General features: G+C 44.1%; 58 protein-coding genes and 1 pseudogene (2 of these 59 cut by a window edge). 35 read left to right on the forward strand and 24 right to left on the reverse strand.

All coding sequences use genetic code 11. The features are described from left to right. Both L3V30_RS12265 and L3V30_RS12270 read left to right on the forward strand, forming a co-directional pair. Positions 1-124 carry the end of an NAD(P)H-dependent oxidoreductase gene (locus L3V30_RS12265; protein ID WP_005392538.1) on the forward strand. It extends 494 nt beyond the left edge of the window, so only the last 124 of its 618 coding nucleotides appear in the window; its start codon lies off the left edge, out of view; its stop codon occupies positions 122-124. Further along, entirely contained in the window at positions 121-2,079 is a 1,959-nt protein-coding gene (locus L3V30_RS12270; RefSeq protein WP_237309020.1) for a monovalent cation:proton antiporter-2 (CPA2) family protein, read from the forward strand. Before L3V30_RS12265 ends, L3V30_RS12270 begins: the two co-directional genes overlap by 4 nt. 99 nt (positions 2,080-2,178) lie before the next feature. On the opposite strand, the gene L3V30_RS12275 is transcribed toward L3V30_RS12270, so the two are convergent. Continuing rightward, the gene (locus L3V30_RS12275) at positions 2,179-2,472 is read right to left on the reverse strand and encodes a hypothetical protein (protein WP_005392536.1); all 294 of its coding nucleotides are present in this window, start codon (positions 2,470-2,472) and stop codon (positions 2,179-2,181) included. A 245-nt stretch (positions 2,473-2,717) separates the two neighbouring features. Between L3V30_RS12275 and L3V30_RS12280 the strand changes: the two genes are divergently transcribed. Further along, positions 2,718-3,011 (forward strand): metalloregulator ArsR/SmtB family transcription factor, encoded by a 294-nt coding sequence (locus tag L3V30_RS12280; protein WP_005375388.1) that lies wholly within the window; start codon positions 2,718-2,720, stop codon positions 3,009-3,011. A gap of 108 nt (positions 3,012-3,119) precedes the next feature. Here the strand turns inward: L3V30_RS12280 and L3V30_RS12285 are convergent, their stop codons facing one another. Continuing rightward, the gene (locus L3V30_RS12285; RefSeq protein ID WP_104972818.1) at positions 3,120-4,469 is read right to left on the reverse strand and encodes an alpha-amylase family protein; all 1,350 of its coding nucleotides are present in this window, start codon (positions 4,467-4,469) and stop codon (positions 3,120-3,122) included. Between the two features lie 518 nt (positions 4,470-4,987). Between L3V30_RS12285 and L3V30_RS12290 the strand changes: the two genes are divergently transcribed. Next, positions 4,988-5,344: a MerR family transcriptional regulator gene (locus L3V30_RS12290; RefSeq protein WP_005392533.1), complete on the forward strand. Its 357-nt coding sequence runs from the start codon at positions 4,988-4,990 to the stop codon at positions 5,342-5,344. A gap of 58 nt (positions 5,345-5,402) precedes the next feature. After that, entirely contained in the window at positions 5,403-5,780 is a 378-nt protein-coding gene (locus tag L3V30_RS12295; RefSeq protein ID WP_006742181.1) for a carboxymuconolactone decarboxylase family protein, read from the forward strand. Positions 5,781-5,862: 82 nt separating this feature from the next. Here the strand turns inward: L3V30_RS12295 and L3V30_RS12300 are convergent, their stop codons facing one another. Together L3V30_RS12300 and L3V30_RS12305 are read right to left on the reverse strand one after the other, a co-directional pair. After that, the gene (locus tag L3V30_RS12300) at positions 5,863-6,093 is read right to left on the reverse strand and encodes a PAS factor family protein (protein WP_005375384.1); all 231 of its coding nucleotides are present in this window, start codon (positions 6,091-6,093) and stop codon (positions 5,863-5,865) included. A 285-nt stretch (positions 6,094-6,378) separates the two neighbouring features. Next, positions 6,379-8,805: a M9 family metallopeptidase gene (locus L3V30_RS12305; RefSeq protein ID WP_237309021.1), complete on the reverse strand. Its 2,427-nt coding sequence runs from the start codon at positions 8,803-8,805 to the stop codon at positions 6,379-6,381. 448 nt (positions 8,806-9,253) lie between these two features. Here L3V30_RS12305 and L3V30_RS12310 point away from each other — a divergent pair, with 448 nt between their 5' ends. Continuing rightward, positions 9,254-10,231, forward strand: coding sequence for a hypothetical protein (locus tag L3V30_RS12310; RefSeq protein WP_237309022.1), 978 nt, complete (start codon positions 9,254-9,256; stop codon positions 10,229-10,231). Between the two features lie 31 nt (positions 10,232-10,262). On the opposite strand, the gene accD is transcribed toward L3V30_RS12310, so the two are convergent. Next, complete coding sequence (gene accD, locus L3V30_RS12315; RefSeq protein ID WP_047008421.1) at positions 10,263-11,126, reverse strand: acetyl-CoA carboxylase, carboxyltransferase subunit beta; 864 nt, start codon at positions 11,124-11,126, stop codon at positions 10,263-10,265. Between the two features lie 142 nt (positions 11,127-11,268). Here accD and L3V30_RS12320 point away from each other — a divergent pair, with 142 nt between their 5' ends. Continuing rightward, entirely contained in the window at positions 11,269-12,168 is a 900-nt protein-coding gene (locus tag L3V30_RS12320; protein ID WP_150917794.1) for a LysR family transcriptional regulator, read from the forward strand. Positions 12,169-12,299: 131 nt separating this feature from the next. Here L3V30_RS12320 and L3V30_RS12325 read toward each other — a convergent pair whose 3' ends face one another. The 3 genes from L3V30_RS12325 to L3V30_RS12335 all read right to left on the reverse strand — a co-directional run bounded on the left by L3V30_RS12325 (position 12,300) and on the right by L3V30_RS12335 (position 15,683). Then, the gene (locus L3V30_RS12325; protein WP_237309023.1) at positions 12,300-13,859 is read right to left on the reverse strand and encodes a methyl-accepting chemotaxis protein; all 1,560 of its coding nucleotides are present in this window, start codon (positions 13,857-13,859) and stop codon (positions 12,300-12,302) included. Between the two features lie 345 nt (positions 13,860-14,204). Then, positions 14,205-14,555 (reverse strand): DUF3147 family protein, encoded by a 351-nt coding sequence (locus L3V30_RS12330; RefSeq protein WP_005392525.1) that lies wholly within the window; start codon positions 14,553-14,555, stop codon positions 14,205-14,207. Between the two features lie 51 nt (positions 14,556-14,606). Further along, on the reverse strand, positions 14,607-15,683 hold the full coding sequence (locus L3V30_RS12335; protein WP_237309024.1) for a nickel/cobalt efflux protein RcnA: 1,077 nt from the start codon (positions 15,681-15,683) through the stop codon (positions 14,607-14,609). A 136-nt stretch (positions 15,684-15,819) separates the two neighbouring features. Here L3V30_RS12335 and rcnR point away from each other — a divergent pair, with 136 nt between their 5' ends. From rcnR to L3V30_RS12350, 3 genes are all read left to right on the forward strand, one after another. Further along, positions 15,820-16,092 carry a Ni(II)/Co(II)-binding transcriptional repressor RcnR gene (rcnR, locus tag L3V30_RS12340; protein ID WP_046873754.1) on the forward strand — a complete coding sequence of 91 codons (273 nt, stop codon included), beginning with the start codon at positions 15,820-15,822 and terminating at the stop codon, positions 16,090-16,092. A gap of 195 nt (positions 16,093-16,287) precedes the next feature. Continuing rightward, positions 16,288-17,214 (forward strand): zinc dependent phospholipase C family protein, encoded by a 927-nt coding sequence (locus L3V30_RS12345; protein WP_237309025.1) that lies wholly within the window; start codon positions 16,288-16,290, stop codon positions 17,212-17,214. Then, positions 17,211-17,639 (forward strand): hypothetical protein, encoded by a 429-nt coding sequence (locus tag L3V30_RS12350; RefSeq protein ID WP_237309026.1) that lies wholly within the window; start codon positions 17,211-17,213, stop codon positions 17,637-17,639. Before L3V30_RS12345 ends, L3V30_RS12350 begins: the two co-directional genes overlap by 4 nt. 124 nt (positions 17,640-17,763) lie before the next feature. Here the strand turns inward: L3V30_RS12350 and ppiC are convergent, their stop codons facing one another. After that, positions 17,764-18,105, reverse strand: a complete 342-nt coding sequence (gene ppiC, locus L3V30_RS12355; RefSeq protein ID WP_074189873.1) for a peptidylprolyl isomerase PpiC — start codon at positions 18,103-18,105, stop codon at positions 17,764-17,766. A 214-nt stretch (positions 18,106-18,319) separates the two neighbouring features. Between ppiC and L3V30_RS12360 the strand changes: the two genes are divergently transcribed. After that, complete coding sequence (locus L3V30_RS12360) at positions 18,320-19,234, forward strand: chemotaxis protein (RefSeq protein WP_005392519.1); 915 nt, start codon at positions 18,320-18,322, stop codon at positions 19,232-19,234. Between the two features lie 100 nt (positions 19,235-19,334). Here L3V30_RS12360 and L3V30_RS12365 read toward each other — a convergent pair whose 3' ends face one another. From L3V30_RS12365 to hutW, 4 genes are all read right to left on the reverse strand, one after another. After that, the gene (locus L3V30_RS12365; RefSeq protein ID WP_237309027.1) at positions 19,335-19,871 is read right to left on the reverse strand and encodes an ATP:cob(I)alamin adenosyltransferase; all 537 of its coding nucleotides are present in this window, start codon (positions 19,869-19,871) and stop codon (positions 19,335-19,337) included. Between the two features lie 96 nt (positions 19,872-19,967). Further along, the gene (hutZ, locus tag L3V30_RS12370) at positions 19,968-20,498 is read right to left on the reverse strand and encodes a heme utilization protein HutZ (RefSeq protein ID WP_006742192.1); all 531 of its coding nucleotides are present in this window, start codon (positions 20,496-20,498) and stop codon (positions 19,968-19,970) included. Between the two features lie 56 nt (positions 20,499-20,554). Then, positions 20,555-21,058 (reverse strand): heme utilization cystosolic carrier protein HutX, encoded by a 504-nt coding sequence (hutX, locus tag L3V30_RS12375; protein WP_124007549.1) that lies wholly within the window; start codon positions 21,056-21,058, stop codon positions 20,555-20,557. 32 nt (positions 21,059-21,090) lie between these two features. Continuing rightward, positions 21,091-22,461, reverse strand: a complete 1,371-nt coding sequence (gene hutW, locus L3V30_RS12380; protein WP_237309028.1) for a heme anaerobic degradation radical SAM methyltransferase ChuW/HutW — start codon at positions 22,459-22,461, stop codon at positions 21,091-21,093. Between the two features lie 160 nt (positions 22,462-22,621). On the opposite strand from hutW, the gene L3V30_RS12385 reads away from it, so the two are divergent. From L3V30_RS12385 to L3V30_RS12410, 6 genes are read left to right on the forward strand one after another with little or no spacing between them, the layout of a single operon-like run. Then, entirely contained in the window at positions 22,622-23,371 is a 750-nt protein-coding gene (locus L3V30_RS12385) for an energy transducer TonB (RefSeq protein ID WP_041853118.1), read from the forward strand. Beyond that, entirely contained in the window at positions 23,371-24,069 is a 699-nt protein-coding gene (locus L3V30_RS12390; protein ID WP_005392513.1) for a MotA/TolQ/ExbB proton channel family protein, read from the forward strand. The genes L3V30_RS12385 and L3V30_RS12390 overlap by 1 nt, the downstream gene beginning before the upstream one ends. Further along, positions 24,066-24,479 (forward strand): biopolymer transporter ExbD, encoded by a 414-nt coding sequence (locus L3V30_RS12395; RefSeq protein WP_005392512.1) that lies wholly within the window; start codon positions 24,066-24,068, stop codon positions 24,477-24,479. Before L3V30_RS12390 ends, L3V30_RS12395 begins: the two co-directional genes overlap by 4 nt. A gap of 28 nt (positions 24,480-24,507) precedes the next feature. After that, entirely contained in the window at positions 24,508-25,377 is an 870-nt protein-coding gene (locus L3V30_RS12400) for an ABC transporter substrate-binding protein (RefSeq protein ID WP_012842436.1), read from the forward strand. Positions 25,378-25,386: 9 nt separating this feature from the next. Continuing rightward, positions 25,387-26,424: an iron ABC transporter permease gene (locus L3V30_RS12405; protein WP_237309029.1), complete on the forward strand. Its 1,038-nt coding sequence runs from the start codon at positions 25,387-25,389 to the stop codon at positions 26,422-26,424. Then, on the forward strand, positions 26,424-27,206 hold the full coding sequence (locus tag L3V30_RS12410) for a heme ABC transporter ATP-binding protein (RefSeq protein WP_225461259.1): 783 nt from the start codon (positions 26,424-26,426) through the stop codon (positions 27,204-27,206). The genes L3V30_RS12405 and L3V30_RS12410 overlap by 1 nt, the downstream gene beginning before the upstream one ends. Positions 27,207-27,397: 191 nt before the next feature. Here the strand turns inward: L3V30_RS12410 and L3V30_RS12415 are convergent, their stop codons facing one another. Further along, a complete protein-coding gene (locus tag L3V30_RS12415) occupies positions 27,398-27,859 on the reverse strand; it encodes a TetR/AcrR family transcriptional regulator (RefSeq protein ID WP_005392508.1) in 462 nt (153 codons plus the stop codon). Positions 27,860-28,466: 607 nt separating this feature from the next. Between L3V30_RS12415 and L3V30_RS12420 the strand changes: the two genes are divergently transcribed. Next, positions 28,467-28,766 carry a YfcZ/YiiS family protein gene (locus L3V30_RS12420; protein WP_005375307.1) on the forward strand — a complete coding sequence of 100 codons (300 nt, stop codon included), beginning with the start codon at positions 28,467-28,469 and terminating at the stop codon, positions 28,764-28,766. A gap of 74 nt (positions 28,767-28,840) precedes the next feature. Here L3V30_RS12420 and L3V30_RS12425 read toward each other — a convergent pair whose 3' ends face one another. Further along, positions 28,841-29,113, reverse strand: a complete 273-nt coding sequence (locus tag L3V30_RS12425; RefSeq protein ID WP_046873765.1) for a YnjH family protein — start codon at positions 29,111-29,113, stop codon at positions 28,841-28,843. Between the two features lie 317 nt (positions 29,114-29,430). Between L3V30_RS12425 and L3V30_RS12430 the strand changes: the two genes are divergently transcribed. After that, positions 29,431-30,030 carry a hypothetical protein gene (locus L3V30_RS12430; protein WP_046873766.1) on the forward strand — a complete coding sequence of 200 codons (600 nt, stop codon included), beginning with the start codon at positions 29,431-29,433 and terminating at the stop codon, positions 30,028-30,030. 74 nt (positions 30,031-30,104) lie between these two features. Here L3V30_RS12430 and L3V30_RS12435 read toward each other — a convergent pair whose 3' ends face one another. Further along, on the reverse strand, positions 30,105-31,214 hold the full coding sequence (locus tag L3V30_RS12435) for a 1-acyl-sn-glycerol-3-phosphate acyltransferase (protein ID WP_006742201.1): 1,110 nt from the start codon (positions 31,212-31,214) through the stop codon (positions 30,105-30,107). A 191-nt stretch (positions 31,215-31,405) separates the two neighbouring features. On the opposite strand from L3V30_RS12435, the gene L3V30_RS12440 reads away from it, so the two are divergent. Next, positions 31,406-32,014: a hypothetical protein gene (locus L3V30_RS12440; protein ID WP_005392502.1), complete on the forward strand. Its 609-nt coding sequence runs from the start codon at positions 31,406-31,408 to the stop codon at positions 32,012-32,014. A gap of 127 nt (positions 32,015-32,141) precedes the next feature. Here L3V30_RS12440 and L3V30_RS12445 read toward each other — a convergent pair whose 3' ends face one another. Both L3V30_RS12445 and L3V30_RS12450 read right to left on the reverse strand, forming a co-directional pair. After that, entirely contained in the window at positions 32,142-32,624 is a 483-nt protein-coding gene (locus L3V30_RS12445; RefSeq protein ID WP_006742203.1) for a hypothetical protein, read from the reverse strand. A gap of 14 nt (positions 32,625-32,638) precedes the next feature. Beyond that, entirely contained in the window at positions 32,639-33,172 is a 534-nt protein-coding gene (locus L3V30_RS12450) for a nicotinate-nicotinamide nucleotide adenylyltransferase (RefSeq protein WP_237309030.1), read from the reverse strand. Positions 33,173-33,349: 177 nt separating this feature from the next. Between L3V30_RS12450 and nadE the strand changes: the two genes are divergently transcribed. Continuing rightward, positions 33,350-34,180: an ammonia-dependent NAD(+) synthetase gene (nadE, locus tag L3V30_RS12455; protein ID WP_006742205.1), complete on the forward strand. Its 831-nt coding sequence runs from the start codon at positions 33,350-33,352 to the stop codon at positions 34,178-34,180. A gap of 82 nt (positions 34,181-34,262) precedes the next feature. Here the strand turns inward: nadE and L3V30_RS12460 are convergent, their stop codons facing one another. Then, on the reverse strand, positions 34,263-36,080 hold the full coding sequence (locus tag L3V30_RS12460) for a hybrid-cluster NAD(P)-dependent oxidoreductase (RefSeq protein WP_225461260.1): 1,818 nt from the start codon (positions 36,078-36,080) through the stop codon (positions 34,263-34,265). 268 nt (positions 36,081-36,348) lie between these two features. On the opposite strand from L3V30_RS12460, the gene L3V30_RS12465 reads away from it, so the two are divergent. Both L3V30_RS12465 and pyrC read left to right on the forward strand, forming a co-directional pair. Further along, positions 36,349-36,513: a YqaE/Pmp3 family membrane protein gene (locus L3V30_RS12465; protein WP_005375297.1), complete on the forward strand. Its 165-nt coding sequence runs from the start codon at positions 36,349-36,351 to the stop codon at positions 36,511-36,513. A 155-nt stretch (positions 36,514-36,668) separates the two neighbouring features. Continuing rightward, positions 36,669-37,697 (forward strand): dihydroorotase, encoded by a 1,029-nt coding sequence (gene pyrC, locus L3V30_RS12470; RefSeq protein WP_048625318.1) that lies wholly within the window; start codon positions 36,669-36,671, stop codon positions 37,695-37,697. Between the two features lie 98 nt (positions 37,698-37,795). Here pyrC and L3V30_RS12475 read toward each other — a convergent pair whose 3' ends face one another. Next, positions 37,796-38,701, reverse strand: coding sequence for a DUF808 domain-containing protein (locus tag L3V30_RS12475; RefSeq protein WP_005392495.1), 906 nt, complete (start codon positions 38,699-38,701; stop codon positions 37,796-37,798). 172 nt (positions 38,702-38,873) lie between these two features. Between L3V30_RS12475 and L3V30_RS12480 the strand changes: the two genes are divergently transcribed. Next, the gene (locus L3V30_RS12480) at positions 38,874-39,791 is read left to right on the forward strand and encodes a M14 family metallocarboxypeptidase (RefSeq protein WP_225461261.1); all 918 of its coding nucleotides are present in this window, start codon (positions 38,874-38,876) and stop codon (positions 39,789-39,791) included. On the opposite strand, the gene L3V30_RS12485 is transcribed toward L3V30_RS12480, so the two are convergent. Then, on the reverse strand, positions 39,786-40,574 hold the full coding sequence (locus L3V30_RS12485) for a helix-turn-helix transcriptional regulator (protein WP_048625321.1): 789 nt from the start codon (positions 40,572-40,574) through the stop codon (positions 39,786-39,788). The genes L3V30_RS12480 and L3V30_RS12485 overlap by 6 nt on opposite strands. A gap of 98 nt (positions 40,575-40,672) precedes the next feature. On the opposite strand from L3V30_RS12485, the gene L3V30_RS12490 reads away from it, so the two are divergent. The 3 genes and pseudogenes from L3V30_RS12490 (at position 40,673) to L3V30_RS12500 (ending at position 42,626) form a co-directional block, all read left to right on the forward strand. Further along, the gene (locus L3V30_RS12490) at positions 40,673-41,578 is read left to right on the forward strand and encodes a DMT family transporter (protein WP_074189861.1); all 906 of its coding nucleotides are present in this window, start codon (positions 40,673-40,675) and stop codon (positions 41,576-41,578) included. Positions 41,579-41,723: 145 nt separating this feature from the next. Further along, positions 41,724-42,209: pseudogene (locus tag L3V30_RS12495) on the forward strand (acyl-CoA thioesterase). A 171-nt stretch (positions 42,210-42,380) separates the two neighbouring features. Then, the gene (locus tag L3V30_RS12500) at positions 42,381-42,626 is read left to right on the forward strand and encodes a hypothetical protein (RefSeq protein ID WP_005375277.1); all 246 of its coding nucleotides are present in this window, start codon (positions 42,381-42,383) and stop codon (positions 42,624-42,626) included. Between the two features lie 362 nt (positions 42,627-42,988). On the opposite strand, the gene malG is transcribed toward L3V30_RS12500, so the two are convergent. The 3 genes from malG to malE form a co-directional block, all read right to left on the reverse strand. Beyond that, complete coding sequence (malG, locus tag L3V30_RS12505; RefSeq protein ID WP_005375275.1) at positions 42,989-43,879, reverse strand: maltose ABC transporter permease MalG; 891 nt, start codon at positions 43,877-43,879, stop codon at positions 42,989-42,991. Between the two features lie 12 nt (positions 43,880-43,891). Then, a complete protein-coding gene (gene malF, locus L3V30_RS12510) occupies positions 43,892-45,466 on the reverse strand; it encodes a maltose ABC transporter permease MalF (RefSeq protein ID WP_031780258.1) in 1,575 nt (524 codons plus the stop codon). Between the two features lie 79 nt (positions 45,467-45,545). Further along, positions 45,546-46,724: a maltose/maltodextrin ABC transporter substrate-binding protein MalE gene (gene malE, locus L3V30_RS12515; protein WP_005375272.1), complete on the reverse strand. Its 1,179-nt coding sequence runs from the start codon at positions 46,722-46,724 to the stop codon at positions 45,546-45,548. Between the two features lie 672 nt (positions 46,725-47,396). On the opposite strand from malE, the gene malK reads away from it, so the two are divergent. The 8 genes from malK to L3V30_RS12555 form a co-directional block, all read left to right on the forward strand. Continuing rightward, complete coding sequence (gene malK, locus L3V30_RS12520) at positions 47,397-48,515, forward strand: maltose/maltodextrin ABC transporter ATP-binding protein MalK (RefSeq protein WP_005375271.1); 1,119 nt, start codon at positions 47,397-47,399, stop codon at positions 48,513-48,515. 423 nt (positions 48,516-48,938) lie between these two features. Next, positions 48,939-50,339: an undecaprenyl-phosphate glucose phosphotransferase gene (locus tag L3V30_RS12525; protein WP_005392488.1), complete on the forward strand. Its 1,401-nt coding sequence runs from the start codon at positions 48,939-48,941 to the stop codon at positions 50,337-50,339. A 10-nt stretch (positions 50,340-50,349) separates the two neighbouring features. Then, a complete protein-coding gene (locus tag L3V30_RS12530; RefSeq protein WP_237309031.1) occupies positions 50,350-51,555 on the forward strand; it encodes an outer membrane beta-barrel protein in 1,206 nt (401 codons plus the stop codon). A 33-nt stretch (positions 51,556-51,588) separates the two neighbouring features. After that, positions 51,589-52,101 (forward strand): polysaccharide biosynthesis/export family protein, encoded by a 513-nt coding sequence (locus L3V30_RS12535; RefSeq protein WP_031780257.1) that lies wholly within the window; start codon positions 51,589-51,591, stop codon positions 52,099-52,101. A gap of 15 nt (positions 52,102-52,116) precedes the next feature. After that, positions 52,117-54,297: a polysaccharide biosynthesis tyrosine autokinase gene (locus L3V30_RS12540; RefSeq protein WP_237309032.1), complete on the forward strand. Its 2,181-nt coding sequence runs from the start codon at positions 52,117-52,119 to the stop codon at positions 54,295-54,297. Beyond that, positions 54,275-55,084, forward strand: a complete 810-nt coding sequence (locus tag L3V30_RS12545; protein WP_176319697.1) for a putative capsular polysaccharide synthesis family protein — start codon at positions 54,275-54,277, stop codon at positions 55,082-55,084. The genes L3V30_RS12540 and L3V30_RS12545 overlap by 23 nt, the downstream gene beginning before the upstream one ends. A 2-nt stretch (positions 55,085-55,086) precedes the next feature. Then, positions 55,087-56,139: a glycosyltransferase gene (locus L3V30_RS12550; protein WP_237309033.1), complete on the forward strand. Its 1,053-nt coding sequence runs from the start codon at positions 55,087-55,089 to the stop codon at positions 56,137-56,139. After that, positions 56,105-56,750, forward strand: partial view of an O-antigen ligase family protein gene (locus L3V30_RS12555; RefSeq protein ID WP_237309034.1) — the 5' portion only. Its footprint extends 608 nt past the window's final position; 646 of the gene's 1,254 nt are visible here — the first part of the coding sequence; the start codon lies at positions 56,105-56,107; its stop codon lies off the right edge, out of view. Before L3V30_RS12550 ends, L3V30_RS12555 begins: the two co-directional genes overlap by 35 nt.

Raw genomic sequence — 56,750 nt, forward strand, 5'->3', positions numbered from 1 at the left:
TCATGTCGAACGGTACAAAAGCCTGCTAACAGCATTAGTCGAAGATAGACTGGATGTTGAAGCAGCTGCGTCATTAATCAAACTCAACAGCGCACTTCCGAAGCTCATCAAGGAGGCTTCATGACAGGGATATTCTTACAAGCCTTCGTGTATTTGATTGCCGCTGTGATCGCGGTGCCACTTGCCAAGCGTTTAGGGCTCGGTTCCGTTTTAGGTTACCTCATCGCTGGTGTGGTAATTGGTCCAATTATCGGTTTAGTCGGTGAGGAAACAACGACAATTCAGCACTTTGCCGAATTTGGCGTGGTGATGATGCTATTCCTAGTGGGGTTAGAGCTAGAGCCTAAAATGCTCTGGTCAATGCGAAATCGTTTAATGGGCTTAGGCGGTCTTCAAGTTGGCGGTACCATCGCGGCGATTATGGGTATTGCCCTGTACTTTGAGCAGCCTTGGACCATTGCCTTAGCCATCGGCTTGATTTTCGCCCTTTCTTCTACCGCGATTGTTTTGCAAACTTTTAGCGAAAAAGGGTTAACGAAGACAGAAGGCGGACAAAACGCGTTCTCTGTTTTGCTTTTCCAAGATATCGCTGTTATCCCGATGTTGGCCTTTATTCCACTGCTGGCCCTGCCGGAGTTAGTCGAACAAGCACAAAGTGCCGTTCAAACGGCTGCGCAGCATCATGACGATTTAAACCTCGTGGCCGATTTACCGGGCTGGGCGTACGGAATAGTCATCACAGCATCGATTGCGATTGTCGTCGTTGGTGGTCACTTTTTAAGTCGACCTCTGTTGAGCTATGTTGCTAGCTCTGGGCTGCGTGAGATTTTTACCGCCACCGCATTGATGCTGGTGATCGGCATCGCAGCACTGATGAGTTTAGTTGGCTTGTCTCCTGCCTTAGGAACTTTCTTGGCTGGCGTTGTATTGGCGAACAGCGAATTTCGCCACGAGTTAGAGTCCAATATCGAACCATTTAAAGGGTTGTTGCTGGGTCTGTTCTTCATCACCGTCGGCGCAGGGATCAATTTCTCGGTTCTATTTGGTGACTTCTGGTTGATCATGGCACTGACCATTGGCGTGATGGTATTGAAAGCCTTGGTGCTATTTATTCTCGCGCTGATATTTAGAGTGAAAGGCAGCAACCGCTGGCTGTTTACCTTAAGCTTGGCTCAAGCGGGTGAATTTGGTTTTGTGTTGCTAAGCTTCTCTGTGCAAAACCACGTCATTCCGTTTGAACTCTCGCAAACTCTTGCGCTGGTTGTTGCTATCTCAATGTTCTTAACGCCAGGCTTGTTCATTCTATTTGACAAATTAATACTGCCGCGTTTTGAAACTCAATCAAACGAAAGAGAAAGCGATACGATTGAAGAAAAAGGCACAGTAATCATCGCTGGTATCGGCCGTTTTGGTCAGATTGTTAACCGCTTGCTTGTTTCTAATGGTGTAACAACAGTGGTGCTCGATCACCAAGCCAACCAAGTTGATAACATGCGCCAGATTGGCACTCGTGCTTATTTTGGCGATGCGACTCGACCAGATATGCTACACACTGCAGGCATCGAGCATGCGGCTGCGTTGGTCGTCGCAATTGATAACCAAGAATCGAGTGTGGAACTGGTGAAGTACGTCAAACACACGTACCCCAAAGTAACGGTGATCGCACGCGCCTTTGACCGTGGTCACGGCTATCTTTTGCGTCAAGCTGGGGCTGATATTATTGAATCGGAAACCTACCATTCCGCATTGGAGATGGGGGGTCACACGATGAAAGCACTCGGTATTCATCCCTTCTTTGTTGAGCAGCAAAAAGCGACATACAAGCGTGTTGAAGCACGCAAGTCCGAGATACTCTACAAAGCTTGGGAAGATGATTCTGAAGGCGAACGTTATGACAACAATTTCCGACAACTGTTTATTCAGTTAGAGGAAAAAATGGCGGAAGAGATGCAAAAAGATCGCCATGACAAACTCTCGCGCTCAGAACGTGGTTGGACGCCACCGCCGAAAGGTTACGCCGATGACTTCAATGAAGATAACGTTCAAGAACTAACACCGCCGAGAGAAGAGCCGCTCTGACGGTAACTTGCTCAATATTAAAAACCTCCCGTTTGGGAGGTTTTTCTTTTTCAGTACCGGGTCACATGCCGTGCAGGATAAAATGATCTTCTCACGAGATTACATAAGATCATTCATTAAAATCTCATACTCTTCGTTTGCTTCTTCCACTAAGTGAGAAAGCTCTAACGCATCAGTAACTGCAAGATTGAACTGCCACGGAGTTGTGTCTTCTTTACCACAGATTCGAGTTTCACACCCACGGCTCTCAAAAGACAAATCATCAAACTCTGTGGTATGGCGCTCTTGAAGTTCTACAATCTCAACTTCTAATTTACCGACAGGGTTAACTTTAACGTGAGCATGTAAATCTGAACTGTTAGACAAACAATAATCTCTATGAACCGCAATCATGGCCGCCTCCTTGGTCTGCCAACTGACAACTCACCCATGAGTGTAGACGAGGGAGTTTGAACGTGGGGTGAAATAATAATGAAGATTGATCTGTCTCATTGGAGTAGACAATTATTGTTGTGCTGGTATGAGCCGGTATGAATCTCATCTGATTTAAATCGTTCCTAGATCACAAGAGTTGGCATTTACCGAGACTTTCCCTATTATCGAAACAAATTTACTGTAGTCATTCTTTAGAGGTCAGTATGGAGCTTGAAGCCGTCGCTAAAGCACTAAAAGAGTTAGGTCATCCTACTCGTTTAAGTATTTACAAAGAAGTTGTCAAAGCGGGATACAAAGGTATCGCGGTAGGCGGCGTACAAGAAAAGCTTGGCATTCCTGCATCCACTCTCTCTCATCATATTTCTAGTCTAGCCTCAGCCGGGCTTCTCACCCAACGTCGTGAGGGGCGAACCCTTTTTTGCGTTGCAGAGTACCAATGTTTAGATGATGTGATCGGCTTTTTAAAGGCTGAATGTTGCGTTAATGAGTGCTCATAACCTCATAGCAGAGGCGAAAGACTTCGGTTTTACATTAGACTTTACCCGTTCTTGAATGACCGCCGATAAATATAAACACCGAGCTCGCTAAGCTCGGTGTTTTATTTTTTAGTTTTCGACGAGCAACATTGAGGCTTTAGGTGGCACAATTAACTTACCGTCAGATGGAACGTCCTGATCCGTCATCAAATCCACCCAGTCGCCATCCATTTTCAATGTCAAAGACTGCTGACGCTGCGATTTATTAAGCACAACAACGCCTTTGCTCCCTCGCTTAAATACCAGCATATCATCGTTACCTTCAAGAACACTCATCGACTCGCCATGCGTCATATTGTGGAACTGGATCATTTTCGCCATTCGCGGATCGTTCCATGCGCCTTGCCATCTTGGCTTGCCATTTTTATCTGTAATACCGCTAGTGTTTAAGTCGGTATAAACCAATGGCACACCACCATCGCGGCCTAGAATGTAGGCATAAGCTAACCATTCATTTTCCTCATCCATGATCAGGTCAAGAAAAACGTCATTGTTAGGAATGTCATGCGTGACAACAAATGTAATCGCGCGACCAGGCGAAAGGGCCTGACCGAAACAGTATGGGTCAATCAACGACTTGAAACTGCCCTTTTTAGCGAACGCCTTAAAAATGGTCGAGAACAACGGGAAATCATAAGCGCCTAAGCGAGTTTCCTGTAAATACGGCTCAAGAAACAACTGATACTCTTCCTCTGTCGCACCGCCATCGGTAATAATTTCGCCAAATATATGCACATCGCGCGTGATGTCGTCTGTCCAAACACGTTTAAGATGCTCTAGCGTCATGTGTTTCGCGGCATCAATACGAAAACCTTTCACACCAATGGCTTTCAATGCTTTTAGGTAAGCGCGTTGCTGCTCAACGACATGGTCACAAACACGGAGGGTTGGCAAGCCAGGATCGGTTGGTCCACCTGTGATGCGTCCATTTTGTACCTGCCATTTATCTTTCCAGTCTTTAATACCGAATGCTTCAACAAAGTCCTCTTCATCAAAAAGCGGTTGAGATAAGTCGCCAAATAACGTTAGCGACTGATATTTCTGTTTGTTTTGTTGGTATTCCTCCAGGACCTCTTGCCTTGGGTATTGGAGGTCTCGGCGAAGGTGGGCCTCATTTGCCATATGGTTAAACACCACGTCAGCGTAAACCCACACGCCAACTTGCTCCAGTTCACGAACCATACGGATAAAGTCTTTGGTATCACCCAACGCATTGTCGATGACACGGTAATCTTGAGGTTGATAGCGCTGCCACCAGCGATCATCGTGGGCGCTTTTCATTGGTGGCGAAACCAGCACGGAGCCGTAACCTAGCTCGTGGATTTCTTTTGCTCGTTGGGCAATGTCAGCATACTTCCAATCAAACGCATGTAAGATAACATTCGCACCGAATGATTGTATTTCCTGTGAGCCACTCATGTTGTTCTCCTACTCGTTTTCACTCACGATTACTTGTTTGCATTTTTTTGTGAGTGAATTCAATAGTCGAAATTATAAGAGCTATTCATCAGACGCCCTCACCCTTTTCGCCCTAACTCAAGGCTGAAAATGAAGGCGTAGTGACTCCTCCATTGCATAAGTAGAAACGGTTCTGGACGTAAACGAGTAGATGACATTCAAGCACACCGCACACAAATCAAGCTAAGTCATTGTTTTATATTGCAAAAAATCGCATTCAAAATATATGAAAGAAAATGCCCGGGTACGCCCTAAAGGAGACCAAAGACTAAAAACAGCCAAACCACTCTATTGAGTAACTAATTTTTAATAAAGTGAAACTGGCAGGTGGATCACGTTTGGCGCGTATTCAAAATAGCCTCCTTCTGCGTATCCCACCTTAAAACATGGAAGATTACCGTTTGTATCTATCCCGAAATGACTTCAAAATGCGGAACTTAGCTTATGCCTATTGGTATGAATTACCTTGGAGGGTAATCATGAATATCAAAGAGTTTTCTAGCCTCGTCGGCTTGTCTGCTCATACACTTCGATACTATGAAAAAATTGGCTTACTTAAACATGTCCATAGAAACGCGAGTGGGCATCGAGTGTATAGTGCGAAAGATCTAAGCTGGATTAGCTTCGTAAAGCGATTAAAAGAAACTGCAATGCCACTTGAAGAGATTCTGGAATATGCAAAATTAAGGGAAGTCGGCTCAGAGTCTGTACGACAACGCCAAGCCTTGCTAGAGCAACATCAAGAAAACCTCAAACTCCACATTGAACAGCAGCAAAAGCACTTAACGGCTCTAGAAGAAAAAATTGCCTTGTATAAAAGCGGAAAAGTTCGTTGACTTAGAGTTAACTCTAAGGATTAAGGTATGTTTGCATTTATTCACTAGGAACATATCGATGGAACAATCACGCTTTAACAAAGGATTAGAACTACTCTCTCACATTGATGGCGACGCTGGTCATAACGTCATCGAAAGCTTACAAGATATTTGCCCAGATTTAGCTCAGTACACCATTGAGTATCCGTTTGGCGATATTTATGCTCGCCCAGGCTTAGACCTAAAATCGAGAGAAGTCTCAACCGTCGCCGCGCTAACGGCAATGGGGAATTGTACACCACAACTGAAAGTACATCTCAATGCAGCACTGAATGTAGGCTGCAGCGAGGCTGAAATTAAAGAAGTCATCTTACAGATGTCCGTCTACGCAGGGTTTCCAGCGGCATTAAACGGCATGTTTGCCTTCAAAGAAGTGCTAGCGGAAAGAGCAGAGTAATCACGACGTTGAAATCAATTTAAAGGCAATTAAATTAAAAACGGCCCTTGGGGATCGGGCCGTGATTTAAACAACGAGTGAATTAGCGCTCAGGGGTTTCAAGCAGTTTAACCGCGCAATCTACCGCGTTGTTAATGCCTTGACTACTCTCCAACTTGCCTGAACTTGCAGGACCAAGGGCACAAGAATACAAAGCCAGCTGCTTATCGAACGGCAGATCCAACTGTTCATATAGATTTTGTCGGATTCTTGCATGTTGTTCTGGTTCTTGGTTAGCAAGGCTAATCAACGTTTCATAAATAAGCGTTTTCATGTTTTTCCCTTTTCACTTTATTGCACGGGGTGCATATATATTGTATCCGTTTGGAAAGCACAAATCAGAAGCTAGGTCACAGAACGCGTCGCTAAAAAAGTTTATGTGCGCGGTAAATTGTAATACAAACCTAAAGCCGTTTAGAAAAAGAGCAAAGGATAACTCGATAAATCAGCCGATTAACTGGCATTCGCCGCTGTTTGATCACAATAGCGTCCGATACAAACAAAAACGCCGCTCTATGAGCGACGTTTTTTATCTCGATTTCAGCTAATCGAACATGTTTTAGTTGAAGTGCACTAACATTTCAACGTCATCACCTTGTTCTGGTGCTTGAAGAGAGAAGTGCACATAGCCCGCTTCAGTAACAGGAATCGCAAGGTATTCGTTGCTGCCTGCATAGTTGGAGACGTACTCGTGTTGCTCAACTGTAGGCCAATGCTCCCTACTCGCGTATAGGTCGACATTACCTGTTTGAGAGTGAGCCGTTAGCCATACACGAACCTCTTCAACACCTTCAGGTACATACACTGCCGCATAACGCTGCTTGTGCACAGTGAGCATTTTTGCTTCACCAGACTCTAGTACCACCGGTGCCAAATCGTCTTGCACTTGTGTTGGCGGTGTTTGCGCTTCAACGTCTAAAGCAGCCACAAGATTCACTGAGTCATAGTTATCACGGCCAGTTAAACTGATGTAGTAACGACCTGCTTTCACGTAACCATCCTGCTCTGGCTCAAATACAATCTCTTCATTGCTGCCATCGCCATACTGGCTCATTTCAAAGTCGTAGTAATGCGCAACTTTGTTGTAGCTCATGTAAAGATCCGCATCCCCCGCACCTTCAATAGATACATTAAAGCGAACGGTGTTGGCTGGTACGTCAACGTAGAACAGTTTTTCGCTGTACGCTTCGCCACTGAGTTGAAGGCTTTGGTTCGCCGTCAATTCAGTCACTTGTGCTTCAGGTTCTGTTGGTTCTATTGGCTCTTCTGGGTCAGTACCTGGTTGCTCTGGCTCCACTTCTAACGTATCCAACCAGCGCTCAAACTCTGCGTCATATTGTTGACCTAATGTCGTCACCTGTTGCGCCCACTGTTCAAACTGACCAGTGCGCGACAACGCCAACAAGCTTTCTACGTCTTGCGGATGATTTTCCAGCATGAATCGAACGGCCAAGTAACCCCAACGATAGATACGATTAGTGTCGTGAGAATATGTGGTATCAAACACAGTTGAAAGGCTCAGTTTACCGCCTGCAATCAGTTCGATCGCCGCTTGGTAGCCTTGTTTGTAATGCATGTATTCCGCAAAACCTTCTAGCCACCAAACAATATGACCATGAGCCAAGTTATCACTGAACGAGCCGTACTGGTTAAATCGCGCGTCCAAATAGTGTGTGTACTCATGCTCTAGATTCAAGATCGATAAATCTTCGCCATTCGCATAGCGATAAGCCACGAAACGGGCGGTATTGTCCGCTTTTGATGGATTCCCTTCAAGGTACTGACCACCGTTGTCCGTTGTATTACCAAACAGGAACGAAGAATAATCAACGTAGCTGTCGTTACTAGCAAACACCGCCACCTCAACACGGTCATTCAAGTCATCAGCGACAGGTTGATTGCCCGTATTCGCCACTTGATGGAAGTCGGCTTCTTTCGCAGCCAGCACTTCACACGCTTTCGCAGCTTGAGCATCGGTCAGATCTTCAGAGCGAATGATGGCAGGTCCCTGACACTCAAAACGATTTGGCATCACGCGCGCTGCTAGATCTTGCTTCGCTTGATCTAGGTCCAGACCGTTTAAACCTTCAGGTGCGTAGTAGCTCATCATCTCTACGGCAGCAAGCCACAGTTTGTCATGCTCACTACCCAGTGGGTAACGCTGCATCACTTGTTGCATCACAGCCAAGGCTTTGCGTTTGGTCTCCTGATCTGGGCTCGCAAGCAAACGACCAGTTTCACGTAATGCATTGAAAACAATAAAGCTCGCATCCGTATCCAATGCCCAAGCGTTATCAGATGCGAATCTCGCTAATGTATCAATATGGTGAGTATTGTTTGCCATGTAGCGGTAGAACTCATCGTTTGCTACATGACCTGCCATAGAACGGAACAGGTTGTTTAAACCATCGACCCATTGCGTGTCCTGCGCGGTTTCACGGTTAAAGTGCATCAACGCGGCCATCATGCTATCCATGGTCAGCGGCAACTGCTTCACGTTATCAACCATCAAAGTCAAGCTCTTCATTGCGCCAACTTGTTCACGGCCTTGATCCAAAGCATGAGGGTTGTTAAGGAATAGGTTCGTCGACTGAGCAAAACGCTGACTCAACGCTTCTGAAAACTCAGGTGTACCTGTGCCAGCATTGTAACGAACGTAGTATGCAGCACGAATAAACTCGCCCAGATGCTCTAGAACACGAGCTTGCTCTGCTTCTCCACGATAGCGGGCAATTTCTTGATCCAACGCGACTTGGATACGGCTTAAGCTCGCTTCGCTGTAAATATCGTTCAGCGTTGCGGAAGGAGCTGAAAACCAAGCGTGGTAGCAATCATACTCAGCACCAGAAACGGCAGCAGCCAAGTCTCTCGATTGTTGTAAATCAGCAACAGCGCACTGGTTTTGTGCAAAAGAGAAGCTAGACACACTCGCTAGCATACAAGCAAGCGCCAAACGATGGCGCGGGAAAAAACGGATATGAGACATAACAACACTCATTGATTATTAACATACATTGAGTGGGGGTTTATATTCTTTACAGCTCAAACAGTGAAATCAGTATCATAAAATTTATGAAATCGCTCCCAAAAATAGGCTTTTTACTCTAAATTTATAGGATCAATCCCAACCCAAGATTTCTCACAATTATCAATAAAAACATTAATTTACCTTTTTCTAAATAACGATTTTATGAGGAAAATTGCCCTTAAACTCCACCCTTAACTCTTCCAGATAGAGTTCACGACAATCAAAGGTTCTAAATTAAATTTTGATGCTTGATACCATCTATTTTTAGTTGTGACTCATTCCCAATAAGTCATCGAGTGCATATCAAAAGGCTGGCGTTAATGGTAAATTCTCTGCCAAATCAAACACATTTACTCCTCGAGTCATTGATGAGTGAATAAAGCAGATATTTGGCTAGGGATAATACATGTCACTTTGGGGATTTTTGGGAGCGGGGCTTGCCTACTTCATGACAACGTTTGCCTTTGTTTTTGGCGGCATTTTTTGGTTATGTGCTGAAGGTAATACATTAAGAGAAACAAAGCGCCAGTCATCAATAATGTCCGGGATTATTGCATGTACTATTGGAACTTGGGTGCTTGCTTTTGGGGTTTACGTTTACGGTTACTTTTGGGATAACTCTTCTCACTATTATTTTTATTTGCTCGCTCCATGGGGACTTGCCATTTTTGGGGTAAAACTTCGTAACCGCTGGGTTAAGCAATACGCGCGTGTAAAACACGCAAAAGAAGAACAGTGGCAAAAGCGCTGGCGAGAATTATTAGGGGAAGATACTGAAGATCTTCCACCATATCCACATGATTACGAGCTCTACTCGGGCATTTGGCAAGCCAATGAAGCGCTCCGAGAACAGTGCTTTGCAGCGCTTCCTCACGGGAAAGCAGTCTACGAGAGAGTGAAAGCCTTCCAAACGATGGCCTCCCCCGCTGGTGACATAAACAATCAAGTTTTGCTGAGTAAACTCGATCAACTAGAGGATGAAATCATTCAAGTTTTTGAGCAACACTCGCAACACAAAGTAAGCATTAAAACTGGCTCAGGTACTTTACGCAAAGAGTCAAAACGCAATGTTTATCGCCATGAGAATGGCCCAACAGAAGAGCAACTGTACGACTCAATCAATCTCCAACATGATTTGGATCGAGAGCTACGCCACATTATCTATGATCGGCTCGGTTACGATGGCGAAGATGAGTACTTTTTCCTCCAAGCGCCACTCGAAGAGCTTACCGAGAATGAAACCGCAATCAACTGGATGCTCTGGGGTTTAGTAAGCGACCATTTTGCTGTTGACCCATACCAAACGGCGTTGGATCTCAGCCTAATGAATGCGGAACCAAGATGGGGGCAAAATGAACGGTTTGTAATGATTACGGCTCAATAAACGCAAGTACTAAGTCTAACTTTAATACAACCTATTCTGAGACCACCCTCGCGTTGGTTAACTTAGCCAATAAGCCGCCAACGCGATCACGCATTTCACGTCTGTCTACAATCATATCTAATGCACCATGTGCTAATAAAAACTCACTTCTCTGAAACTCGTCTGGTAGCTTTTCACGTACCGTTTGTTCAATAACACGCCTTCCCGCAAAGCCGATGCTTGCTTTAGGTTCACCAATATTGATGTCTCCCAACATGGCTAAACTCGCCGAGACACCACCATAAGTTTGGTCCGTCAATACTGAGATATAGGGTAATCTGTGCTCAGATAAGTGGTTTAACGCGGCGCTGGTTTTTGACATTTGCATTAGTGCTACCAAAGACTCTTGCATGCGCGCCCCTCCGCAAGCAGAAAAACACACTAGCCCAGATTTTGTATTAATCGCAGTTTCAACGGCGCGGACAAATTTCTCGCCAACCACCGCCCCCATCGAGCCAGCCATGAAAGAGAATTCAAACGCACAAGCTACAACAGGCAAGCCTAGTAACTTCCCCTGCATCACAACCAAGGCATCTTTTTCTCCAGTCGTTTTCTGCGCGATGGCAATTCGCTCTTTATATCGCTTTAAGTCTTTAAAACCCAAAATATCCTGCGGTTCCAACTCACTTGCCAACTCTTGCTGTGTTCCATGATCCAGAAAAGTGTTCAACCTTTGACGAGCAGCCATTCTCATGTGATGAGAGCACCTAGGACATACTTCCAAATTCTCTTTTAATGCCGCGCGATAAAGTATTTGTTCACATTCAGGGCATTTTGTCCAAACGCCCTCTGGAATAGACGCTTTGCGCGAACCTATTATATTTTTATTCTCAAATAACCTTTCTAGCCAACTCATGAGTACCTCATTATTTATCACCTCGTAGCAGGACATCTGCATCGTTTGCCCGCTCTAACTTTTAAATAAAATTGTATGCAACTCAGTCTGAGGATAAAGTGCAATATGCTGGCTTGATAATCCAATAAAGTGGGACAATAGAATGTTTGATAACGTCGACCAAACCTGGTTAAAAAGTTTTCACTGTGTTTATGAGAACAACAGCTTTAAGCGAGCCGCTGAGTGTTTGAATATACCAACATCGAATGTCAGCCGACATATTGCCCTGCTTGAAGAAAAGTTAAACATCAGGTTGTTCAATAGAACGACAAGGCGAATGACGCCTACCGAGGCTGGAGAAGAACTCTATAGCAGCACTCGTCCACTATTAGAACAACTCAACAACGCGCTAGAAACCGTGACTCGCCACTCGCACACCGTAACGGGAGAGCTACGTATTCTTATGCCAGACACACCTGTACTGGCCAAAGCGGTTGTCACCTTTTGCACGCAATACCCGTCAATCTCTTTGTCTTGCGATACAACGCTAAACCCTAAAGATGATGTTATTGATAGCTTTGATGTCATTTTAAGTTTTCATAGAGGGACTTTGTCTGACAGCAATTGGGTGGCAAGGGAAATCAAACGCTGGCCCAGTGCTATTTTGGCTGCGCCTCAACTGCTTAATAAGTACGCCAGCCCTTACAAAATTACGGATTTAAATCATGTTCCCTGTATCACGACACTTACTGCAGTAAATGGCGCTCCCTGGGTGTTTAAAAATCCCGACGGAGGTCATATTACGCAAACAGTACAATCCTCGTTCAAAGTAAACAGTGGTCATCTCGCTAAATCTGGCGCGTTATCAGGGCTTGGATACGCAATACTTCCAATAGAATCATGCAAAGATGAGATCGAGAGCGGCAAACTTGAAGTCATCCCTCTAGAATACGAACCTGAAGATTTAGTGCTTTATGCGTTTTACTCTTCTAGAAAGCACTTAGCCAAGAAAATCTCTATGTTTGTTGAGCACTTAAAACAACACGCGAAGCTTAACGCCTAGTTAAGCACTAATCATTTATCCCAATAACTATAAAAACTGGCATAGTAGAGCAAATCGACATTCGATTTTCTCAAATAAAAAAGCCAGCAATCGAGATTTACTGGCTTTTGCAAAAGGATTTCCGTTGGCGTTTAAATTCTAAACGCTCCTACGTGGCGATCGAGAGTTCTCGATAATTCCGCAAGTTGTTGACTTGATTCTTCCAATTGCTCACTCGCCGTTAGCGCGTTTTTCACGGAGTGACTGACGGTATCCATATTCATGTTAATTTCATTTGCTACCGTCGATTGCTGTTCTGTTGCCGTTGCCACTTGAGTATTGATATCCAAAATAGTAGTAACTTGATCAGCAATTGCCTCTAGTGCTTGTCGAGCCAGCTCCGTTTCTGCAGTGCCTTCTTCAATAAGGGTTCTACTATTACTCATTGAATTAACCGCACTTTGGGCTTCGGTTTGCAACTGATGGATCATATTGTCAATTTCATTAGTGGACTGAGCCGTTTTAGTGGCAAGATTACGGACCTCGTCTGCCACTACGGCGAAACCTCGTCCAGCATCACCGGCGCGCGCTGCTTCAATAGCGGCATTTAACGCCAATAGGTTCGTTTGCTCAGAGATCCCTCTAATGACTTCGAGAATACTACCAATCGACTGAGTGTTGTCCGCAAGGCTTACGATAATATTGGAAGTACTGTTCATCTCGTTTTCAAGATTCGTCATCGCCGTCTTGGTGCGTTCTAGCGTCTTGTAGCCATCTTGAGTCTCATTACTTGCCGTGCTCGCAGCACTCGCTGCACCAGCAGCATTTGACGCGATTTCGTTGACGGTCGCGATCATTTCGTTCATAGACGTGACAACCAGCATGGTTTGCTCATTCTGCTCCTGGCCTCTTGCAAGCGCTTGTTGAGATTGTCCACGCAGCGCGACAGCGGAACCATTCAGATCCACACCAGTATTTACAACTTGTGTAATGATTTCATGTACCTTGCCAACAAACACGTTGAACGCCGAAGAAATTTGTGCGACTTCGTCATTACCTTTTGCTGGTAAACGAACCGTTAAGTCTCCGTCACCTTTCGAGATGTCTTGCAACGCCTCCTTAAGCGCAGAGAGCGGTCGCATCAGCTTGTTGAGTAGAAGCGATAGAGCCAAAACACACAGAACGAAGATCACCACCATGGAAATCAGTTGGGAAGTAATAATTCCATTCGTCGCTTGGCTTACTTCTGTAATAGGAATACCAATATCAAACGTGCCGTACAACTGACCATTCACGTAGATCGGCGCCATGATATCAAACACCCACACTTTCTGGACATCGGCATACCACTTTGAATACTGTTGTACACCTTTGGTTGCACCTTCAACGGTGTAGTTATCATTGTAGGTTTTATTTAGCTTTTGCTTATCACTGTGAGCAACCGCCGTCACATTGCGATCAATTACGACTGCATAGCTTACGTCTGAACGTTGTTTCAAACCCTCAACAAGCGATTGTAAGTCTTGCATTGGGTTGGCTGAGTTCTCCAAAATATAACTTGCATTTCCTGCTAAAAACTCAGCTTGAACTTGGGATTTGTTTAAGATGATGTCATCGATTTTCTGACTCGAAATTAGGTACGTTGATGCCATACTTGCCACGACAGCAATACCAAACATGGCGCAAACGGCTAATAAGATGATTCTTTTCATTTTAATTGTCTCGGTACAATTCAATGTGATGCTCACGACAGAGCGTTAAGCCTTTCGCCTCTTATAACCAACACAAACTGTATTTTTAGCCTGTCTGGCAAAGCTAGACGTAACTTTGTAGCCACTGTATCTGCCTGATTACCGATAACTTTAGAATGAAGGAAGAAAAGTCTTCAAAACGTCACATTTCTACGAGGTTTGACTGAAAAACAAGAGAGTAATCGATAACTTCAAGTAAGAGGCCACACTAGCATCGAGAGTTAAAAAAAGAGTTCTAGTTAGAGCCTTGAAAATATAAATAAGCGAGCGCTTCGACCTATATTCTTACAATTCTCCTTTGCTCAATTAAGTTAATTCTATTCCAAACTCTTTAATAACGATGGTCACAATGAAGAAACAAACGATTGAAATAATGGCGCAAATTCCCAAAGAGAACCAAAACGAATATCGGCTCAGTAAGAAAGGAAAAACTAGAAACATCGGCAATGTAGGCAGTACATACCAAAAAGTATAAAACGCGTGGTTCGCGAGCTTTTCCTGACCTTGCCCTTCAATATACATCCAAATTAAAGCTAAAATAGTGACCGTCGGGAGCGCGGCAATCAGCGCTCCCGCTTTATCACTTCTCTTGGCAACTTCAGATATCAGCACCACTATTCCTGCGGTTAACGCGTACTTAGTAATCATCCACAACATGAAAGAGCTACCTTTAATAAACAAAAAGCGACGTAATAATTACAACAGAGCTTAGCTCATTAACGTCGTAAACCCGTGCATGCCCATATACATACCAACGGCACTAATCAAGATCCCCGATAGATAAGGTGCACGACGAGCCACATCGTTCAAACCACTCCACTTCGATGTTGCTTTTTGAACGCCCACTGCCGCGACAACACCAACCGCAACTAAAGTTAACGCTAGACCAATACTGAACGACACCACCAAGGTTGCACCAAGTGTCATGGCCTTAAGTTGCAAACAAATGAGTAAAACAGTGACCGCCGCCGGGCATGGTATTAACCCACCAGTCAAACCAAACAGAAGTATTTGTCCATTGGTAACATCTCGATCGCCAAAGCGCTTTTGAATATCTAGAGCGTGAGCACGCTCATGAGCATCTTGGTACTCTTTATTCTCACTTTCCGAATGGGAATCCGCATGAAAATGCACCTCGAAATCGTGGGTGTGATCATGGTGCCCGACCATCAATGTGACGAAAAAATCATCAGAGGCTTCAATACAGGAGGCAGATTCCAAATAGCCATCGCGCTCAATAAAGTGATAAATATCAGAAGGCTGTCTGATTGCGTTGGGTAGCACTAGTTTAACGTTTTCAGCCGTTAAAGGCTTACCGTTAAGTGTGCGTAACTGAAAACGGCAGTGATGCCCTTCTTCTACGATAGAAAGCGATAGATGCCCATGACCAGTATCGACAACTTGCGTTCTCCAGTCTCGAGCTTGCTTATGAGCTTTGTGCCAAGATCGCTCATCACTCCACGTTCTCCAGAACATCCATAAACCCGTCGAAACGATAATCACCCCAGAGATAAGCTGCATCCATGGCTCCGCAGCTTCTGCAGTAAATCTTTGGCTTATATACATCCCACCCGCAGCAATTATCCATACGATCGCCGTATGTGAAAGCGTTGCAGCCAACCCCAACATCACCGCCTGCTTCACTGTTCCTTTTACGGCCACAATAAACGCCGCCATCATCGTTTTTGAATGTCCTGGCTCTAATCCATGTAACGCTCCTAATAAAATGGCGCTGGGTATAAAAAACCATCCATTACCTTGTTGTAATAATGCGACAAAATCCATTGTTATTCTCAATATGCTCTTCTAAAGTTGCCCTAAACTATACTCCCCCCTAGTATTTTATACTACCCCCCAGTATAAGATGAGTGCTACATTATCAGTTAGAATCTCGCAGTCAGTAACTTAAAGAAGATAAGTCATGTCCCATACAACCAGAGATCAAAAGAAGCTCAATACCCGTGTCAGCAAAATACAGGGTCAGGTGAATGGTCTTAAAAAAATGCTGGAAGAAGAACATGAGTGCCAAGATGTGTTGCAACAAATCGCTGCAATTCGAGGGGCTGTAAATGGCTTAATGAAAGAGGTGATCAAAGGCCATCTGATCGAACACGTCGTATTGGAGGAAGAATTAGAAAAACGTGAAGCTGATATGGAAGTTGTACTTAAAGTGTTGGACTCCTATATCAAATAACACGATTTCATTAATTTTTTGAAGTGCCATTATCGATTTTCATTAAAATAGATAACGCAAGTCCTAAGGCGATAATTTGCAAATGCCTCGCTCGATATCCAATACATAAACATTATTTTTATAAGACTCGAGTCGCAACGAACATATTGTCCGCATAGTAAACTCCATGCATTCAAACTGTACATGGAGGTTACTATGCCTGGTGCTTTCGCACATATCACAGCGGTAAATGAAGCTTCTGCTAATAATGCATTGATGAAGTTAAACATACCTCAAGAAGCAAAAAAGGCTTTAGCTCAAAATAAACGGTATTTAGAGCTCGGTTGTGTGAGCCCCGACTATCCTTACCTTGCTCTAATGAATTCTGCGCAAAATAAATGGGCAGATAAAATGCATTACAACCACGTTGGTAAGCTAATTGATGCTCTTATTCAGCAGGTAAAGGCCGCAGATAACGAACACTTTGAAAAAACCTTCTCATGGTTATGTGGCTTTGTAGCACATGTAGCAACCGATATTACTCTTCATCCTGTTGTTGAATTAAAAGTGGGCCCTTACGCAGAAAACGCCCAGCAACACAGAATTTGTGAAATGCACCAAGATGCTTATATTTGGCCGTCCAGGATGCAACTCGGAAGTATTGGCCTTGCAGATAGAGTCAGAGAAAACATCGGCAGTTGTGTGGACCAGAATAACAACAACCTAATAGATCCTGTTATTCGTATTATTTGGTCTAATGCTCTTTCAGCTACGTATCCCGAATATGCTAAAGAATGCAAACCTGACGTAAACGTCTGGCACGAAGGATTTCAATCCGTTGTGGACAATGCTGAGGAGTCGCATCGCTTATTTCCTTGGGCGAGGCATGTGGCTTCTAAACTAGGGTTAACTTACCCGCTTCCAAACGAAGTTGACTCTACTTATATTCAGGATTTAGAAACGCCAGATGGTATTAAGCACTACGATGAAATTTTTGATAAGGCGATTAAGACAATCCAAATATTTTGGGAAAAGCTGGCAGCTTCCATTTATGAAAACCAAGATACTGGCTTTTTTGAAAATTGGAATTTAGACACTGGCCGAAATGAAAACGGACAGCTTAGTGCTTGGAGAAATCTATGAAGCTAATCATCGTTATCACCCTTCTTCTCTCATTGACTTCTTGCGCTAACAGCTCTCAATATTCTGAAGAGGTCATGTTTGATATGGCCTCAATTTTAAAAGATGTAGCCCAAGCTGTTGACGGTGAGCTCAAGTTTGGTGACACAGCTGGACTAACAGAGAAAGAAATATTCGAAAATGCGATGTCAGCTAATCCAGCTCAAATCACCAAACTCTCACAGTTAGCTATCGATGGAAACATTTCTAATTATCGAATTCTTTCAGAGTTTCAAGGTAATAATGCAGTTATGTTGATATGTGACGGGGATACAGCACTAATGGAAGATGCAGGTTGCAACTCAGAATTTGATAAGATCTATTGGGACTCCCCAAAACCTTACTCATGCCAAATCAAACTTGATGCGGCATCTCTTTGTACTGATTAACAGTAGGGAAAATAGAGGAAATTTATGAGTAATACATGGCTTTAACTTATGCCTGTCATGTATTACTCACAATATGCAGAAACAGGTAATATTTAAAAAGCTCAAGCTTACCTGTAAGAAATCACTACGTTCTGTAAAGCACTTTTACAACATGCCAGCCGAACTTGGTTTTGACTAGGTGTGGCGTCAGAACCTCGCCAGAAAAGCACACTTTGTCGAACTGAGGTACCATTTGACCACGGCGGAACTCACCAAGATCACCACCGCGCTTACCTGACGGGCAAGTGGAATACTTCTTCGCTAGTGTCTGAAACTTTGCGCCTTTTTTCAGTTGCTTGATAATGTCTTCTGCTTGCTCTTTGTGCTTCACAAGAATATGTAATGCGGCTGCTGTATTTGCCATTGATCTATCTCTCACTATTCTGGTCGCGCAAGTGTACCCAATCCCTTTTAACACGCCAAACATTTCTTGTTTATGCCTAGGCGGCTTCAAGGTTCAAATACATGGGACTATAAAACTTTCGGCATAACAAGATTAAAATACAACCAAGTTTTGCTCAGTTAATCACTATTCTTTAAGAGATTGTCTAAAAAGCTCACATTTGTCTCTCCGATGGTTGAAGCCTTCGTCTGATAAGATTAGATTAGACACAATTCGGTGGTATTTATAAGGTTATTTCATGGCAAAAGTCGTTAGTAAAGCGAATCAATCTCAGGGCATGTTGATGTTCAAACTCACCCTGCAACAGAGTTTCGCGATAGGCACGCTAAAAGTCCGTGAAATCGTTCCGTATATGCCAACCACGAAGATCCCTTACTCGCATCATCACGTCATTGGCACCGTTACAATACGTAACTTAACAGTGCCTGTGATCGACATGTCAGCGGCTGTCGGCTTTCGTCCTATCAGTGAAGAAGAATACAAGAATTGCTACTTGATCGTGACAGACTGTTTGCGAACCGTGGTCGCCTTTATGGTTCGTAGTATTGAGAAGATCATTGAATGCGATTGGAAAGCCATTGAAACCCCACCAGCGAGCGCTGGGAAAAATATTTTCGTAACAGGTATTACTCGCTACGAAGACAAAACGGTTCAGATGCTGGATGTAGAACTGCTACTTTCCAAAATTTATCCGCAATACGAAAACTCAAAGATCCCGATGCTGACAGATGTTGAACGTGAGCGCCTAAAAGCATTAAGCATTCTTTTGGTGGATGACTCTTCCATCGCTCGTAAACAGCTGTGTGATGCTCTTGATAGTATCAATATCGGATACCAAATTTGTAAAAATGGTTTAGACGCATTAGAGCTGATGAAAAGCGAGGCTGAGGCTCATCGACCAATCGATATTTTGGTCAGTGATATTGAGATGCCAGGGCTTGACGGCTACGAGCTAGCATTCGAAGTACAAAATGACTCCGCTCTTAATCACTCATACCGCATTTTGCATACGTCGTTATCGAGCGAAATCTGTGTAGACAGAGCTCACCAAGTTGGCGCACACGAGGCGCTTGAGAAGTTCAATGCTGGTGAGCTGATTGAAGCCATGCTGCGCGGAGCAAAAGAACTAGAAGCCAAAGCTATGGCTTCTTAACTCTAAACTAAACAGCCAAGAAGCAAATTGTCGAATATGGTGTTTTGCGGCCATTTTTTCGCGCAGAAGCTTTGATGCTCGCAGCTGCTAGTTTCTCAGGTCACTTCTTTGGCATCGAGTAACTACGAGATACAAACTCTGTCTCTTCGACTTGATTGATGTGATTAATATAAGAAGCCAAGCTATAAAGTACATTCGCCAATAAGTTCGCGTAACGAAATAGAATGGGGGCAGGTTGCTTCTTACCTGCATGTTCGATCGCAACTAATGCTCGTACCGTTTTTTTAGCTTGGCAGCGGCACAAATGCAATTGACTGGATGCAGGGTACCCTCCGGGTAGAACGAAACCTTTGAATCCACCATCAATGCGTTGCTTAAGCAAATCATAATCTGCCTTTAGCTCCTCAACTTCCGCTTCTGTAATCGCCAGCTTTCCGCGAACCGAACCATTTAGGTGATAAACATTAGGCTGCATTCTTGTCAGTATATCGCGGCTAAACTCGTCCAGATCCATCGCGAGAACTAAACCAATACGACTACAAAGTTCATCTGCCGTGATTTCAAAGTCACAAACTGGACTGTCCTCGTAAATAAAGGGATAGCAAATCTCGCTCAATTCCTTGCTCACAGGCTTCATGCTTTTGTTCCAATATAAAAAGGGAGCCAGTATAACCTAACTCCCCTTATGCGTTCATTATTCCGAATATTCGATATTTACATGACCGGTTTACAATCAAGCACTTTCGATTTTCTTGTGACCTTCTTGAAGGTGAACAAAGTCCACTAAATCGTCGCCAGAGACTTGATACGCTTGACCAAAGCCTTTAACAAACAGTCCCGATTCTGGCTTTAAGTTAAACAACACGAAATCCTCTAGTTGGCTGAGACCATCAATTATCTCCCCAAAACGTTCTTTCATTTGTCCAACAACTTGGTGCCACATCTCCGTGTCACGCTCAACCACATTTGCCACAGCATCAAAAGTTAAGCGCTTACGAGCAAACAACTGCTTTGAAGATTCTTCATCTTCGATCATCATCAAAGAAACGTTAGGATTTTCTAGAAGGTTACGAGCATGACGAGCGATTTTAGAAATGAGTACGAAGTAGCCTTCCTGATTTTGGACATAAGGCGCGTAACTTACATTAGGGCGACCTTCCGCATCGACAGTTGCAAGCTGAAGCGTACGACGCTCCTGACGAAACTCTTTGATCTCTGGCCCTAAACGACCTTGCAAACGCTCTTGTTTAACTTGTTGATCCATATTGATACCTGACTTTACTAATTAGTATTCGAGTTGAGCCTCGATTATGTTTGTGATTACTTTTTCAATTCGGCTTGTAAGGCGCGGAATGCGGTGACTTGATCTTCAAGTAGCTCGCGCTTTTCGTTACGGCCTAAATAAACTTTGAAAATATTGCTTCCGCACTCAGAGAAAAAGCCAAAATAGTGACTCTCTCTACTCATAAACGGTTTGCTGACCAACGCAACATTTTTAACATTATCTAGCTTCAAGTGACCGTGTAGCTCACCTTCTCTGCCCATTAAATTGTAATAGCCACGCGCTACTTTTCCCTTTGGGAATGGCGCTTTGACTTCAAAAATAGAGCCAAAAGAGTGAACAATAGTCGTCACTGGGCCGAAACCAACCAAACCTTCTAGAATGCTTTGTGCTTGCGCTCCTGGAGCGATGGCCACCATTTCCTGCGGTAAAGCCGCAACAACCTCAAATTCAGAAATACCGAGACGTTCAGCCATCGCAGCTGGCAATAATTGTGGTTCTTGCTCTAGTAATACTTCAACTTGTTGCTTGATTGATTCCATTGTGTCTTCCGTTTTTGTTCAATTTGTTTTCATTAATTATTGGATACTTTCGGTACGGTTTCGTTCATCTCTGACGTAAGTACCTGAATACAACCTTGAGCCAATGAAACAGCCCAGAAACTACCAGCAAGAGTAAGAACTAGGCTGCGTTCATGCAGTTCCACTAAACCTTTTTGCTGCCACACTTTAAATAGAGGCATTAAAAATCCGAACGTGTCCTCCCCCATAAACGATGGCAGTTGGTTTGCCTGAACGATACCGCGATCAAACCCGGATTTGAGTGCAGCAAATAGTGGATCTAGAGGGCTTTGCTTCATCATCATAGCGATGGTGCTTTGCCCTTCTTTGATGGCTTTAATATAGGTCGCCAATGTGCGATGTTGCATCATCCCGTAACCACCGATATTACCTCCAGCGCCACAGCCAATTGGCAGTACCTCTGCATATGTCTTGGCTAAACTGTTGTATAAACTACGTTCACGGTTGTCGATTGCCCAATGGTTCACACTCAGTTGCTTCATATGGTGTTTGGCCATAAAGTTCACACCGAGCTCATACATGCCTGCTTTTTCTGGCGTGGTAGCTGGTGGGGGGATTTTTCCTTTTTCTACAAGGTTAAGCATGGGTGCTGAACCACCGACTACCAACTGATATAAGTCCAACCCGTGTGCGCCAGTCGAGAGGAAATCATTTAAATCTTGCTCTAACACTTCTTTGGTTTGATAAGGCAAGCCGTAGAGTAAATCGATAATGACAGGAATTTTGTCTTCGTTGGCAATCTCGCTAACTCGCTTGAGCACATCTTCTCTATCATCTAATCGTTTCGCGCTGCGACGCACTTGTGTATTAAAACTTTGCACACCAAAAGAGAAACGATTAAATCCACCGTCTAGAGCGCCTTGGTATAGCTCATCAGAAAAACGGTTGATGCGACCTTCTAAGGTGATTTCACAATCCGAGGCCAAAGGAAAGTGCTCATGAATCGCCTGACCTAACACGCGAACCTGTGCTGGAGACAGATCCGTTGGCGTTCCACCACCGATATACACAGCATGGAAAATACCGTTTTGTGTCCAAGGCAATGCAGCTTTCTCCTTGAGCTCCTGCATCAGTGCGTCAAAGTACTCATCAACCAGTGTGCGGCTCGCAGCATTTTGAAAGAAGTTACAAAAGGTGCAACGTACGCGACAAAATGGAACGTGAATATAAAGACAACGTTTATTGGTCGCTTTAACCGAGTTAGCGGTAACGCTTGAAAAAATCGCCTGCTGCTGAGGTGGAGGTACAGGCACGCTAGCTCCGCCAGCGTGTGCCGAATGTTTCTTAACAAAGGCAAATCGCAATGGGTCAGGGCTATCGCTTCCCAGCACTGATTCGTCAAATTTATCGATATCGACGCTCATATATACTCGCTTAGCTCCCACCATATAAGGGGTAGAGGCTGGTCTTTAAAAATCTGCAAGAATCATAATTTGAGCGTAATGATAATGCAATTGATAATTGATATTATTTCGGTTGTGAGTAATAATCTGCTCAAGTTTTCATAGTTTCCCGAGATATTCCGTGAACGTACAAAGATATGTCATTGCAGGAGGTGCTTCCCTTGCCATCCATGCCGCACTTCTTTTTGTTTCTCAAGAAACGAAAGTGTTCGCGATGCCTGCTGGAAATCCAGCAAGTTCGGTAAGTTTAAACCTTGTATCGGCACCACCACCTACCGTCGAAAAATCCACGCCAGAAAATGTGGCGCCACCAAAAGAGCCGCAGCCTCAGGAGCAGCCTGAGCCAGAAAAGAAGATCGTAAAGAAACAGGTCGTTAAGAAAGACGCTGTTAAGAAAAAGGTAGTGAAGAAAAAAACAGAGCCGATTAAACAATCTAAGCCTAAGACGGTGGAACCAGCCAAAGCCGTAACAAAACAAGAGAATCAGCCCGAAGCCAAACCGAAGAAAAAAACGGAACCGGCGAAGAAAGAGATGGTCGCTCAGCAAACCGCGCCAGCGAGCCAATCCAAAGGGGCAACGTCTCAACCTATTTTGGTCGACAAACCAACGTTTGTGAATCAACCAACTCAGCCTCGCTACCCAAGATCTGCACAAAGACGCGGTATCGAAGGCGTAGCCTTATATGAAATATGGCTCGATGAAAATGGCAATCAAATTAAACAGGTTTTGATTGAGTCTTCCGGCACAGAATCGCTGGACGCCTCAGCGCTTCGTGCCATCAAACAGTGGCAATTTACACCACATATTTCGGGCGGGCTAAAAGTGGCTCACCGAGTACAAGTACCTGTTCGTTTTAAGTTGGATGGATAATGGAACAACTACAAGAATTACAAACTCAACTTGGCCTAATGACATGGCCTTTGATCATTTGCTCAGCCCTCACCGTCATGATCATTACCGAGCGGTTATTCCACGTTTTGATTAGCCTTGGCGTCGGGAAACGAGCCATTCGCCAAAAACTCATTGGGTTAGACCCAACGAATGGAAACGATCTTGAGACGCTTGCAGAAGAATTGTCGCATAAGCGACCGCTCCTTTATCGTGGCGTTGCCATGTTGCTTGCCCATCACTCTTTCTCAAAGTCTCTAAGAGAAGATGCCGCAGGCATTTGGCTACAAGAAAAACGTCATCAGCTGCATTCTGGCCTTCGCTTACTGACGTTGATTGGCGTCATTAGCCCTTTGATTGGTTTGCTTGGTACGGTACTTGGCTTAATTGAGATGTTCAAAGGCATCGCTGTCTCAACGGGGAATATCACCCCGAATGATTTGGCAGACGGTCTAGGTTTGGCCATGCGCACTACTGCAGCAGGTCTTATTATCGCCCTTCCTGCGATTTCAGGAGCACAAATCATTGGTTTGTGGGCGGATCGTGTGATCGCCAAACTCGAACACACATTAAACTATGTCAACTTATGGCTTGAAGGTATCTCTCTGCAACACGTGTCGCCAGACAATTCAACATTAGCAGTGCGCTCTTCTGCAAAGGTCGAGGCAGAAGCACAATGATTAAAACGCCACAAGACAACACTCGTAACGACTTAACTCCTGATTTAACACCGCTGTTGGACATCATTTTTATCGTAATGGTTTTCCTGATGTTAACTGCAGCGGTCAAGCTCGATTCATTAGATGTCAATTTACCGAGTACAGAATCTCAGGCCGTTGCAGATGTCGATAAGCAATCCATCACGGTAAACATTCTTAAAGACGAGCCTTACTGGGCCATTAACGGCAAGACATACATCGATTGGGACAACTTTACCCTCGCGCTGCTAGAAGAGAGTAAATCAAGCGATAAACCGATTGTGATTGGAGCAGAAAAAACCGCGAACATTCAGTCGCTAGTTCAACTTCTCGGCTTTTTGCAAGAAAACGGAATTCAGGCAACTCAGTTACTCACTGAAGAGCCATCATAAAAATAAGTAAGATAGAGATCCTTTCAAAATGAAGAACACACGTGCCACCATTCATGCTGTTGTTACGGCAGCCATTTCCCTACTTGCGAGTAGCCAACTTTTTGCCAATGAAACACCATCATCAGAGCGTGTTGTTAGTGCAGGCAGTGCCGTCACTGAACTGTTGCTTGAACTCGACGCCAAAGATAGCTTGGTTGCTATCGACGTAACCAGTCAGTTACCAAAAGGCATGGAACTGCCTAAAGTAGGCTACCATCGCCGCCTTTCAGCAGAAGGGTTGCTCGCCTTACGTCCGACAAAAGTCATTGGCTCTGATGAGATGGGACCGAAAACAGCATTGAACCAATTAAAAGCGGCGGGGGTAGATGTAGAAATCGTCAATACCGATGCCAACGTTGAGGGCCTTTACCAACGTATCGATCAAATTGCGAACCTTATGAATCGCCAGGCTAAAGCGGAAGATTTAAAGCAAGATGTGAAAGCGCAAGTTCAAGCACTCAATGCAAATCAACCTGCTCAAGCTCAGAAAAAGAAAGTACTGTTTCTACTCATCCATGAAGGTCGACCTGCGAACGTTGCAGGATCAGAAACCACACCCGATGCAATTATTCAGCTAGCAGGCGGACTAAACCCAGCTGCTGACCAGCTGTCTTCTTACAAGCCTTTATCCACAGAAGCCATGGTAGAGATGCAGCCTGACGTTATTCTCGTTAGCGGTCGCAGCTATGAAACGCTGGGCGGTGCCGATGCGATTTTAAAAGCAATGCCACTTCTCGCCGCAACACCTGCGGGAATGAATAAAAATATCATCACGATTGACGGTCACGCCCTTGTTGGTGGTTTGGGTCTTAAAAGCCTTGTAGAAGCCGAACGTTTGAATGCGCTGCTTTACCCATAGAGACATGACATGTTGTTAAGACGTATCTCCCTTTCAACGACGTTATCCGTACTTAGCGGCTTTTTAGCATTTGTTGCTATCGCCTCTATTACAGTAGGTCCAATGAGCATTAGTTTCACTGACAGTTTGCGTAGCCTAACAGGAAGCAGTTCTGATCTCGCTCCTCACATTCAGTTGGTGATTAACGAGATCCGATTACCTCGCACCATTTTGTGTATGTTCATCGGCGCCATTTTGGCAATTTGTGGTGTGGTTATGCAGGGCTTATTCCGTAACCCGCTGGCCGAGCCTGGCATCATTGGTGTGTCTGCTGGTGCTGCACTTGGCGGTGCGTTCGCTATTGTTGTATTTGCAGAGTTTAGCCAAAACTATCCGCAACTAATGAACTTAGCTGCGCTGCCTCTTTTTGCTTTCCTAGGTGGTGCGTTGACGACCATTCTCGTTTATAAGCTCGGCACAAGTAAATTTGGTACCTCAGTTACGATTATGTTGTTAGCTGGTGTTGCCATCAGCGCGCTTTCAGGAGCGGCGATCGGTTACATGAACTTTATTGCTGATGATCAGATGCTACGAGATCTAACACTTTGGTCGATGGGCTCATTAGCTGGCGTAAATTGGTCGGGGATAGGCCTATCCGCTGTCACGCTGGTCGTCCTATTATTCTGGTTCCAGAAAAAATCGATGGCGCTGAATGCTCTTCTGCTAGGTGAGTCCGAAGCAAGACACTTGGGAGTTCCGGTCCAAAAACTCAAACGACAGCTTATTTTGCTCTCTGCATTGGGGGTTGGTATTACGGTGAGTATTAGTGGTGCAATTGGTTTTATCGGGCTCGTGATTCCTCACTTAGGACGCATGCTAGCAGGCCCCGACCATCGAACGCTACTGCCAATCTCTGCACTCATGGGAGCGCTGCTTCTTACCGCTGCTGATATGTTTGCTCGTATTGCCGTGGCACCAGCAGAATTACCCGTCGGTATCGTGACCGCCTTGATCGGCGCGCCCTTCTTCATCTACTTATTGTTCCAGCAGAAAGGGAAGATTTTGTAATGAACCAGATCGTTTTATCGGGTAAAAACATTTCGATGAAATATGGCAAGCGCATTGTTCTCGATGACATCAATATTGATATCCGAGCTGGTGAAGTGACCGCCCTACTCGGCCCCAACGGTGCGGGCAAAAGTACTTTGCTCAAGCTTCTGTGTGGTGAAATCTCTTCAAATCATGACATCGCCTACTTCGGTAAACAAAAGCATGATTGGGAGCCAGAAAAAAGCGCAAAACACATTGCGATGCTCCCTCAGCACAGTACGTTGACCTTCCCATTTTTAGCCAGAGAAGTGGTCGAATTAGGTGCGATTCCGCTATCGCTGTCCAATAAAGAAACCACTAAGTTAGCTTTACATTACATGAAACAAACCGATGTACTGCATTTGGCAGAAAGCCTCTATCCATCTTTATCTGGTGGCGAAAAGCAACGATTACATCTAGCACGCGTGATGACACAGCTACACCAATCTGGCGAGGAACGAATCTTGATGCTTGATGAGCCAACCTCTGCGTTAGATCTCGCCCACCAACACAACACGTTAAAGATTGCTCGTGAGGCCGCGAAAATACAGAACGCCGCAGTCGTTGTCGTGTTGCATGACTTGAATTTAGCCTCCCAGTACGCAGACCGACTTGTACTTTTGCATAAGGGAAAACTGGTTTGTGATGACACACCATGGAATGCACTGACGCCAGAGCGCATTGAGCACGTTTATGGCTACCGCTCCATCGTGACAAAACATCCAACTTTAGACTTTCCTCAGGTACACGCCGCCACTTAGCGTGTATCTCTTCTGAGCCGTCTCTTCTGCTTTCCAAACGACAAAGGCCCGCAATAATCATATTGCGGGCCTTTGCTTTGATATTTAATCGAATCTTGAGCTCAAAAGAGCGGCGAGAAAATTACTTTGTTCTGCCTTGGCTTTACAACCAAAGCAGCAAACAAGTGTTCATCTAGCGCTCTCAATTGCTATTACTTACTCATTTGGATCAATGAACGACCAATCAACCACTCGAGCTCTTTGTCACCACCTGCGCCAAACTGGCTTTCAACCATTTTGTATAAACGGTCAATACCGTTAGCAGCAAATTCTTGCGCATTTTCGGCCGTGACAATGTGATGGAATAGCAGTCGTAAAATCGCGAGGAACTCAGCATCTTCCAGTGCTTTAATCCAACTTTGTGAAAATGCACTTAGCCCTTTATCAAACTCTAGGTGTTCAATAAACATTTTAAAGATACGGCCATCCAGTGCGGCGGTGAAGTCCGTTTTCTTAGGGAAGTGATGGCTAATACCGGTACGAGATATACCTGTCTGCTGACTTAGAGTCGTGTACGACATTTTGTCGTAACCTAGTCTTAGTAGCTGATCAACAACGGCATCCATGATCTTTTGGATAGTGATTTCGGTATCTTCTTTACTACGCTTTGGCATATTTTAAGCTCTTCTCTTTGTAAATCCATCTAACTCACTATTAAATGAGGCCAGAATGAAATCATTCTTAGCATTATACCCAAGTTGCCCAAGGCACTTCGTTAAGCGAAACCTAAAAATTGAACCGCTAACACCTGCGCATTAAGGCCATTTGGATATATGTACTGCGACTACTTAATATAAAGTTAAGTTCCAAATCATAACGTCTTTACAGTGCGTAATGTGCAATTTGCAGTTATGTTTTTGTCAATACATGCTACTCAAAATAAGGCGAAAAGTTAGTCTCATCAAAACCTTGCGCCAATTATTCATCGAAACTATTCAAAGACCAAGAATGATAATTATTAAAAATAATCAATCAAGAAATAGTCTTATAAATTGTCCATTAGTTCAACTGGGCTGAGCGAAATCTCGTCACTATGTTCGTTAATTGATTTTAAATGTTGATATATATCACATTAACGTTCTTGATGATTTAGTAATCCAATCTTTAACCCTTACTTAACAAGCGCCTATTCTGTTCTTTTTTTATTCAAAACTCGTCATTTTTGTAGATACAGATCAAATACCTGATAGAATACCCTTAGTATTTACAAGAGGATTCGTTATGAGTGTCGAATTAGAAAAAAACCAAGTATGTGAAGCTTGCGGCTGCGCAGGCGAGATTGGCTTCATCATCAAAGAAGGTGACGAAGTTGCCGACGTAACGGTTTTCGCACAGACAAAAACAGAGCTAGAGTCTGAACTACAAAAATACATTGAGCTCGCTAAATCAGTATGTGCTGATGTTGAATACAATGTTTCTGAAATAACAGAAGAGTCAAACCAAGCGACGGCTCGATTCAAATTTGAAGTAAGTGCTGAAAAGCTTATCTTTGAATTAAAAACTCGCTCACTCGCGCGTTAATGGAAAAAGCGAGCTCTGTGCTCGCTTTTTTATTTTTCCGTTATCCTAATATTAAACAGACCGTTTTTTGGCGTTTATTTATCTTTTTTGAATACCACCCACTTTAACGAACCATTCGTTTCAAAATCGTTCTCAGCTGTACACATCAGTAATACACCCTCAACATTAATCACGGCTCCGGTGGTGTAGGCTTTATCATCGTAGTAACAGATACGCTGACCTACCTTGCCGTCAGCGACCACCAGCGCTTTGCTTTCTGGCGTACTGTATGATTTAGCAAAAGCGGCCCCAGATAGTAGTACTGCTACAACACCAGCGACAAAAATAGACACTCTTTTTAACTTCATGAAAATCTCCCTCAGACGCTCATGATACTAACAAGGACGCTTGTTCAGTTCTTGGCAGAACCTCATATTCTTCATATCTCTACTGATATTTTTCTCACATTTACTTTTAAATAAACCATATAATCAATCACTTAATCATTCCCTAACTTGCACACTGAAGCAACTCGGCATCGTGAGAGCGTGTATGCTTTCAGATAAAGCCCTAATTTGAAGTTCTTGGGCTAAAAATCAAAAACTGTTAACAAAGTATGCATAATGAGTCTATTTAAGTATAAGATGAGCACTTAAGATCTCTATGTTTAACTAAGTCTCTGGCTATGCGTATTGTTTCCCTTTTCCTTACTTTGATGCTGCTCTGCTTCTCATCTTACGCATATGAGCTAGATTACTACTCTAAGTTTGGTCACACCGATAATTACGGTAATCTTGATCTACGAAACAAACCTTACACCCAATTACCTTCTGGGTTAGTGGTCAAAGGCAACTTAAATATCTCGCAAACCCCGATCAAAAAGCTGCCTAAGGGGCTTGATGTTGGAGGCAGTTTGGAAGCAACCAACAGCGCGCTCAAAACCATTCGCTCAGGTACAAAGATAAAAGGTTATGCGAATCTACTGGGTAGTAAGATCGAAAGCTGGCCTAGGGGCATCAAACTCGGCGGTTATCTGAACTTGACGGATACACCATTAAAAACGCTCCCAGCTAAACTTCGAGTCAAAGGCGATTTAAGTGTTATTCGCACTCCTATCTCTGCTCTTCCTGAAGGATTGGTGGTTGATGGTAACCTTTATATAGGAGGATCCGCGCTACAAGTATTTCCAGACACGATGACGGTGAAAGGGAATATCTTTTTAGGTGGTAACAAGATCACCAAGTGGCCTAGCAATTTAACCCTTGGCGGGGCTGTTGCACCTTAAAAAGCAGACAAGAAAAAGCCCCGGGAAACCGAGGCTTTAAGGCGTTCATAATCCATCAAGTTCAGTGATGAATATTACTCTTGATTGTTCACTGGGTTGGCATAGCTCGCCACCAAATAAGGTCTTGCCCCTTCAGGTAACTGCTCCAATTTATCCGCGAGGTGACGCTTCACCGCCTCTGTGATGATGCTTGAATCTTCGCGTCCAGCAGCTAGCAAGTTGATTGGGTACAACTTGTAGTTGTTGTGAATTTGGCGGTCGATTTCGCCGGCAAGAGATTCTGGCGTTTCAAACTCTTGATCAATCACATCACCAAACGCGACATGCACACGGCCTTTATAACCAATGATGCCCTGAATGATGCTTTCGATATCTTCAAATTCACCTTTTTCATAACGGCCATTTTCTGCTTTTTCGTACAGCTCTTTTGCTTTGGCAATGTCACATGGATCATTTTCATAGGCAATCGAGACAGGAACGATTTTCAAAGAACGCGTGTATTCACCAAAGCTGATCTTCTGCTTGCGACCTTCAACATGGAACATTTTTAAAATCGCAGGATCAGTAAAGTCGTTTCCATCTTTAGCTCGACCTTCCTTTTGGGCAATCCAAATTGAATTACCGGTATCAAGCGAGTGTTTAATGTAGCTCGACAGTTGTCCTAATGCTTTCATCATTTCTCTAGGCGCCTTAGCAGAGCGCTTAACGATGAAGCTTTTATTGAGTCGCATCAATTCTGTCGCACATGGCTTCTTCAGCAGGTTGTCACCAATCGCAATACGAACTGTACGGTGCCCACTTTGGTACAAGCCATAGTTTACTAGCGCAGGGTCCATCGCAATATCACGGTGGTTAGAAACGAATAAGTACGACGTGTTTTTATCCAGCTTATCCAAACCAGAAAAAGTGACGCCATCCGTTGTCTTATTCAATGTATCTTTCAGATACTTCTTCACTTCAATCTGAATCGCTTCTACAGAATCAAGCTTGCTCCATTTAGCTTTCAGGTAGATGCGCAGGATCGGGCTCATTAGCGTTTTAAACCACGCTGCTTTATTAGCAAAGCGATGATCGAGAATAGCAGTGATAAATTCATCATCTTGGATTAGACGATCCAGCGCTGCTGGAATTTCTTCGTCATTGTAAGGACGAATTTCAATATAAGGATCGGTATTGGCAGTCATTGTTCATTACATATCAAAAAAAGCTGGCACATTTTACGCATAGTTTTGCTGACAAGCAGCATTTCAACCCATACTTTTAACATGGTCATACCAGTTAAGCTACAATTTCTCATGCTAAAAAATTCTCTCAGCTGGTTGGAATCGTATAGGTTTAACGTTACCCTTAGCGCCAAAAAACACTGGTACTCATAATGAACTACGCAATTGAATTTCACGACGCTAAATACCCCTTTCTTGAAGTAGCTGCGCGCAAAAAAGCACTGAAGCACAGTCTGCTGTCTGTCGTCGAAGGGTTAGCCGTCATTAAATTGGGTAAGCAGGAGTATGCCATTGAACCAGGCCAATATTTTTGGATTCCTCAAGGATGTTTGAGCTCCCTCACCTTTTTACCTAATTCTCGTGTATATCGTTGTGATTTTTCTGTGCGTTTAAATGATGACTTCTCACAACAAGCAGGGTTTGTGAAACCTTCACCGCTGCTAAAAGCCCTCGTCGAGAAACTAGCAACAACAGCCGAGCGCTCAGATCTGCAAACCGATCTGCTGACGGTAGTAAGACATGAAGTATTGACTCTCTCTCCTAAACTAGCGCACTCAACGTTAACAAAAACCATCAATCAGTGGACGCCTGGTTGTGACATGGACATTTCTAAAGAGCTGTGCTTGGTACTCACACTCCGTGAAGCAAGAAAAATGAAGCTGTCGGGAAAGAAAGAAGAGCAGATTGTCGATACGCTTTTTGCGGGTAACACAGAAGAGTATGAGCAACTTTGCTTTTTGGTCTTTGGAGAATCGCTATAAGTCGCACTCTAACGAGCCATCTTTTCAGTATTACGCAGAGTAACGCGCGCAGAAAATAGAGACTCAGATAAAAATAAAAAGGGCGTACATGGATGATGTACGCCCTTTTTATGTTCGCTCAAGATGACTAGAAGGGAACTTCAATCTGCATCATCCAGTCAGCGTCGTAATATTCGTGCCAACGATAATCAAATCGCATTCTTGGCTGTCCGTCGGATTTATCACCAAAACCCACGCTAAACATCAGGCCATGACTACGGAGCCACTCTTCTGTGTCCATTTTGCTCTCTTCGTCTCGGAGCTCTTCCGGCATCCAAAAACCAAGCCCAAAATAATTCTTTTCTAGATTTTGGGTTAGGAGTGGTGTGTCTTCCGGCTTAATCGCCCACTCTTCCCAATAGTTTTCTGTTGGCCCTTCGAATTTCGCTTCCGCAGCATACCAAATCAACGCATCCGTACTTAATACGCCAATGGAATCTAAAATTTCTTCACAGATAGGAAGGGTGTTATCTTCAAACACAACAGAACGATCAGAAAAATAGTTACACGCAGAATGAGCTTGTGTGACCACAAGCAGCGCACATGCACTAAATACGGCTAATCTGACCATGAAAATCTGACCTCTCAGTTCCCAGATAATGTTTCTTTGTATAAGCCTTCGTTAAGCAACAATTCACAGACGGACGGGGTTGTGTAGGCGCTTATGTCTTCACCCGTAACCAATGCGTTACGTATATCCGTGCTTCTGACTTTTACTTTTTCAGGGCACGCCATAACAGTCCAACGTTCCATAATCTCTTCTGCTCTACTAAATTTAGCAAATTTGAAGAAATTATCAGGACCTATGACAAAAGTTATATCGGCTGTTGGGTAGATTTCTTGAATTTTTTCTAACAACGCATAGGTTGTCACACTTTGTCCGGGTTGGTACAAAGCTTGCTCTGCATCAGAACGCCGAACATTAGAAAGTCCCATATCTTTGATGAATGCATCAACCATTTTGCACCGAGTTGGGTAATCGAGCATATTCTTGCCCCAAGCGTGTGCAATGCTAGGTTCAAGTAGCACAAGGTCAAAGTGGCTCAATGACTCAATAACACTTTTGTGCCCTAAACTAGGTGGGTTAAATGCACTACCAAAAATGACGATTTTTTTCATATCCGGTGATTACCTGGTTGAAGAGAGTTTTCTAATCTGATGATTTCGGTATGATACTACTAATCTTTACAGCTTTTGACCCTAAAGTCGTGTTTATCAGTCTCAATTGCATGGTTTATCACCATTTGAGCAAGCGGGCTTTGGTGTCTGAAATATTTGCAGGAAAAGGAACCCTAAATGGAACAATCCATCCGTGATGAAATGCGTGTACTCCCTTCAATTGATCCGCATTTTGAAATTGAACGCCGTATTGCTTTTATTAAGCGTAAGCTACAAGAAGCAGGTTGTAAGTCACTGGTGCTTGGCATTAGTGGCGGTGTTGACTCAACCACGTTAGGTCGCCTTGCCCAGCTTGCAGTAGAACAATTGAATGCGGAATCTGGTACTGACAAATATCAGTTTATCGCAGTACGTCTGCCTTACGGTGAGCAAAAAGATGAAGATGAAGCGCAACTGGCACTCTCTTTCATCAAGCCAACACACTCTGTGTCTGTGAACATTAAAGATGGTGTTGACGGTTTGCATGCGGCGACTGATACCGCATTGCAAGGGACGGGCCTGCTTCCGACTGAAGCCGACAAAATTGATTTCGTAAAAGGTAACGTAAAAGCGCGAGCTCGTATGATTGCACAATATGAAATCGCTGGTTACGTTGGCGGCTTAGTATTGGGAACAGACCACTCAGCAGAGAACATCACCGGTTTTTATACTAAGTTTGGTGACGGCGCGTGCGACCTTGCCCCTCTATTTGGTTTAAGCAAACGTCAAGTCCGCGAGTTGGCTGCAACATTAGGCGCACCAGAACTACTTGTTAAGAAAGTACCAACGGCAGATCTAGAAGAACTAGAGCCGCAAAAAGCAGATGAAGATGCTCTGAACTTAACTTATGAACAGATCGATGACTTCTTAGAAGGCAAACCCGTTCCGCAGCAAGTGAGTGATCGTCTGGTAGCGATTTACAAAGCAACGCAGCACAAACGTCAGCCAATCCCGACGATTTACGACTAAGCGATATTTTCCGTTCACTTTTAAACTCAAAACGCTGCTAAAGTTAGCAGCGTTTTTATTGAGAACCGGGGAGCCTTCTCGCTTAGTTTGTTACCGTCACGTCCGTCTCTGGAACAGCACAACACGCCAATACGGTTCCCATCGCACGTTCCTCATCTGTCAACGCAGGCACGTCCGGATGATGTACTTGACCCGACGTAAGCTGAACCTTACACGCTCCGCATAAGCCAGCACGGCAGCTATTGCTAACAACCTTCCCTGCGTCTTCAAGCTGATCTAACAACGTTTTCTGATTATTCCCTACAACTTTCGTCCCATTAAAATCGATCGCTATGCTCTTCTCTGGTCTTGAAGTGACTGAAGATACGCCAAACGCTTCTTGATGGTAGTTTTCTTCTGGCAGCCCTTTTCTTAGTAGGAGATTTTTCGCTTTCTCCATAAAACCATCAGGACCACACACAAACACTTGGCGCTGTTCAATATCTTTGATTTGCTTAATGTGTGACAAACTTAAACGCCCTTTTAACCCAAACCAATCAACGGCAGGCTGCGTCAAGCAGATTTTCACTTCTAACCCCGGGTGCTTACGCTTTAACTGCTCCAACTCAGAGCGACAAGGAATATCATTTTCGGTACGACATTGATGGTAGAAAACCACGTTCTCCAACTGATTGTGATCCGCTAAGTAACGTACCATCGATAGCATTGGTGTTACTCCACTGCCTGCAGAGAGTAACAATAGAGGCTGCGCTTCATGAGTTTTTAGGTGGAACTGGCCATCAGGTTGTTCTGCCTCTAAAACATCACCGACTTGTAAATTGTCTAAGAGCGAATTAGAGACTCTTCCACCTGCAATACGCTTAACAGAAATAGCATAGCGACCCGGACGAGACGGACTGGATGATAGCGTATAGCGTCGGCCCACTTTCTTACCATCAATATTCACCTCTATTGGCAGGTGTTGTCCTGGCAAGTAATTAGGTAAAGAACCTTTGTTTGGTTCTAACCATAAGGTCAAGAAGTCTTGGGCGATTTCTTCACGCTCAACACATGTTAACGTCATGCGCACTGGCGAGTTATCTGCGTAAAACTCCGGTTCTTTGTACTCCAATACTTCAACTTTATCGCCTTGACGAATAATGCCTTCATTTCGCGCGACAAGATTTTGCCCGAAGAACACACCACCGACATCGTTTGCACGGAACTGTTGTAAGGTTTTAAGTGGCTCCTTGCTCTCTCGGAACGTGCCTCTTTGAGTATTCACCGTAGTCAGGATACAGCGCTCGCAAGGTTTGAGAGACTCAAACTCTACCTCACCGATTCGTATGCGCTTCCATGAATCTTCTTCAAACGGCTTGGTATCAGAGACCACTAAGTTAGTACGGAACTGATCCATTGAATGTAGCTCTGAACTTCTTCGGTTCAGCTCATCAAGTGAAGCTTGGCTGATCACTAAAACCGGATAACCATCAGCAAAACTGACGTTTTGACCTAGCTTTTCACGGACACGATTCGATTGCTCACCACTAAACAACAACTCAACGCGCTGCCCCAACACACGACTAAACCAGTCATCTGCATCATCTGTCGTGGTATAGGCAGTAAACGTATCTTTCCAAACCGTTGCAGGTGTCTCCTGCATTTTGAAATCTTGGTAACGGATTTTAAGCGGCTCCATCCCCAAACTGCTAAACACCACTCCATCGGACAATAAGGCGGACTTAATGGTTACCATTTGCGGATACTTTCTCGCGGTAATCATAGCGCCATCAGCTTTCGCAATCATAAAACGACGATCGAAGCTCAATCCTTGCTTCTCAACCCATACTGACGACAGCGATAATCCGCCAACTGACTTAACCGGAAAAACATTAATTTGGGACAAAATGGGTTGCGACATAGCCTTCTTCCTACAGGGTGTTTTTTATTTGTTGCAGTATTGTATACCCAAATCACATTAAGGTGCAGAGTCTATTGCCGCTTCATCCAACTCAATTTTTTCTGAATGCTATTCTTATAAATTTGGTTTGAGCGACAAGTATTTACTACACTCAACATTCGCGTTTTTTAACATCGTTCTGACCAAATACCGTTTGATAAAGTGTGATACGGCACACATAATTCATCTGAGTTATCACTGCCCCCATTTATTGATTTGGAGCTTAATTATGGATACAAGAAAACTGGTTCTGATTTTGTTATGTATCTTTCTTCCGCCTGTCGCGGTGTTTATGGAGAAAGGTCTAAATAAAGACTTTTTGATTAACCTAATATTGACGTGTTTCTTCTTTCTGCCGGGTACGATCCACGCGCTTTGGTTAACAATGAAGTAATCACTTACACTCTCACTCTGTAGAAAAGTGAAAAATGGGATGAAATGTGAGGGCAATTCCTCTATCATCCTGTCGCCTAAGCGCAAGCGTTTGCTCAAAAGCAAATACGGCGCTTGGGCTCCAATCAGACAACTTTTCAATGGTGGGAGCAATTAATGACAACACTGACAATCACTCGTCCTGACGACTGGCACGTTCACTTACGCGATGGGGAAGTTCTTAAAGACACCGTTCGCGACATCAGCCGCTACAATGGCCGTGCGCTGATCATGCCAAATACCGTCCCACCAGTTACTACAACTGAGCTCGCCCTAGCCTACCGTGACCGAATTCTAAAAGAGCAACATGGCGAACAGTTTGAACCTTTGATGGCGCTTTACCTCACAGACAACACCACACCAGATGAAATACGTAAGGCTAAAGCCACCGGAAACATTGTTGCTGCCAAGCTTTATCCTGCTGGAGCTACCACAAACTCAGATTCCGGTGTGACCAATGCGAAGAACATTTACCACGTTCTCGAAGCGATGGAAGAAGTCGGAATGTTACTTTTGGTTCATGGCGAAGTAACACATCACGATGTTGATATCTTCGACCGAGAGAAAGAATTCCTTGATACTGTCCTCGCTCCTATCGTCAATGACTTCCCTAATCTTAAAATCGTTCTAGAACACATCACTACCGCCGACGCAGCAAACTTCGTTAATAACGCCTCAGATAACGTAGCTGCTACCATCACTGCTCACCATCTTCTTTTCAACCGTAACCATATGCTTGTGGGTGGTATTAAACCTCATTTCTACTGTTTGCCAATTCTTAAGCGCGGAACCCACCAGCAAGCGCTGATCGAAGCAGCAACTAGTGGTAGCAAGAAGTTTTTCCTAGGTACAGACTCGGCACCACATGCGAAAGGGGCAAAAGAGTCCGCTTGCGGTTGTGCTGGTTCTTACACTGCACACGCAGCGCTAGAGCTTTATGCAGAAGTATTCGAGAATGAAGGCAAGCTGGAAAACTTGGAAGCGTTTTCAAGCTTCAATGGTCCTGATTTTTACGGCATTGCGCGCAACACAGATACGGTAACGTTAGAAAAATCCGCTTGGGATGTGCCGGAAACGATGCCATTTGGCAATGATATCGTTGTGCCTATTCGAGCAAATGAACAAATTGAGTGGAAAGTGAAGTAACTACTTTACTGACGTTCCATCCATAAAAGAGGGTCATGCCTTTCTGTGAAAAGAAGTCATGACCCTTGTTGTTCTTGTCTTGCTTTGGGCTGTGATTACTAGTGGCCGCGAATTTTTTCTACAGCAGCCCACACAGCAACCACAATCAACCCCGCCACAAAGCCGATAATGCCGTTAAGCAAAATAGGCAGAATCGCTGTAGCAACCGAATGACCACTAAAGTTCATAATAATCGGCTCTACAAAGTGATGAATGGCAGGTACGTTGTGCACTACAATCCCCCCGCCGACTAAAAACATCGCGGCAGTTCCCACAATCGTTAACAACTTCATCAGCTTTGGTGCAAAAGCAACTAAAGCACTGCCGACTTTCGCCATCCAGCCCTTACCTTTTGAGCGAATTTCAAGGTAGAAGCCCAAGTCATCCAATTTCACGATGCCTGCTACTAAGCCATAAACACCAATGGTCATGATGACTGCAATTAAGCTCACCACTAAGATTTGCGTCACAAGGCTCGCCCCAGTCACGGTACCCAACGCAATCACAATGATTTCCGCTGAAAGAATAAAGTCCGTTCGAATCGCACCAGCAACTTTGCGTTTTTCATACTCTTCTATCGACTCGCCAGTATTAACTAACTCTTCTTTTTCTTCGTGCGGATGCGAGTGAGGGAACACTTTCTCAAGCACCTTTTCTGCCCCTTCAAAGCAGAGAAACAAGCCGCCAATTAGCAATAATGGCATGATAAGCCATGGAATAATCGCGCTAATTAGCAATGCTGAAGGAACTAAAATCAATTTGTTTTTGAAGGAGCCTTTCGCAACCGCCCAAACCACTGGAATTTCTCGCTCAGATGCAACACCAGACACTTGTTGAGCGTTTAACGCTAGGTCATCACCCAACACACCAGCGGTTTTCTTTGCCGCCATTTTCGACATTAAGGCGACATCGTCGAGTACCGTGGCAATATCATCCAACAGTGTGAGTAAACTTGCTCCAGCCATTTTTTGTCTCTTATATGAAATTGAGTAAGTAACAAAATGTAACACCAATAAACCACTCATCAAAGTGATGATTTTGCAAAGAATACTATCCCAAATGGTGTTTTATATTGCCGTTAAGATAAGACAGGTCTAGTCTTGTGATACCTTTCAGCAGTCAAAAGAAAAAGTATAGATGAAAAGTGGATACATTTACCCAATCGGTACCCCTGGCCAACCTTGGAGCGAAGAAGAACGTAAAGCTTGGTTAGCAACGCAAGAAGTAAAACGTAGCTACCAAGATGAAGTCGTCAGTAAAATCGATGCCCTACGCGAGCGTTTTGATGTTGAACAATACGGTGCGCTCTCATACAACGAGGCACGTTTCCCTCTGTTTTGTATCAAAACTCGCAACTGGGATTCAACGAAGCCTGTTGTTTTGGTCACAGGCGGCGTACACGGTTATGAAACCAGCGGTGTACATGGCGCTTTAAAGTTTGTAGAAACAGAAGCAGAGCGCTACGCAGAGCATTTCAATATTGTCGTTGCACCTTGCGTGAGCCCTTGGGGTTACGAGGTGATCAACCGCTGGAATCCAAACGCGATTGATCCAAACCGCTCTTTCTATGAAGACAGCCCTGCCGAAGAGTCCGCTAACCTCATGAAGCTCGTTGCAACTTTAGGCGATGTGTTAATGCACATTGATCTACATGAAACGACAGACTCCGATGAAACAGAGTTCCGTCCTGCGCTTGCCGCTCGTGATGGCATTGAGTACATCGAGGGCATGATCCCAGACGGTTTTTACACAGTTGGAGATAGTGAAAACCCTCAACCCGAGTTTCAAAAAGCGGTGATTGAATCGGTTGCGAAAGTGACTCACATTGCACCTGCAGATGAAAATGGCGAAATCATTGGTTCACCAGTCGTACAGTTTGGCGTTATCAACTACCCAATGGTGAAGCTGGGTCTGTGTGGCGGCGTAACAAATTGCGTTTACGGCACGACAACGGAAGTGTACCCAGACAGCCCAACAGTGACCGACGAAGAGTGCAACGATGCGCAAGTTGCAGCCGTGGTCGGTGGTCTGAATTACGTTCTGGCTCAGTTATAATAAGCGGTTCTTATATTGCTCCGGTGTCATACCGGAGTATTTCTTGAACATCGCGATAAAAGGGCTGGCTTGGTTATAACCTAACGTTAGCGCGACTTCTTTCACGGTCTGCCCTTTACGCAGCAACTCCATAGAATGCAAATAGCGTACACGTAAACGCCACTCAGTAAAGCTCATGCCCAACTCACTCTGACAGTGTCTCGCCAACGTGCGTTCTGTGGTATGCACTTTTTCCGCCCACTCCGCCAAACTGATCTCATCCGTCGGCGATTCTTCTACTGCTTTTAAGATCGGTTCAAGATACTTGTTATCGGTCGTTGGCAAAAAGTGGTGTTCCACTTCTTGCTTTGCGAGCTGGTCCAATAACACCTGGACCAAGCGCTTGTCTTCATCACTTTGCGCCACGTTAATGTCTCGTTGGCGAAAGTCCTCAATAATGGACGACACGATTGGAGTCACTTTGATCAGACTCGTTTTGGTAGGAAAGTGCGCCGTCAATTCAGGGGCAATGTTCAAAGAACAATATTCGATAGGTTTACGGTTGTAACTAGTATGACGGATTCCAGCAGGAACCCAAATTGCAAGATGCGGAGGCGCTAGAAATCTTGTATCTTCTGCATCCATCTCTAGGATCCCACCGCTGATCAGCTGCACTTGCCCCCAAGGATGGCTATGAATTCGCGTTTCTGTATTAGAGAGAAAGGCTTCAAAATTCATAAATACATCCGATGGTGCGCGGTCGATTGATAATGAGGGATGAAGATTTCTGGCGCTCTTTTTCAAAATTGTCTTCCTATCGCTTACGATGTCTTTTAAGAGATACTTTTTATTATAAAGACCTGCCAGACTAGCGTCATCAATAATTGTGCTATAGGGTTCTCATGATTTATTTACTTCCGTTTTTCACCGTTATGATTTGGGGTGGTAACTCAATTGTGAATAAGATGGCAGCAAGCGCCATTGAACCAAGTGCGATGAGTTTCTATCGTTGGTTTGTCGCAATGGTACTTCTAACTCCATTTTGTCTGCCTGCGATCATCAAACAACGACACATTATTCGACCTTACTTAACTAAGCTGGCATTTCTTGCGTTACTTGGCATGGTGCTCAACCAATCACTTGGCTACTACGCTGGTTTAACGACAACGGCTTCCAACATGGCACTGATTACCTCTTTGGTTCCTTTGATCAGTGTGTTTTTAAGTGTTCCTCTGTTAGGCAAGTCTGTATCAATGTTAAGTATCGTCGGTGGTGTGATTTCGCTCGGCGGCTTGGCGTTTATGCTTGGTCATGGTGATATCACCTACTTTTTACATCAAGACATGACCCAAGGTGATAGCCTTATGCTGATTGCAGCCATGGTATACGCGGCTTATTGCGTGCTGCTAAAACGCTGGAAGATGCCTTTCAGTAGTTTGACTCTGGTTTACATGCAAGGCTTCTTCTCGGTTGTGATGCTTACACCACTTTGGCTCTCTAGTGAACAACTGTTACCAAGCCAAGACGCGCTACCATTAATCGCCTATGCTGGCATTGCGGCTTCCATTTTTGCGCCGTTAATGTGGGTGAAAGCGATCGATTCAATTGGCGCTGATTCAAGTGCCATGTTCATGAACTTAATGCCCGTGGTTTCTGTCGTACTTGCTTCAACGTTGATTGGTGAGAAAATTTACGCTTACCACATTATTGGTGGGCTGTTAGTCATCTCTGGCGTTATCCTGTCGCAAATAAAAATACGACACAGAAAGCCATTGCCCAATTCTGAGATTGCCTCCACCGCCAATTAATCCCAGTTCCCCAAGCCACAGAACTACGCTGTGGCTTTTTGTTTTCAGCGTTCGAATAAAAGTTAATATTTTGTTTCATTCTCTATTCCCGAAAATTCATCTTGCTGCTAAATTGGGAAAACAATAACCCATCAAGGAAAGACAGATGAGCAGTGGTCAAAGAGACATTACCCTTCGCTTTTTAGCAGAACCCAGTGACGTCAATTTCGGCGGAAAAGTGCACGGCGGCGCCGTAATGAAATGGATCGACTTAGCAGCCTACGCCTGCTCTGCAGCGTGGAGTGGCAAGTATTGCATTACTGCATACGCAGGTGGTATTCGTTTTGTTGCGCCGATTCATGTCGGCAACTTAGTCTAAGTTAGCGCGAAAGTCATTTATACCGGACGAAGCTCAATGCACATCGCGATTGACGTGCAAGCCAGTGACCCAAAGCAAATGAAAAACAGACTCACCACCCACTGTATCGTTATTATGGTTGCTGTGGATGAAAACGGAAAACCAACCGACGTACCGAAATGGGTTCCAGAATCTGATGAAGATAAAGCCTTGGAACAATCCGCTATCCGCCTTATGAACATGCGCAAAGAAATCGGGGAAGAGATGGAAGCGCACGTAAAGTATCTCAAGTAACCTACATCCGTTAAGAACGCTATTGACTACCTCAACGTTACTTATAACCAGAGTGTGGAGCAACATCATGGTTTTGCCATTTGCTTCACACTCGGCCTCCTCTGTCATAAATCCTTCACCTAGCTTTGCTTAAATCCTTCCACTATTTTGGAGTTGGATAGAGTTTGGATCTTGAGACTAAAAGAAACGACCTTAAGTGAAGAGACGTTGACCAATTTAAAAGCGGTCGAGTACCAGTGGGTAAGAACCATGTACGTCGAGGGGTATAACGAAACAGAAATTAACCATTACATTCAAACCTGCTTTGGCGGTGATGTCACCTTTGCAAATTTATTTCGTCGCGTCGCACTACAGCAAGAAAGCTTATACACGCTGCTTCAATACGTTGGATGTGCCCCCTCCAGTCGAGAGTTTTAATCCTTACCTACCTCAATTTTACTGATACCTGAACTCAGGTTATTTATGTGAAGTGCTACGCAGGGCATTCTCCTAGCCCTGTGTAATCCATTGCAAAGCAGCTAATCTTTATCCGCTTATTGAACAACTGTATTTAACAGGTATAAAAAAACCTGAGTCAAAACTCAGGTTATGGTTACAAAAACTGTTAGTGATTGAATCGTAAGGAACTAAGCTAACAGCCAGCTATGCGTAACGCCAATAAAAGCCAAGATATTACTGATCGGCGGCCAAACCAAAATTGTAATATCCGTGCTACGTATAAGGGCGACCATGTGGTCGCCCTTTTCTAGTTATTCTTATCAATCTCAGACCACAAGAGATTATCCTTTCACACCACCAGCGGTTAGACCACCAACCAACCAGCGTTGAGCAAGTAAGAATACGGCAGTGATTGGCACTGCTGAAAGTACAGCAGCTGCTGCAAAGTCACCCCACAAGTAGTTTTGTGGATATAGGTATTGCTGCATACCCACTGCAAGTGTGTACGAGTCTACATCAGAAAGTAGTAGTGATGCTACAGGAACTTCACCAATTACCATGATGAACGACAAGATGAATACTACCGCTAGGATTGGCACAGACAATGGAAGCAATACCAAACGGAATGCTTGCCATGGTGTCGCACCATCCAGTGCCGCCGCTTCTTCTAACGAAGAGTCAATACTTTCGAAGTAGCCTTTAATCGTCCAAACGTGCAGGGCGATACCACCTAAATAAGCGAAGATCAGGCCGCCGTGCGTGTTCAAACCAAGGAAAGGAATGTACTGACCCAATTTGTCGAACAACGCGTATAGGGCAACCAATGCCAATACCGCAGGGAACATTTGGAAGATCATCATCGCTTTTAGGATAGTGTTCTTACCTTTGAACTTCATACGAGCAAACGCATAAGCTGATGTGGTTGATAGCGCCACGATTAGGATTGCAGAAATACCACCCACTTTTACTGAGTTCCACAGCCATGTCATGACTGGGAATGGTGGCGGTGTAACTGTACCGTCTGGGTTAGTCACCGAGAAACCTAATGCCAATTTCCAGTGATCAAGCGTTGGATTGTCTGGGATCAGGCTACCCGTTGCAAAGTTACCTTCACGGAATGAAATCGCGATGATCATCAGTAAAGGGAAAATAATCAGTGCCAAGAATGCCCACATCGCAATATGAGTAGCCCAAACACGATACTTTAATGACTTACCTTGTACCATTGCCATTGTAATCTCTCCTTAGTCCTGAGCTACTTTAGTTACGCGTAGGTTGATAAGTGCCAATGCGCCAACCAATAGGAAGATAAGTGTTGCTACTGCACTTGCTAGACCGAAGTCTTGACCGCCCGCACCTTCGAATGCGATTCGGTAGGTGTAACTTACCAATAGGTCAGTGTAACCCGCAGGTTCTGACGTACCAATCATGTTTGGACCACCGCCTGTCAACAACTGGATAAGCACGAAGTTGTTGAAGTTGAAGGCAAAGCTTGCAATCAACAGCGGTGTTAACGGCTTCAACATCATTGGTAGCGTGATACGAGTAAAGTTAGTAATAAAGTTCGCACCATCAATTGCTGACGCTTCATATAAATCATCAGGAATCGCTTTTAGTAGACCCATACATAGAATCATCATGTAAGGGAAACCAAGCCACGTGTTCACAATCAGAATCATGGTTTTCGCCATGAATGGGTCTGAGAACCAAGCTGGGCTAATACCGAACAAACCTTCCAGAAGCATGTTGATCTCACCAAAGCTTTGGTTAAACAAACCTTTAAAGATCAAGATAGAAATAAACGCCGGTACCGCATAAGGCAGAATCAGTAAGAGTCGGTAAACCGAGCGGCCTTTTAATGCTTCCCACTGAACAACACTTGCTAGAACAAGACCAATCACAAGCGTAAATAGTACGGTGAGTGCCGAGAACACAATCGTCCAGATAAAGATACTGATAAACGGCTCTTTGATGCCATCATCTTTCCACACACGCTCAAAGTTGTGTGTGCCAATATTCACCACAAAGCCAGGAGACACTGTGCTACCAACAAACTGACCGTTTTCATCGACAGGTTGGTAGTAACCTACTTCCATATTTGGACGTAACGTCTCTTCAGTACGGTTGTTGTAAAGCGTTTCGCCGTCTTCTTGCAGCGTGTACAAAGGCACAACTGCCGCAAACTTACGTAACCCGCTCATGCGGATGTCTTCACCGCTCGGCAGATGCAAATCAACACTGCTCAACGTATTACGGCTCTTAACAATCGTCTTGATTGATTCTTTCTCGCCCGTTGCTTCTTCAATTGGCGATAGGTCAAGATCCGATGCTGAAAGGCTATCTAGCTGAAAAGTGGGCGTAGCAAGTAGCTCACCATCTTTTTCAACCACAAGCTGATGTCCTTGATCCGTTTTATATAAAGTGAACGGGTAGCTATCACCACTTTGATAAGTTCTGTCCAAAAGTACGCTCTGCGCACGATCAAAAGAGAGTTGGTTTTTCGCGCTGTAGTTGGTAAACGCCAAACCTATGGTGTACGCCAGAGGGAAAAGAATGAAAAGGATCATCCCTGCGATACCAGGGTAGATGTAACGGTGTGCGTACGTCTTTTTACTACCAAAGATGAACAACGCTAAAGCGGTAAGAATGATCGTAAGTAGTGCAAACGCAATCTCACCGCGTGAATACATAAGGATTGTTGCGTAGCCATTGATAATGCCGACTGTGCCTAAAAGTGACCATTTCATGAACACTTTTTTGCTGCTCGGAAGGCTGGCTTCTGGTGCTGTCATAGCATTTGTACCTTGAACTGACTGCATAGGGAACCTGCTAGCGAATATAGAATAAATATAGAAAAGTAAGGAGGAGTTGCCCCCTCCTTAAAAAGGTCTTACTTAATTATTTAGTCATTTGTTTTTCTGCGTCTGCCAATGCTGCATCGACAGTTTGACGACCATCAACTACGTTGATGATTGCGTTCTTAGCCGCGCCCCAGAATGCGTTCATTTGAGGAATGTTTGGCATAATTTCGCCATTCATCGCGTTGTCCATTGTCGCAGCGATACGAGTATCTGAATCTAGTTCACGTTGGAACGAGTTAAGCGCTACCGCACCTAGAGGCTTATCGTTGTTAACCATACGTAGGCCGTCGTTTGTTAGTAGGTAGTTCTCAATGAATTCAACCGCTAGGTCTTTGTTTGGAGACGCAGTGCTGATACCAGCCGTTAAAACACCAACGAATGGCTTAGAAGATTGACCTTGGAACTTAGGTAGCGTAGTCACGCCGTAGTTAACGCCAGACTTCTCGATGTTGCCCCAAGACCATGGACCGTTGATCGTCATCGCTGTTTTGCCTTGGTTGAATGCAGACTCAGATACTGAGTAGTCCATATCTGCAGAGATTACGCCTTTGTCTACCAAGCCTTTGACGAAGCTCATTGCGTCTTTAACGCCTTCTTTCGCGATACCAGCGTCTTTAACATCGTAACCTTCAGAAGTGTATTTGAACGCGTAGCCGCCATCAGCAGCCATTAGTGGCCAAGTGAAGTACGGTTCTTTTAGGTTCCACATGATTGCAGACTTGCCGTCTTTTTTAAGTTTTGCATCTAGCGCTGCAACTTCTTCCCAAGACTTTGGTGGGTTTGGAACTAGGTCTTTGTTGTAGATTAGAGATAGAGACTCAACCGCAACTGGGTAGCCGATCAATTTGCCGTCGTAACGTACTGCATCCCAAGCGAAATCAACAATACCTTCTTGAATGTTCTTAGAAGGTTTAATTTCTGCTAGCAGGCCAGCTTCTGCGTAACCACCGAAACGGTCGTGAGCCCAGAATACGATGTCAGGACCGTCACCAGTCGCTGCAGTTTGAGGGAATTTGTCTTGAAGGCCATCTGGGTGAGCCACTGTCACTTTAATGCCAGTGTCTTCTTCGAATTTTTTACCAACTTCAGCAAGGCCGTTGTAACCTTTGTCGCCGTTGATCCAGATAGTAAGTTGTCCTTCTTCGATGGCAGCATTAGCACCAAAAGAACCCAAAGCAACAAGAGTACCTAGTGCTACAGCGCTTAACTTTTTCATGTTCGTATCCTTTTTATATTTTTGATGTAGGGCTAGTCCATTGAGGTTCAGCCGTATTTCGACATATATCATCTGAAATAATCCAATATGTCTCATCCTCCTAATCCCTACGCCCTTACAATTATGACGTATTTTCGTGATCTAAATCGCCAAGGGTAAGAGACTCAAATCACAAAACGGATACTTCCTGTGATCGGTTTCAACTTTAGGTGGTGCAATAATGTGATTTCCGACCAACTGCTTTATTCCTCCTCCTTTTTTACTCCTCCCTACCTACTCCCCCTACAATTATTTCTATTAGGAGGATGTCGCACCTCGCACAATCTTACAAACTTCAGTCATCCAAGAGTGGATGGTAAGAACCCTTTCCCAGCAGTGCCTACGTATTAGGAAAAAGATTTGCTGGTTTTGCATTGCCAGACGAGTGGAATGTCATTATTGGTGTTGTTTGTGGTAATTATTTCACGGGGGAGACAACACGAATAATGTGGGGGAGAGAAACTCGTACTTGGCTATGATGGGTAGCACTTCTATTCAGGACATTTTATTGAAGTGCTACCCTACTTTTCTTACCAACCGCAATAACTTACCGATTCCTACTGTTACTGCTCGCTAGATAATTCATATAATGATGAGCGGTGAATAATAAAAAATTGATCGAGGACGAGCTACATGGCGAGTGTCACGTTAAAAAATGTTTGTAAAGCGTATGGCGACGTACTGATTTCTAAGAACGTAGACCTAACAATCAACGAAGGTGAATTTGTTGTTTTCGTAGGTCCATCAGGTTGTGGTAAATCTACCCTTTTACGTTGTATTGCCGGTCTTGAAGACATTACTTCAGGTGATTTGTATATTGGTGACCAGCGCATGAATGACGTCGAACCATCCAAACGTGGTGTTGGTATGGTATTCCAGTCTTACGCTCTTTACCCACACCTTAACTTATATGACAACATGTCATTTGGCTTAAAATTAGCAAAAGCAGACAAAGCAGAAATCGACAAACGTGTTGAACAGGCTGCAGAAATTCTACAACTGGGTCACTTACTTGAACGCCAACCAAAAGCGCTTTCAGGTGGTCAGCGTCAACGTGTGGCTATCGGTCGAACACTGGTATCGCAACCTAATGTATTCCTTCTAGATGAACCACTATCAAACTTGGATGCCGCACTGCGTGTAAACATGCGTGCGCAAATCACGAAGCTACAACGTCAACTTGGTTGTACCATGATCTACGTAACACACGATCAGGTGGAAGCAATGACAATGGCAGATAAAATCGTTGTACTAGACGGCGGTTATGTATCGCAAGTTGGTAAGCCACTTGAACTTTACCATTACCCACAAAACCGCTTTGTAGCAGGCTTTATCGGTTCTCCGAAAATGAACTTCATGAGCGTATTCATTGATGAAGTAGAAGCAGAGCGCGTCAAAGTTCAACTATCTAATGGCGTATCTTTCTGGATTCCAGTGGATGGCACAACGGTTAACCGTGGCGATCGCATGTCTTTAGGCATTCGCCCTGAGCACCTATTATCCGCTTCTGAAGCTGATGCAAGCATTCACGGTGAAGTGATGATTGTAGAGAAGCTAGGTAATGAAACTCAAGTATACCTAAACCTAGAAGGCGCAGACGCAGACGTTATTTTCCGTCAGCCTGACACGCTCGCAGTCGATACCGGCGATAAAATCGAGATTGGTATTCCAGCACACCGTTGTCACCTGTTCCACAGTGATGGTCGTGCATGCCGCCGCCTATACAAAGAAAACGGCGTAGAAGTCGAATAATTCTTTCGTCCTGATTCACAATAAATCCCTCTCACTTGAGAGGGATTTTTTTATCCTAATAAATATAAGTAATTCGATACTAAATCATTAATCGTTAACCCATAAGATCACCCGTTTCTTCTACCTTTACATAAACCATTGTCTTTGTACTGATACTTCATTTTTAATACTTTTCCTCATCCCTCATGAGTAAGTACCAGCTTTTTCCTAACCCGCCAAACTTAGCCAAAGGTCTAAATTTCATTCTTATTTCCACTTACCTCAACAACGCAAATTTTTACACTTATCAACGAAATTACACGTGACAAAAAACTTAGAAGCATTCAACAGAATGCTCTGTTCACCAACTACTAATAACGCTCACGACACGGCAATTGGGGGAGACACCCAAGGGCGGTAGCGTGTAAGAAGGGAAACTGAGTCATGAAACAAAAAGGACTTATCCGCTCTCACGAGATGGAGTTCGCTTTTTTATATCGCATCTCAGATCTTGCTGTCATCGTCTCTTTTATGCTGCTTTTAGTGTTCAAAGACATGAATACTGCGATGGGGAAAGATTACGTCATACTGGCTTTTGTTGGAGGCATCTCCTTTCTATTTATGGCAGAAAGCGGCAATCTGTACCGCTCTTGGCGAACCAGTTCGTTTAAAGAGCAGATGATTATTGTCTGTGTGGCCTGGGCAGTTACTTCCGCGCTTATCTTTATTGTTCTGTATTTTTCGGAAGTCTATGACTTATTTGATAACACTATTCTGGCATTGTGGTTTGCGATTACGCCCGCTCTACTTTTGGCATGGCGAGTGACATTCCGTACCGGATTAGCCTATTTAAGAAAAAAAGGATTCAACACTCGTACTGCAATAATCATCGGCCAAACTCCTCACGGCATTACCCTTGCTAACGAAATTCAAAACCACACTGAACACGGTGTGCTTTTTGATGGCTTTTACGATGAGCGTTCTTCCGACAGATTGCCAAATTCTGCTTACCCTATTAAAGGGGCAGTTGACCACGCTCTTGAGCGAGCCAAGAAAGGGGAAGTGGATTACGTCTATATCGCAATGCCAATGCACGCAAAAGAACGTATTGCATCGCTTCTTAACCAATTCTCAGACACCACCGCAAATACGTATCTGATTCCTGACTTCTTTACCTATAACCTTTTGCATTCTCGTTGGGCGCAAATCGGCCAAGTTCAAACGCTCAGCGTATTTGATACGCCATTTGCTGGAATTTCTTCCTGGGTAAAACGGTTTGAAGACATCTTGTTTTCGAGCATTATTTTAGCCTTGATCTCTCCAGTCCTGCTCACCATTGCGATTGGCATTAAGCTGACCTCTAAAGGTCCGGTCATTTTTAAACAGCATCGTTACGGCCTCGATGGACGCAAGATTGAAGTATGGAAATTCCGTTCAATGACCACTATGGATCAAGGCCCTCACGTGAAACAGGCGACAAAGAACGACCCACGCATTACGCCTTTTGGTGGTTTTTTGCGTCGCACCTCTTTGGATGAACTGCCTCAATTTATCAATGTACTGCAAGGGACCATGTCTATTGTTGGTCCACGCCCTCATGCCGTGGCGCACAATGAAGAGTATCGCCAGATTGTTGACCGATACATGCTACGTCACAAAGTAAAACCAGGCATTACTGGCTGGGCGCAAATTAATGGCTATCGCGGCGAAACAGACACCTTAGAAAAAATGGAAAAGAGAGTCGAATTTGATTTGGATTACATCCACCACTGGTCGGTTTGGATGGACATCAAAATCATCTTCATGACCGTTTTCAAAGGGTTCACTGGTGCTAACGCTTACTAAGGTTGAGATTATGAAGAAACTGACAATGGCAATAGCATTGAGTCTGTTTTCAACTGGCTTACTCGCAGAACCGATGGCTTACCAAACTGAGTCTGGCATTGAGTTTATTCCCCTCGTAAGAACTTTCTACGAGGGCGATGACAACATCAACAAAGCGGAGGAATCCGGCAATGTAGAATCGGTCAATATTTGGGGTATAGAGCCAAGCTTATTAGCACGTATAGAAAGGAATCGCTATCGCGCAGATATTTTATACAAGTTGAAAGCAGGTTTTTCATCCGATGACCGCAACGACTTCGACGATCATACCTTTCAGTTTTCCAACTTTTTTGAGTTCAATCATCGTCATCGTTTAGTGGTTGATTACCGTTTTCGCGCCCAGCATGAAGTTCGAGGAGAAGATATTACCGAAGGTAATGGTAGCGCAATCGACTCACCAATAGAGTTCAACCGTAACGATGTAAAAACCAATTATGTCTTTGGCTCTAACGGTGCAAAAGGCAGACTCGAATTCGGTTTAGGCTACAGTGATAAAACCTATCAAAACTACCGTGACGGCTTCCCTGGGCGCACAAACGCTAAAACAAAATACAACGATTTTCGAGCCCCCAATGCACACTTGGAATTCTATTTAAGGGCGACGCCAAGAACCTATTGGTTGGTTGGGACAAAACAAATAGTAACCGACTATCAGCACCGAAATTCTTCGCAACCATCCAAAGATAATAGCACCAGTTTCTATTACACCGGTGCCGAATGGGAAGTCACAGGAAAAACCAAAGGCATCGCTCGACTCGGTTATCAAATCAAAGATTTTGACAGCGCTCACCGAGAGACATTTAAAGGATTTAGTTGGGATATCGGCTTTGAATGGCTGCCTCAAGAACAAACTCTAGTCAGCGTGAAAACCACTCAATCGGCAGTTAACCCAGATCAAGATGGCGATTACAACCTACAAACTCGTTATCGACTGAACCTCAAGCACGATTGGAATAGTTACCTTGCAACTCGCTTAGGTGCTATTTATCAACAAGATGACTATACGGGGATCACCAGAAACGACGATCGCTACACCCTATCTTTTGGTATCGATTATCAAATTAAACGCTGGATACAGCTGCAAGCCGACTGGCAATACCAAGATAAAACCTCTAACCGACCAGGTTATAGCTTCGAACAGAACATTTGGACTTTAAGCGCACAGTTTTCTCTGTAAAAAGGATTATTAATGAAGGCATTCATCACATTCATGAGTGTAGCGTTGTTGCTATTTAGCACTTTGGTCAACGCTGACTCAAACGAGGAAGATTACTTACTCGACACGGGCGATACCATTTCCGTGCAGGTCTACGGTGAAGAAGATCTTACGATTAAAAATATTCTAATAACGTCAGATGGCTATTTTGATTACCCCTACCTTGGCCGAATCAAAGCAATCAAAAAAACACCGAAACAACTCAAGTACGAAATAGAAACGGGCTTAAAAGGCGATTATCTCATCAACCCAAAAGTGATGGTCACCATCAATAACTTTCGTCTGTTTTATGTCAATGGCGAAGTCAGGAAACCAGGTGGATTTGAATATCGACCAGGATTAACTATCGAAAAGGCCATCGCTTTAGCTGGTGGCTTGACCGACCGAGCCTCACGCAAAGGCATTAACCTCACCAAACATAAAACGGGTCAAACGATAGAGGGTGTCAGTATGCACCGCAACGTTGAGCCTGGTGACATTGTATTTATCGACCAGAGCTTCTTTTAAGTGACAGGGAATCAAATGAACGGGACTCATCCAAATAATCTCCAGATGAACAAAGTAGAACTGATTCGTTTTGGTCATCACTTTAAAGCGATTAAAAAGAATTGGCTAAGCATCGCAGCTTTCACGCTTCTGTTTTCATTAACTTGTACTTGGTATATCTACTCCAAAGCATCGATATACCAAGCTACAGCAACGCTACTCATCCAAGAAGAACAAAAAAGCGCCCTTTCAATCGAGGAAGTATATGGCGTCGACACGACAAAAAAAGAGTACTTTCAAACGCAAATCGCTATTTTAAAATCGAATCATATCGCAGATAAGGTCATTAGAGAGTTGAACCTTACTCAATTACCTGAATTCACAAGCTCAGGGGGGTTAAATAAAAAAATCGACCAAATAAAGTCGATCCCTTTTGTCCAAGACCTACTGAATGTGGCGCCAAGCCCAAAAGAAACTGCCCAGTTTGCAGAGTCCTATTATCAAGCGCTTCAAGCTTTCAGAAGTAAACTCGATATTGAGCCAGTACGTAACACCCAATTAGTCAGAATTCGCTTTCGTTCTACCGATCCTAAGCTTGCTACAACAATCGCCAACGCGGTCGGCCAAGCCTACATTGACGCAAATTTTGAAGCCAAATTGGTCGTTACACAAAATGCGGCTACTTGGTTGACAAATAACTCACAAAAATTGGAGGAGCGATTACGTAACTCTGAGCAAGCGCTGCAAGAGTTCTTGTTAAAAGAAGGGTTGATCGATATAAACGGTATTGATGAAATTTACGCCAATGAGCTAGAGGAACTCACTCGCAAGCTAAATGTCGCTGTTAATAAGCGCATTGAAGCGCAGACGTTAATCCAACTGTTAAGACGTAAATCTTCACAAAGTTTAGACAGCTTACTGTCAATTGATGAATTCGCTAATCAAGCGCAGATCCGCGACCTCAAATTATCGGAAGCACAGGCAGCCAAAAATCTCTCTGAACTGGCACAGCGCTACGGCCCCAAGCATGACCGAATGATTCAGGCAAAAGCGCAGCTTGCTGAAATTCAAGCAAGAACCCAGCAACTCATTCGTGACATTTCCTTCAGCAAGCAACAAGACCTTCTTGCTGCAAAGGCGCAAGAGGACATGCTTCGAGCAGAACTCGATAACAAAAAGTCTGACTTCCAATCGTTAGGGTCACAAAAAGCGCGTTATGAACAGTTAAAACGCGAGGTTGAATCCAATAAGGCACTCTATGAAGCGTTCTTAAATCGTGAGAAAGAGACCAACGCCACCAGCGACTACAAAAATGTCACTGCGCGTTTTACTGACAAAGCCATCATCCCTCTATTTCCGGTAGCACCGCAACGAATCAAACTGGTACTGATTGCCACCTTTTTTGGCTTTGCCATTGCTTGCGCTCTGATCATCATCTTAGAAACGATGCGAGAAGTTATCCGAAGCACAGCCGATGTGCAGGAAAAACTTGGTGTTACGTGTTTAGGTGTGATTCCTATGGTCAAAAAACGCAATTTGCGTAAAAACGGCGTCAGTTATACCGCGTATTTAGATGATGAAGAAAAGCTATTTAGTGAAGCTTGCCGCTCCGTCAGAACCTCGCTTCTGCTCAGACTAACCAACACGAAGCAAAAGATATTGCCCTTTACTTCTGCCATTCCAGAAGAAGGAAAAACATCGACCAGTATCAATATGGCGGTGTCGTTTTCAAAAATGGAAAAGGTATTGATCATCGACTGCGATTTACGCCGACCTTCCATCGCAAAACGGTTTGGTATTGCTGAATCAAGCCCAGGCTTAACGCATATCCTGACTATGGATACGCCAATCAAAGATTGTGTTACACATATAGAAGAAGCCAACTTAGATGTATTACCGGCAGGCCTAATTCCGCCAAACCCACAGGAACTGCTAGCTTCTGAACGCTTTAAAAAGTTGCTCGAACATTTTCAAAATAAGTATGACCGGATCATTATCGATACACCGCCCCTACTGTCAGTGAGTGATGCACTTATTCTTGGTCAGTATGCCAATGGTCTGATTACCGTCATTCGCTCAGAATCGACAAAATCATCACTGGTTAACCTTGCGTTATCTAAACAAATACAACACTCAGTTCCATCTCTTGGCGTCTTAATCACACAAGCCAAGACTAAGGAAGGAGAAACGCTTTATGTCCAGAAATACGCCTACTAACTCAAACGCATCTTGGTACCAAACGTTGAAAAGCCAAGAACAACCGGTATTGATCTATCAAATGGGCAAAGTAGGTTCGAGTGCATTAGAACATTCCATTCCTAACTCGATTCACTTGCACGACCTTATGACTGTCGATGCGCAAAAACAGATATCCCCTGTTAGAGCGCAATTGCATAAACCTCAGATCAATGCGTTAAAGCGACGACTCAAGCGCATAGCGATGAGCCGTATGTTAAAGCACAAGAAAAAAGTTCGAATTATCTCACTGGTGCGTGAACCGATCGGACGAAATATTTCAATGTTCTTTCAAGCACTTCCGTTTTGGATGGCGGACAAATACCTAAAAGATGATAGCGCAATCCGTACCGAACGTCCGCAGTTACTCCAAGAGGCATTTGATAAGCACATGAATCATCAATATGCGCTGCAGTGGTTTGACAACGAAATCAAACAACTAACAGGGATTGATGTGTTTAACGAACCTTTTAATCACGAAGTAGGCTATCAGACATACCATAACAATAACTTTTCACTGTTGGTCATTCGAAGTGACAAGCTAAAGCAGGCTAACTCCGCAGTCGAAGGCTTTTTAGGTTACCCCGTGGATGTCGTTTATGAAAACCAGTCAGACAACAAATGGTACTCGCCACTAATGAAAGAATTCAAAACGCAATTTCAACCTACACCCGAGTACGTTGAAGAAATGCTGAATTCTAAATTGACGAAGCACTTTTTCTCAAATGCAGAAATCACCGACCTTAAACAGCAATATCTGACCAATTAATCATGAAAACCAAGATTCTACATATTATTAATGATCTTTCTCAGAACGGCGGTGCTCAGAAGTTCTTAGTCGACCTTGTTTTAGAACATAAGCCTGAATACGAAATCAAAATTTTGGTCTTATGTGATGAAAATGATTACTTACCAACGCTATCCGCCCAAGGGATAGAGTGTTTTAACTGGCGCACTTTGTCATTGAGTGAGAAATACTGTTTGCTGCGTTGGCCGCATGTCGTTCACGGGCACCTCTACCCTTCCATTTATCTAGCGCTATTGGCGGTAGGTAAAAAACGAATCCAGACTGAGCACTGTTCTTACAACCGTCGACGTGACTATCCGCTGTTTAAGTTCATGGAGTACGTCTTATATTGGGGCCACGACTTGACGGTCAGTATTAGTGAAAAAGTACAAGATGAACTGGTGAAGTTCATGCCTCGCTACCAGCATAAATATCGCGTGGTGCACAATGGCGTTGATTTAAAAAGGTTTCCTATGATGCCGAAGTGCGCCAGCCACCTAATCGACAAACCAGTCATCAAGATTGGCATGGTAGGCCGACTTCACCAACATAAAGATCATGAAACGCTTATCCAAGCACTTGTCCATTTACCGAGACGATACGAGCTCCATCTTGCTGGAGATGGCGAAAAAAAATCGTCACTGCAAGCGTTGGCAACAAAGCTCAACGTCACGCAACGTGTTCACTTTCATGGGGTAGTTTCTGATGTTCCAGCGTTTTTGAACGACATGGACATTTACGTGCAATCATCGCATGTCGAAGGCTTTGGCTTGGCGGCGGTTGAGGCCATGGCAGCTGGCTTACCCGTATTATCATCGGACGTACCCGGTTTGGATGACGTCACCGGACGTGCCGAATATTTATTTCAGGTTGGTAACTCAAATGAGCTGAGCCAGAAAGTGCTCCAGCTGTGTGAAAGTGTTGAGCGGTATGACGCTGCAAGTCAATACTCAGTCAATAGGGCCTCTCTCTACACCATCGATAAATTTCGTGAAGGTTACTATGGAATCTACCAGCAGCTTTGCACCAACAAATAGCTCCGCGCCATCGAGCCATCGAGCCTCATTGCTTGCAGCATGCCTATTAGCATTGTTCTTTATTCCTATGAAGTTTCGTGCTGGAGGAATAGCACTAGCACCATCAGACATCGCAAGCCTTTTGTCCATTGGTTTTACTGCATTAGTGGTATTGGAAGGAAAAGCTGAAAAACTCATGCATCCCTGTATGGGGTTCCTTGTACTGTTCACTGGATATGTGTTCTTAAATGGCCTGCTAAATCGCGTCCCCTTAATGCCGCTAGTTATAGAAACCGTGCAATGGCTGGCAATTCTCTGCTTGCTTAGCCTAATGTACGCCTATGGCGTGTTTGATGATGAATGGGTAATGGTTTATTTCACTTATCTGCTGTTTTTCATCTGTACGCTCGTTGCCTTATGGCACTTTGCTCAAGGCTATCAAAGCGGGTTTAAGTTACTCGGGGTAAGTAAATACGGGTTCGGTGTACTTTGCTCATTACTGTACCTTTATCGGGATAAAATTCGCGCTTTCCACCTTTTGATGCTCGTTGCTTTGGTATTACTGGTGTTGTCGCAAGAAAGAAAAGCACTACTTGGTTTTTGTCTGCTTTTCTTCTTTGACCAGCTGCTCG

This window comes from Vibrio sp. A1-1 (genome assembly GCF_021728175.1).
Taxonomy (GTDB): domain Bacteria; phylum Pseudomonadota; class Gammaproteobacteria; order Enterobacterales; family Vibrionaceae; genus Vibrio; species Vibrio diabolicus.

Excerpts from the sequence above, each read along its gene's own strand:
- L3V30_RS12270 (WP_237309020.1), top strand. The coding sequence starts at position 121 with ATGACAGGGATATTCTTACAAGCCTTCGTGTATTTGATTGCCGCTGTG.
- L3V30_RS12275 (WP_005392536.1), bottom strand. The coding sequence starts at position 2,472 with ATGATTGCGGTTCATAGAGATTATTGTTTGTCTAACAGTTCAGATTTA.
- L3V30_RS12280 (WP_005375388.1), top strand. The coding sequence starts at position 2,718 with ATGGAGCTTGAAGCCGTCGCTAAAGCACTAAAAGAGTTAGGTCATCCT.
- L3V30_RS12285 (WP_104972818.1), bottom strand. The coding sequence starts at position 4,469 with ATGAGTGGCTCACAGGAAATACAATCATTCGGTGCGAATGTTATCTTA.
- L3V30_RS12290 (WP_005392533.1), top strand. The coding sequence starts at position 4,988 with ATGAATATCAAAGAGTTTTCTAGCCTCGTCGGCTTGTCTGCTCATACA.
- L3V30_RS12295 (WP_006742181.1), top strand. The coding sequence starts at position 5,403 with ATGGAACAATCACGCTTTAACAAAGGATTAGAACTACTCTCTCACATT.
- L3V30_RS12300 (WP_005375384.1), bottom strand. The coding sequence starts at position 6,093 with ATGAAAACGCTTATTTATGAAACGTTGATTAGCCTTGCTAACCAAGAA.
- L3V30_RS12305 (WP_237309021.1), bottom strand. The coding sequence starts at position 8,805 with ATGTCTCATATCCGTTTTTTCCCGCGCCATCGTTTGGCGCTTGCTTGT.
- L3V30_RS12310 (WP_237309022.1), top strand. The coding sequence starts at position 9,254 with ATGTCACTTTGGGGATTTTTGGGAGCGGGGCTTGCCTACTTCATGACA.
- accD (WP_047008421.1), bottom strand. The coding sequence starts at position 11,126 with ATGAGTTGGCTAGAAAGGTTATTTGAGAATAAAAATATAATAGGTTCG.
- L3V30_RS12320 (WP_150917794.1), top strand. The coding sequence starts at position 11,269 with ATGTTTGATAACGTCGACCAAACCTGGTTAAAAAGTTTTCACTGTGTT.
- L3V30_RS12325 (WP_237309023.1), bottom strand. The coding sequence starts at position 13,859 with ATGAAAAGAATCATCTTATTAGCCGTTTGCGCCATGTTTGGTATTGCT.
- L3V30_RS12330 (WP_005392525.1), bottom strand. The coding sequence starts at position 14,555 with ATGTTGTGGATGATTACTAAGTACGCGTTAACCGCAGGAATAGTGGTG.
- L3V30_RS12335 (WP_237309024.1), bottom strand. The coding sequence starts at position 15,683 with ATGGATTTTGTCGCATTATTACAACAAGGTAATGGATGGTTTTTTATA.
- rcnR (WP_046873754.1), top strand. The coding sequence starts at position 15,820 with ATGTCCCATACAACCAGAGATCAAAAGAAGCTCAATACCCGTGTCAGC.
- L3V30_RS12345 (WP_237309025.1), top strand. The coding sequence starts at position 16,288 with ATGCCTGGTGCTTTCGCACATATCACAGCGGTAAATGAAGCTTCTGCT.
- L3V30_RS12350 (WP_237309026.1), top strand. The coding sequence starts at position 17,211 with ATGAAGCTAATCATCGTTATCACCCTTCTTCTCTCATTGACTTCTTGC.
- ppiC (WP_074189873.1), bottom strand. The coding sequence starts at position 18,105 with ATGTTTGGCGTGTTAAAAGGGATTGGGTACACTTGCGCGACCAGAATA.
- L3V30_RS12360 (WP_005392519.1), top strand. The coding sequence starts at position 18,320 with ATGGCAAAAGTCGTTAGTAAAGCGAATCAATCTCAGGGCATGTTGATG.
- L3V30_RS12365 (WP_237309027.1), bottom strand. The coding sequence starts at position 19,871 with ATGAAGCCTGTGAGCAAGGAATTGAGCGAGATTTGCTATCCCTTTATT.
- hutZ (WP_006742192.1), bottom strand. The coding sequence starts at position 20,498 with ATGGATCAACAAGTTAAACAAGAGCGTTTGCAAGGTCGTTTAGGGCCA.
- hutX (WP_124007549.1), bottom strand. The coding sequence starts at position 21,058 with ATGGAATCAATCAAGCAACAAGTTGAAGTATTACTAGAGCAAGAACCA.
- hutW (WP_237309028.1), bottom strand. The coding sequence starts at position 22,461 with ATGAGCGTCGATATCGATAAATTTGACGAATCAGTGCTGGGAAGCGAT.
- L3V30_RS12390 (WP_005392513.1), top strand. The coding sequence starts at position 23,371 with ATGGAACAACTACAAGAATTACAAACTCAACTTGGCCTAATGACATGG.
- L3V30_RS12395 (WP_005392512.1), top strand. The coding sequence starts at position 24,066 with ATGATTAAAACGCCACAAGACAACACTCGTAACGACTTAACTCCTGAT.
- L3V30_RS12400 (WP_012842436.1), top strand. The coding sequence starts at position 24,508 with ATGAAGAACACACGTGCCACCATTCATGCTGTTGTTACGGCAGCCATT.
- L3V30_RS12405 (WP_237309029.1), top strand. The coding sequence starts at position 25,387 with ATGTTGTTAAGACGTATCTCCCTTTCAACGACGTTATCCGTACTTAGC.
- L3V30_RS12410 (WP_225461259.1), top strand. The coding sequence starts at position 26,424 with ATGAACCAGATCGTTTTATCGGGTAAAAACATTTCGATGAAATATGGC.
- L3V30_RS12415 (WP_005392508.1), bottom strand. The coding sequence starts at position 27,859 with ATGCCAAAGCGTAGTAAAGAAGATACCGAAATCACTATCCAAAAGATC.
- L3V30_RS12420 (WP_005375307.1), top strand. The coding sequence starts at position 28,467 with ATGAGTGTCGAATTAGAAAAAAACCAAGTATGTGAAGCTTGCGGCTGC.
- L3V30_RS12425 (WP_046873765.1), bottom strand. The coding sequence starts at position 29,113 with ATGAAGTTAAAAAGAGTGTCTATTTTTGTCGCTGGTGTTGTAGCAGTA.
- L3V30_RS12430 (WP_046873766.1), top strand. The coding sequence starts at position 29,431 with ATGCGTATTGTTTCCCTTTTCCTTACTTTGATGCTGCTCTGCTTCTCA.
- L3V30_RS12435 (WP_006742201.1), bottom strand. The coding sequence starts at position 31,214 with ATGACTGCCAATACCGATCCTTATATTGAAATTCGTCCTTACAATGAC.
- L3V30_RS12440 (WP_005392502.1), top strand. The coding sequence starts at position 31,406 with ATGAACTACGCAATTGAATTTCACGACGCTAAATACCCCTTTCTTGAA.
- L3V30_RS12445 (WP_006742203.1), bottom strand. The coding sequence starts at position 32,624 with ATGGTCAGATTAGCCGTATTTAGTGCATGTGCGCTGCTTGTGGTCACA.
- L3V30_RS12450 (WP_237309030.1), bottom strand. The coding sequence starts at position 33,172 with ATGAAAAAAATCGTCATTTTTGGTAGTGCATTTAACCCACCTAGTTTA.
- nadE (WP_006742205.1), top strand. The coding sequence starts at position 33,350 with ATGGAACAATCCATCCGTGATGAAATGCGTGTACTCCCTTCAATTGAT.
- L3V30_RS12460 (WP_225461260.1), bottom strand. The coding sequence starts at position 36,080 with ATGTCGCAACCCATTTTGTCCCAAATTAATGTTTTTCCGGTTAAGTCA.
- L3V30_RS12465 (WP_005375297.1), top strand. The coding sequence starts at position 36,349 with ATGGATACAAGAAAACTGGTTCTGATTTTGTTATGTATCTTTCTTCCG.
- pyrC (WP_048625318.1), top strand. The coding sequence starts at position 36,669 with ATGACAACACTGACAATCACTCGTCCTGACGACTGGCACGTTCACTTA.
- L3V30_RS12475 (WP_005392495.1), bottom strand. The coding sequence starts at position 38,701 with ATGGCTGGAGCAAGTTTACTCACACTGTTGGATGATATTGCCACGGTA.
- L3V30_RS12480 (WP_225461261.1), top strand. The coding sequence starts at position 38,874 with ATGAAAAGTGGATACATTTACCCAATCGGTACCCCTGGCCAACCTTGG.
- L3V30_RS12490 (WP_074189861.1), top strand. The coding sequence starts at position 40,673 with ATGATTTATTTACTTCCGTTTTTCACCGTTATGATTTGGGGTGGTAAC.
- malG (WP_005375275.1), bottom strand. The coding sequence starts at position 43,879 with ATGGCAATGGTACAAGGTAAGTCATTAAAGTATCGTGTTTGGGCTACT.
- malF (WP_031780258.1), bottom strand. The coding sequence starts at position 45,466 with ATGCAGTCAGTTCAAGGTACAAATGCTATGACAGCACCAGAAGCCAGC.
- malE (WP_005375272.1), bottom strand. The coding sequence starts at position 46,724 with ATGAAAAAGTTAAGCGCTGTAGCACTAGGTACTCTTGTTGCTTTGGGT.
- malK (WP_005375271.1), top strand. The coding sequence starts at position 47,397 with ATGGCGAGTGTCACGTTAAAAAATGTTTGTAAAGCGTATGGCGACGTA.
- L3V30_RS12525 (WP_005392488.1), top strand. The coding sequence starts at position 48,939 with ATGAAACAAAAAGGACTTATCCGCTCTCACGAGATGGAGTTCGCTTTT.
- L3V30_RS12530 (WP_237309031.1), top strand. The coding sequence starts at position 50,350 with ATGAAGAAACTGACAATGGCAATAGCATTGAGTCTGTTTTCAACTGGC.
- L3V30_RS12535 (WP_031780257.1), top strand. The coding sequence starts at position 51,589 with ATGAGTGTAGCGTTGTTGCTATTTAGCACTTTGGTCAACGCTGACTCA.
- L3V30_RS12540 (WP_237309032.1), top strand. The coding sequence starts at position 52,117 with ATGAACGGGACTCATCCAAATAATCTCCAGATGAACAAAGTAGAACTG.
- L3V30_RS12545 (WP_176319697.1), top strand. The coding sequence starts at position 54,275 with ATGTCCAGAAATACGCCTACTAACTCAAACGCATCTTGGTACCAAACG.
- L3V30_RS12550 (WP_237309033.1), top strand. The coding sequence starts at position 55,087 with ATGAAAACCAAGATTCTACATATTATTAATGATCTTTCTCAGAACGGC.